Source organism: Thermoleptolyngbya sp. PKUAC-SCTB121 (assembly GCF_016919485.1).
GTDB classification, from domain to species: Bacteria; Cyanobacteriota; Cyanobacteriia; order Elainellales; family Elainellaceae; genus Thermoleptolyngbya; species Thermoleptolyngbya sichuanensis.
The window spans coordinates 3991961-4048727 of the sequence record NZ_CP070366.1; the positions used below are offsets into that span (position 1 = coordinate 3991961).

General features: G+C 54.8%; 50 protein-coding genes and 3 pseudogenes (2 of these 53 cut by a window edge). 31 read left to right on the top strand and 22 right to left on the bottom strand.

Annotation, left to right across the window (positions count from 1 at the left end; all coding sequences use genetic code 11):
• On the bottom strand, positions 1-37 hold the beginning of the coding sequence (locus JTM80_RS16340; RefSeq protein WP_172354267.1) for an ABC transporter ATP-binding protein/permease. 1964 nt of this gene lie to the left of the window's left edge; 37 of the gene's 2001 nt are visible here — the first part of the coding sequence; it begins with the start codon at positions 35-37; the stop codon falls past the left edge of the window.
• 387 nt (positions 38-424) lie between these two features.
• On the opposite strand from JTM80_RS16340, the gene JTM80_RS16345 reads away from it, so the two are divergent.
• Positions 425-1417, top strand: coding sequence for a carbonic anhydrase (locus JTM80_RS16345; protein ID WP_172354266.1), 993 nt, complete (start codon positions 425-427; stop codon positions 1415-1417).
• A gap of 111 nt (positions 1418-1528) precedes the next feature.
• Here the strand turns inward: JTM80_RS16345 and JTM80_RS16350 are convergent, their stop codons facing one another.
• Complete coding sequence (locus JTM80_RS16350; RefSeq protein WP_399367937.1) at positions 1529-1972, bottom strand: VOC family protein; 444 nt, start codon at positions 1970-1972, stop codon at positions 1529-1531.
• Here JTM80_RS16350 and JTM80_RS23145 point away from each other — a divergent pair.
• Positions 1956-2081, top strand: a complete 126-nt coding sequence (locus JTM80_RS23145; RefSeq protein WP_255548788.1) for a hypothetical protein — start codon at positions 1956-1958, stop codon at positions 2079-2081. The two genes, JTM80_RS16350 and JTM80_RS23145, sit on opposite strands and share 17 nt — an antisense overlap.
• A 25-nt stretch (positions 2082-2106) precedes the next feature.
• Here the strand turns inward: JTM80_RS23145 and JTM80_RS16355 are convergent, their stop codons facing one another.
• The 3 genes from JTM80_RS16355 to JTM80_RS16365 all read right to left on the bottom strand — a co-directional run bounded on the left by JTM80_RS16355 (position 2107) and on the right by JTM80_RS16365 (position 4730).
• Positions 2107-2910 (bottom strand): hypothetical protein, encoded by an 804-nt coding sequence (locus JTM80_RS16355; RefSeq protein WP_172354264.1) that lies wholly within the window; start codon positions 2908-2910, stop codon positions 2107-2109.
• A gap of 17 nt (positions 2911-2927) precedes the next feature.
• Positions 2928-4085 (bottom strand): hypothetical protein, encoded by a 1158-nt coding sequence (locus tag JTM80_RS16360; protein ID WP_172354263.1) that lies wholly within the window; start codon positions 4083-4085, stop codon positions 2928-2930.
• A 234-nt stretch (positions 4086-4319) separates the two neighbouring features.
• Entirely contained in the window at positions 4320-4730 is a 411-nt protein-coding gene (locus JTM80_RS16365; protein ID WP_205369839.1) for a ubiquinol-cytochrome c reductase iron-sulfur subunit, read from the bottom strand.
• Positions 4731-4885: 155 nt separating this feature from the next.
• On the opposite strand from JTM80_RS16365, the gene JTM80_RS23150 reads away from it, so the two are divergent.
• On the top strand, positions 4886-5017 hold the full coding sequence (locus JTM80_RS23150; RefSeq protein ID WP_255548789.1) for a hypothetical protein: 132 nt from the start codon (positions 4886-4888) through the stop codon (positions 5015-5017).
• 95 nt (positions 5018-5112) lie between these two features.
• Here the strand turns inward: JTM80_RS23150 and JTM80_RS16370 are convergent, their stop codons facing one another.
• The gene (locus JTM80_RS16370; RefSeq protein ID WP_172354261.1) at positions 5113-6936 is read right to left on the bottom strand and encodes a WG repeat-containing protein; all 1824 of its coding nucleotides are present in this window, start codon (positions 6934-6936) and stop codon (positions 5113-5115) included.
• 527 nt (positions 6937-7463) lie between these two features.
• Here JTM80_RS16370 and clpB point away from each other — a divergent pair.
• Positions 7464-10082, top strand: a complete 2619-nt coding sequence (gene clpB / locus JTM80_RS16375; RefSeq protein ID WP_172354260.1) for an ATP-dependent chaperone ClpB — start codon at positions 7464-7466, stop codon at positions 10080-10082.
• Positions 10083-10231: 149 nt separating this feature from the next.
• Positions 10232-10765: a hypothetical protein gene (locus JTM80_RS16380; protein ID WP_172354259.1), complete on the top strand. Its 534-nt coding sequence runs from the start codon at positions 10232-10234 to the stop codon at positions 10763-10765.
• 89 nt (positions 10766-10854) lie between these two features.
• Here JTM80_RS16380 and JTM80_RS16385 read toward each other — a convergent pair whose 3' ends face one another.
• Positions 10855-11124 carry a hypothetical protein gene (locus tag JTM80_RS16385; RefSeq protein ID WP_172353190.1) on the bottom strand — a complete coding sequence of 90 codons (270 nt, stop codon included), beginning with the start codon at positions 11122-11124 and terminating at the stop codon, positions 10855-10857.
• A gap of 278 nt (positions 11125-11402) precedes the next feature.
• Here JTM80_RS16385 and JTM80_RS23155 point away from each other — a divergent pair, with 278 nt between their 5' ends.
• Entirely contained in the window at positions 11403-11534 is a 132-nt protein-coding gene (locus JTM80_RS23155) for a hypothetical protein (RefSeq protein ID WP_255548791.1), read from the top strand.
• A 472-nt stretch (positions 11535-12006) separates the two neighbouring features.
• Here the strand turns inward: JTM80_RS23155 and hisG are convergent, their stop codons facing one another.
• A complete protein-coding gene (hisG, locus tag JTM80_RS16390) occupies positions 12007-12711 on the bottom strand; it encodes an ATP phosphoribosyltransferase (protein ID WP_172354258.1) in 705 nt (234 codons plus the stop codon).
• A gap of 1091 nt (positions 12712-13802) precedes the next feature.
• Here hisG and JTM80_RS16395 point away from each other — a divergent pair.
• The 3 genes from JTM80_RS16395 to mazG all read left to right on the top strand — a co-directional run bounded on the left by JTM80_RS16395 (position 13803) and on the right by mazG (position 16685).
• Complete coding sequence (locus JTM80_RS16395) at positions 13803-14918, top strand: glycosyltransferase family 1 protein (protein ID WP_205369840.1); 1116 nt, start codon at positions 13803-13805, stop codon at positions 14916-14918.
• Between the two features lie 232 nt (positions 14919-15150).
• Positions 15151-15795 carry a transposase gene (locus tag JTM80_RS16400; RefSeq protein WP_172354256.1) on the top strand — a complete coding sequence of 215 codons (645 nt, stop codon included), beginning with the start codon at positions 15151-15153 and terminating at the stop codon, positions 15793-15795.
• Between the two features lie 53 nt (positions 15796-15848).
• On the top strand, positions 15849-16685 hold the full coding sequence (gene mazG / locus JTM80_RS16405) for a nucleoside triphosphate pyrophosphohydrolase (protein ID WP_205371426.1): 837 nt from the start codon (positions 15849-15851) through the stop codon (positions 16683-16685).
• A 39-nt stretch (positions 16686-16724) separates the two neighbouring features.
• Here mazG and JTM80_RS16410 read toward each other — a convergent pair whose 3' ends face one another.
• Positions 16725-17768 (bottom strand): PD-(D/E)XK nuclease family protein, encoded by a 1044-nt coding sequence (locus tag JTM80_RS16410; RefSeq protein WP_205369841.1) that lies wholly within the window; start codon positions 17766-17768, stop codon positions 16725-16727.
• Between the two features lie 317 nt (positions 17769-18085).
• On the opposite strand from JTM80_RS16410, the gene JTM80_RS16415 reads away from it, so the two are divergent.
• From JTM80_RS16415 to JTM80_RS16425, 3 genes are all read left to right on the top strand, one after another.
• Positions 18086-18316, top strand: coding sequence for a hypothetical protein (locus JTM80_RS16415; RefSeq protein WP_205369842.1), 231 nt, complete (start codon positions 18086-18088; stop codon positions 18314-18316).
• Positions 18300-18701, top strand: coding sequence for a type II toxin-antitoxin system VapC family toxin (locus JTM80_RS16420; RefSeq protein ID WP_205369843.1), 402 nt, complete (start codon positions 18300-18302; stop codon positions 18699-18701). The genes JTM80_RS16415 and JTM80_RS16420 overlap by 17 nt, the downstream gene beginning before the upstream one ends.
• A 372-nt stretch (positions 18702-19073) precedes the next feature.
• Complete coding sequence (locus JTM80_RS16425; RefSeq protein ID WP_205369844.1) at positions 19074-20057, top strand: isopenicillin N synthase family oxygenase; 984 nt, start codon at positions 19074-19076, stop codon at positions 20055-20057.
• Positions 20058-20073: 16 nt separating this feature from the next.
• Here the strand turns inward: JTM80_RS16425 and JTM80_RS16430 are convergent, their stop codons facing one another.
• A complete protein-coding gene (locus JTM80_RS16430; RefSeq protein ID WP_225906660.1) occupies positions 20074-21087 on the bottom strand; it encodes a phosphodiester glycosidase family protein in 1014 nt (337 codons plus the stop codon).
• Between the two features lie 139 nt (positions 21088-21226).
• Here JTM80_RS16430 and JTM80_RS16435 point away from each other — a divergent pair, with 139 nt between their 5' ends.
• Positions 21227-21427, top strand: coding sequence for a hypothetical protein (locus JTM80_RS16435; RefSeq protein ID WP_172354254.1), 201 nt, complete (start codon positions 21227-21229; stop codon positions 21425-21427).
• A gap of 1 nt (position 21428) precedes the next feature.
• Here JTM80_RS16435 and JTM80_RS23160 read toward each other — a convergent pair whose 3' ends face one another.
• The gene (locus JTM80_RS23160) at positions 21429-21557 is read right to left on the bottom strand and encodes a hypothetical protein (protein WP_255548792.1); all 129 of its coding nucleotides are present in this window, start codon (positions 21555-21557) and stop codon (positions 21429-21431) included.
• Positions 21558-21680: 123 nt separating this feature from the next.
• On the opposite strand from JTM80_RS23160, the gene ybaK reads away from it, so the two are divergent.
• Positions 21681-22160 carry a Cys-tRNA(Pro) deacylase gene (ybaK, locus tag JTM80_RS16440; protein ID WP_172354253.1) on the top strand — a complete coding sequence of 160 codons (480 nt, stop codon included), beginning with the start codon at positions 21681-21683 and terminating at the stop codon, positions 22158-22160.
• Between the two features lie 81 nt (positions 22161-22241).
• Here the strand turns inward: ybaK and JTM80_RS16445 are convergent, their stop codons facing one another.
• From JTM80_RS16445 to JTM80_RS16460, 4 genes are all read right to left on the bottom strand, one after another.
• A complete protein-coding gene (locus JTM80_RS16445) occupies positions 22242-23741 on the bottom strand; it encodes a pitrilysin family protein (RefSeq protein WP_205369847.1) in 1500 nt (499 codons plus the stop codon).
• A 72-nt stretch (positions 23742-23813) separates the two neighbouring features.
• Entirely contained in the window at positions 23814-25367 is a 1554-nt protein-coding gene (locus JTM80_RS16450; protein WP_205369849.1) for a pitrilysin family protein, read from the bottom strand.
• 296 nt (positions 25368-25663) lie between these two features.
• Positions 25664-25939 carry a hypothetical protein gene (locus tag JTM80_RS16455; protein ID WP_172354250.1) on the bottom strand — a complete coding sequence of 92 codons (276 nt, stop codon included), beginning with the start codon at positions 25937-25939 and terminating at the stop codon, positions 25664-25666.
• 302 nt (positions 25940-26241) lie between these two features.
• The gene (locus tag JTM80_RS16460; RefSeq protein WP_172354249.1) at positions 26242-26712 is read right to left on the bottom strand and encodes a hypothetical protein; all 471 of its coding nucleotides are present in this window, start codon (positions 26710-26712) and stop codon (positions 26242-26244) included.
• A 481-nt stretch (positions 26713-27193) separates the two neighbouring features.
• Between JTM80_RS16460 and hetZ the strand changes: the two genes are divergently transcribed.
• Entirely contained in the window at positions 27194-28336 is a 1143-nt protein-coding gene (hetZ, locus tag JTM80_RS16465) for a heterocyst differentiation protein HetZ (protein ID WP_172354248.1), read from the top strand.
• Positions 28337-28580: 244 nt separating this feature from the next.
• Positions 28581-29339, top strand: a complete 759-nt coding sequence (locus JTM80_RS16470; protein ID WP_205369851.1) for a hypothetical protein — start codon at positions 28581-28583, stop codon at positions 29337-29339.
• 241 nt (positions 29340-29580) lie between these two features.
• On the opposite strand, the gene JTM80_RS16475 is transcribed toward JTM80_RS16470, so the two are convergent.
• Entirely contained in the window at positions 29581-30048 is a 468-nt protein-coding gene (locus tag JTM80_RS16475) for a pentapeptide repeat-containing protein (protein ID WP_205371428.1), read from the bottom strand.
• Positions 30049-30502: 454 nt separating this feature from the next.
• Here JTM80_RS16475 and JTM80_RS16480 point away from each other — a divergent pair, with 454 nt between their 5' ends.
• Positions 30503-31033, top strand: a complete 531-nt coding sequence (locus JTM80_RS16480) for a YraN family protein (RefSeq protein WP_172354245.1) — start codon at positions 30503-30505, stop codon at positions 31031-31033.
• 30 nt (positions 31034-31063) lie between these two features.
• Positions 31064-31768, top strand: coding sequence for an aspartate/glutamate racemase family protein (locus JTM80_RS16485; RefSeq protein WP_172354244.1), 705 nt, complete (start codon positions 31064-31066; stop codon positions 31766-31768).
• Positions 31769-31828: 60 nt separating this feature from the next.
• Here the strand turns inward: JTM80_RS16485 and JTM80_RS16490 are convergent, their stop codons facing one another.
• On the bottom strand, positions 31829-32032 hold the full coding sequence (locus JTM80_RS16490) for a hypothetical protein (protein ID WP_172354243.1): 204 nt from the start codon (positions 32030-32032) through the stop codon (positions 31829-31831).
• Between the two features lie 596 nt (positions 32033-32628).
• The gene (locus JTM80_RS16495) at positions 32629-34035 is read right to left on the bottom strand and encodes a cell wall metabolism sensor histidine kinase WalK (protein WP_205369853.1); all 1407 of its coding nucleotides are present in this window, start codon (positions 34033-34035) and stop codon (positions 32629-32631) included.
• A gap of 234 nt (positions 34036-34269) precedes the next feature.
• Between JTM80_RS16495 and JTM80_RS16500 the strand changes: the two genes are divergently transcribed.
• Positions 34270-34764 (top strand): DUF4079 domain-containing protein, encoded by a 495-nt coding sequence (locus JTM80_RS16500; RefSeq protein ID WP_172354241.1) that lies wholly within the window; start codon positions 34270-34272, stop codon positions 34762-34764.
• 202 nt (positions 34765-34966) lie between these two features.
• Here the strand turns inward: JTM80_RS16500 and JTM80_RS16505 are convergent, their stop codons facing one another.
• Complete coding sequence (locus JTM80_RS16505; RefSeq protein WP_205369855.1) at positions 34967-36166, bottom strand: Coenzyme F420 hydrogenase/dehydrogenase, beta subunit C-terminal domain; 1200 nt, start codon at positions 36164-36166, stop codon at positions 34967-34969.
• Positions 36167-36510: 344 nt separating this feature from the next.
• On the opposite strand from JTM80_RS16505, the gene JTM80_RS16510 reads away from it, so the two are divergent.
• The 5 genes from JTM80_RS16510 to JTM80_RS16530 all read left to right on the top strand — a co-directional run bounded on the left by JTM80_RS16510 (position 36511) and on the right by JTM80_RS16530 (position 42137).
• Positions 36511-37137 (top strand): Uma2 family endonuclease, encoded by a 627-nt coding sequence (locus tag JTM80_RS16510; protein WP_205371430.1) that lies wholly within the window; start codon positions 36511-36513, stop codon positions 37135-37137.
• A 130-nt stretch (positions 37138-37267) separates the two neighbouring features.
• The gene (locus tag JTM80_RS16515; RefSeq protein WP_172354239.1) at positions 37268-38296 is read left to right on the top strand and encodes a tetratricopeptide repeat protein; all 1029 of its coding nucleotides are present in this window, start codon (positions 37268-37270) and stop codon (positions 38294-38296) included.
• Positions 38297-38526: 230 nt separating this feature from the next.
• Entirely contained in the window at positions 38527-39621 is a 1095-nt protein-coding gene (locus JTM80_RS16520; RefSeq protein ID WP_205369857.1) for a cytochrome c oxidase subunit II, read from the top strand.
• A gap of 110 nt (positions 39622-39731) precedes the next feature.
• Positions 39732-41384 carry a cytochrome c oxidase subunit I gene (ctaD, locus tag JTM80_RS16525; RefSeq protein WP_172354237.1) on the top strand — a complete coding sequence of 551 codons (1653 nt, stop codon included), beginning with the start codon at positions 39732-39734 and terminating at the stop codon, positions 41382-41384.
• A gap of 123 nt (positions 41385-41507) precedes the next feature.
• Positions 41508-42137 carry a heme-copper oxidase subunit III gene (locus JTM80_RS16530; RefSeq protein WP_172354236.1) on the top strand — a complete coding sequence of 210 codons (630 nt, stop codon included), beginning with the start codon at positions 41508-41510 and terminating at the stop codon, positions 42135-42137.
• A 385-nt stretch (positions 42138-42522) separates the two neighbouring features.
• Here JTM80_RS16530 and JTM80_RS16535 read toward each other — a convergent pair whose 3' ends face one another.
• Positions 42523-47442 (bottom strand): substrate-binding domain-containing protein, encoded by a 4920-nt coding sequence (locus tag JTM80_RS16535; protein WP_205369859.1) that lies wholly within the window; start codon positions 47440-47442, stop codon positions 42523-42525.
• Between the two features lie 1200 nt (positions 47443-48642).
• Between JTM80_RS16535 and JTM80_RS16540 the strand changes: the two are divergent.
• From JTM80_RS16540 to JTM80_RS16565, 6 genes and pseudogenes are all read left to right on the top strand, one after another.
• A pseudogene (locus JTM80_RS16540) lies at positions 48643-49955 on the top strand (NF041680 family putative transposase).
• Positions 49956-50259: 304 nt separating this feature from the next.
• Entirely contained in the window at positions 50260-50967 is a 708-nt protein-coding gene (gene rpe, locus JTM80_RS16545) for a ribulose-phosphate 3-epimerase (RefSeq protein ID WP_172358967.1), read from the top strand.
• 147 nt (positions 50968-51114) lie between these two features.
• A pseudogene (locus JTM80_RS16550) lies at positions 51115-51744 on the top strand (SDR family NAD(P)-dependent oxidoreductase); the annotation flags it as partial.
• A 92-nt stretch (positions 51745-51836) separates the two neighbouring features.
• Positions 51837-53150, top strand: a complete 1314-nt coding sequence (locus JTM80_RS16555) for an NF041680 family putative transposase (protein WP_205369863.1) — start codon at positions 51837-51839, stop codon at positions 53148-53150.
• 397 nt (positions 53151-53547) lie between these two features.
• A pseudogene (locus JTM80_RS16560) lies at positions 53548-54521 on the top strand (transposase).
• A 41-nt stretch (positions 54522-54562) separates the two neighbouring features.
• Positions 54563-55517, top strand: a protein-coding gene (locus tag JTM80_RS16565; RefSeq protein ID WP_205369865.1) for an IS630 family transposase whose coding sequence is annotated in 2 segments (ribosomal slippage) — positions 54563-54906 and positions 54905-55517 — 957 coding nt in all. Because the reading frame shifts where the segments join, the coding sequence is not laid out codon by codon here.
• Here JTM80_RS16565 and JTM80_RS16570 read toward each other — a convergent pair.
• Together JTM80_RS16570 and JTM80_RS16575 are read right to left on the bottom strand one after the other, a co-directional pair.
• Complete coding sequence (locus JTM80_RS16570) at positions 55499-55660, bottom strand: hypothetical protein (protein ID WP_172356417.1); 162 nt, start codon at positions 55658-55660, stop codon at positions 55499-55501. The two genes, JTM80_RS16565 and JTM80_RS16570, sit on opposite strands and share 19 nt — an antisense overlap.
• A gap of 7 nt (positions 55661-55667) precedes the next feature.
• A complete protein-coding gene (locus tag JTM80_RS16575) occupies positions 55668-56636 on the bottom strand; it encodes a DUF362 domain-containing protein (protein WP_172356416.1) in 969 nt (322 codons plus the stop codon).
• Positions 56637-56727: 91 nt separating this feature from the next.
• Between JTM80_RS16575 and JTM80_RS16580 the strand changes: the two genes are divergently transcribed.
• A protein-coding gene (locus JTM80_RS16580; RefSeq protein WP_205369868.1) for a class I SAM-dependent methyltransferase crosses the window boundary here: on the top strand, positions 56728-56767 show its 5' portion. It continues 773 nt past the right edge of the window; 40 of the gene's 813 nt are visible here — the first part of the coding sequence; its start codon is at positions 56728-56730; its stop codon lies off the right edge, out of view.

Below are 56767 nucleotides of genomic sequence, written 5' to 3' on the forward strand. Positions count from 1 at the left end.
GACGATTCAGGGAGGAATTCGGGGTGTCAGCGGTCATGGGTTGTGTTGCGAGTTAAATCAGAGGGCGTTTACAGGCTGCATCGCACTGCGTTTCAGCAGGCTGCATCTCATTGTAGTGTGAGAGACGCTGGCAGGAAGAATTGCCGCCGATTTCAGGAAAACAAGGGCAGGAGCCAGGGCTTTGGCGCGGGTTTAGTCTAGGCTGCCGACTTCTCTCCCTTGCTTATTGCTCCGATTAGCATCCATAAACACTAAGACGGGCCGTGCTGTTCGATAATAAAGATTGCTTGCTAAGACGCACCGACTTTGCCCGTTCTCTGTAGATTGATTCAGAGATTAGATTTAGTCAGAGAGAGTAAGTTGGTCAAAGCAAGCGCCTTTTAACCCCCTCTTCCCGTATTTTCATCGCCCAAGGCATCTCGCCATGAAAGAATTAATTAAGGGTCTGCGTGAGTTCAAAAAGAGCTTCTATTGCACTCATATCGACCTCTACGAAGAATTGGCACAAGGGCAGCATCCGATGGCGCTGATTGTCTGCTGTGCCGATTCGCGGGTTGGACCGGAACTGTTGACCAACGCTGAACCGGGCGAGATTTTTGTAATCCGCAACGCAGGCAATATCATTCCGCCCTATGGCGCAACCAACGGCGGCGAGGGCGCGTCGATCGAGTATGCGGTAGAAGCGCTGGGCATTCGCGATATCGTGATTTGCGGGCACTCTCACTGCGGCGCGATGAAAGGGCTGCTCAAGCTGAACACGCTAGAGGAAAAGATGCCCTTGGTCTACAACTGGCTAAAGCACGCCGAGGCTACTCGTCTGCTGATCAAGGAAAACTACACCCACCTAGAGGGCGAGGAACTGCTAAACGCCACGATTGCAGAAAACGTCCTGACGCAGATCGAAAACCTAAAAACCTATCCGTCGATTCACTCCAAGCTATACGACGGCACGCTCAAGATTTACGCCTGGATCTACGATATGGATCGCGGCGAGGTGTGGGCCTACGATGCCGAAAAGCACGCCTACATTCCACCCCATGCCCAGCTTCCGGAAGACGAGCTAGATCCCGATTTGCTGACGGATGCGCCGATCACTTGTGAGATTCCGGCAGGTTCGGCGGCTAGCGCTGCCAGCAGCAAAAGCAGCAGTACCAACACCAGCAATACCTGGTATGTCAACAGCGCTAGCAGCAGTTCGGGCAACAGCGACGGTAGTAGTGCTGGCGCGTTGAACGGCAATGGCGCATCGAACGGCACTGGCGCGGGTAATGGCGCATCTAAGGGCGTAACGTCTGCCCCACCTGCTGCGTCAGAAACTTCTAGCTCAGGCGCGTCTCGCGGGGCGCACTGGTTTCCTCGCACGCGCCTGTCGCCAGAACAGCAGGATCGCATTTATCGAGGCTCTGGCTCACGCTAGCAGGGTGATGATTGGGAGTAATGATTGGGAGAGAGGGAGGGCGATCGCCCTCCCTCTCTCCTTCCTTTAAGGGATAACGGATAAGCGATGACGGATGACGGATTTCCCAAGCTACGACGTGGCAAAGATCGCTGCATCGTCTGCAAACGCCTTGAACTCTAGCGCATTGCTGCTGGGGTCGAGGAAAAACATCGTTGCCTGTTCGCCCACTTCGCCTTTGAAGCGAGTATACGGCTCAATGATGAACGCCACGCCGTGCGATCGCAGCCTTTCTGCCAGCGCCTCCCACTCATCCATCTCCAAAATCACGCCCCAGTGCTGGGTGGGCACTGCTTTGCTATCGACTAGATTGGTGGCATTGGTGCCCATTACCCCTGGGGCATCGTCCACTAAATGCGCCGTCACCTGATGCCCAAACAAGTTGAAGTCAATCCATCGCGAATCGGTTCTGCCTACCGCACAACCCAAAACAGCCTCATAAAAGACACGGGTTGCAGATAGATCTTGGACAGGAAACGCAACGTGAAACGGACGAGGCATGGTGGGATTTTGGATTTTGGATTTTGGCGAGGATACAGGCTTGGAAATTGGGGCGTTTGGCTTTGGCAGCGGGATTGGGCTGATTCCACAATCCAACATCCACAATCCAAAATCCCCAATCTAAAATCCAAAACCCTGCTCCCTAATTCCTATTGGCAGGTCGCTCGTCCCCATTGACCGTCGTAGCTGACCGACACCTGATCGCCGCGCTTGGCAGGAAAGGGCGACAGGTGAACCAGCGTAGTGTCTGCCATCTGGGCCACATTGCCTTTCCAGATGGTTTCTCCGGCGGCGTTTTTGCCGACGTAGGACAGGCTGGAGGTGAGGACGTTGGTGGACGTGCGGGGGCGAAACTCGACGCGGCTAAACCCGGCTTCACGAGTGTAGAAGGCGGTGAAATCAACGCGATCTTGCACCGTGCCGTTGCAGGTCATGGATAGGTTGTCCTGGTTGGGTTCCTCCGGAGCTACGGTGACGGGCGGCGCGGGAGTTGGCGCGGGGGGCGGCGGGGCGGGCGTGAACTCGGCAATTCTGCCGGACTCTTCGACGAGGAGTTGCCCCGAACTGGTCAGGGATTGCACAAAGCAGGTGCCATCGGGAAAGACGCGGGCGTAGAAAATGGCTTCACCTTTATATCCATAGGTAGTGCTGCCGTCGGGATTGCTGGTGACTGTTACGCCCGGTGCGCGGCTGAGGTTGTTTAGATTAGGCTTTTGCAAAAACGACATCAAGGGCTGGTTGTTTTCCCACAGCACTTCGGCAAAGTAGTTGGTCGTGTTGCAGGTAACGGGCTGCCTGGATATGGGGACATCAGGTGAGGCGGGCGCAACAGGCGTGGCGGGAGGGGGCGTTCCGTCGCTGGTTCGGGGATCTCGGCAAGATGCCAGGGCGATCGCCCCCAGGATCGTCCCCAAAACCGTCAACCTTGCCCAGCCCATCCGTCTATGACTCATCGCTCCTGATTCCCTCATCACAAACTCTTTTGGTAAATGCGATAGGTCTTGTAAATCTTCGCGCCCGTCGCTTCGATAATCTTACGTGATGGCATGTTGTCTTCATATACCCAGGAGAGTTCTGCTTCGCGGTAAGGTTTGCGCTTGGTCACACCGCCCTCTCGCCCCAGATAAATCAATGCCATTGGCACCAGTTTGCGGATATATTCCGGCAGGGAGCAGATCGCCACGACGCGCCCCGTATCGATGCTGCGGCGATACCAGAGAAATTTCAGAATGCCCAGCCAGTCTAGCTTGCCATTCACCTTTTGCAGCACGGGGCTGTAGTTGGGCAGTGCCATAAAGAAGCCCACCATTTCGCCCTCGTATTCTGCAATGATGAACACGTCAGGGTCAGCAATATCCTGAAGCGATTTGGCCTCTTCCAGAAATTCCTCTAGCGTGCGCGGTGTAGAACTCCAGTTGTCGGCAAAAGCTTTGTTGAACAGGTGATAAATTGCGGTGCAGTCTTCGATAAATTCATCGCCCTTGAGTCGCAGGTTGCGGAAGGTGATGCCTGATTTTGAGGCAATGCGGTGTGCCCGCTCAAACTCTGGGGGCAGGGGCTTTGTGAGATCCAGTAGATAGGCGTAGGCATCTTTGGCTTTTTGCCAGCCGTGTTGCTCAAACAGGCGGGGATAGTGGCGCGGGTTGTAGGGCATCATCATATAGGGCATGGAGTCGAACCCGTCTACCAAAAATAGGCAGTTGTTGTGGGTTGATAGGTCGATGGGGCCTCGCGCCTGGCTCATGCCCTGCTGCCGCAGCCAGTCGCAGGCCGAGTCGAGCAGGGCCTTGCCGACTTCGGCTTCGTCGATGCATTCAAAAAAGCCCACCAATCCAATATTTTCGCCCTCTCGCGCAATCAGGCGATCGTTCACCGCAGCCACCACACGCCCCACGGGCTGCGTGCCGTTTGGCCCAAAGCGCGTGGCGATGAACTGCTGCAAGCGCCCGTATTCAAAAAAGGTATTCTCAGGTTTGAAATACTTGGCGATGCTGCTGCGGAGGGGCGGAACCCAGTGGCGATCGCCCGCATATACCACCGACGGCACATCCAGGAATAGCTCCTGGTCGCCCGGCGATAGCACTGGGCGCACCTGCACCTCGCCAACCTGCTTGACGGTCTGAGTCATCGCATTGCAGCCAAAACGTTATTTAGAGAATTTAGACCGTTGGTTGAACTGTGTCTAGGGGGATGAGGGTGATGGATTGGATTATTTCAAAACGCGGTCACTTTGTCACTTTCAGGACTTACGCACTTGCGATAAGCTCTTTGGGTTTTGGACGATTTCTCGCGGGCTGCGCCCGCGAGAAATCGTCCAACTGCGTTTCTGGCACTTCAATACTCCAACCCTCTGCCACTCGTCTTACCCCTGTACCAAAATCGTCTCACCCTCTACCTTGACAGGATAGGTCGCCAGCGCCCGGTTTGCAGGGCCCTGCACGACTCCGCCCGTCGGCGAAAAGAGGGAATTGTGGCAGGGGCAGGCAAAGAGGGCGGTTTGCTCTCGCCATTCGACGGTGCATCCCGCATGGGGACAGATCCGGCTGACGGCCATGAGGTCGCCGCTGTCGGGATTTTTGAGCAGGGTGATGGGGGCAGTGCCCACTTGGGTATTGAGGCGATCGCCACTCTGGGCAAGCTGGCTCAGGGTTCCCACCTGTTGAAAAGTGCCTCCTGCCGCAGGCGGGCCGGGCGGCTCGGCAGATCGACAAGCAGGCAGGGCAGCGCTGGCAGCACTGGCGGCAGTCAGTCCGAGAAAGGTGCGACGTTCCATAGACTATTTCGGGATATTTCGGGATATTTCGGGAGAGGGTTTCCGGGGAATCAGGATTGGTCTGCTCTAGCTAAGCTCGTTCTTGCCCACTAGAATGTTAGGCACAGATTGACCCATACTGCATGGCGGCGCTGTACGTAATACCTCCGACACTTATGCCTCCGACTCGCAAATTGGCAAAAGGTTTCCCTAGGCGATTTACCAAAGGGCTGAAAATTTTGGTGCTGCTGAGCCTGCTGGCGCTGGTGTATGTAGGGCTTCAGGGGTGCGACGGCGTGACGGGGTGACAGCAGAAAAAATGAAGAAGGAAAAACGAAAAAGGAAAAAGCTTCGTTCTTCATTTTTCTTCCCTCTTCGTTCTTCTTTCTTCTTTCCTCTTCCCTCACGCCCTGCCCAAATACCCCCACCGCCCGCCTTGCTTGACCGCAGCGCGATCGCCATGAAAGGAGCCAGCGTCGGCAAACTGCGGCTCAACCACGAAGGTTCCCTGGAGATCGATAAAGCCCCAGAGTCCGCCCAGCTTCACGGCGGCCAGACCTTCAGAAAAGGGAAAGGCATCTTCAAACTTCAGCGGAATGACGACTTTGCCCTCTGGAGCAATATAGCCATAGCGGTCTTCGTGGCGCACGAGGGCGAGTCCATCGGTGAAGCTAAAGGTGTCGTCGAACTGGGCGGGGATGACGAGTTCGCCTGCGGGGTTGATGTAGCCGTAGCGCCCGTCGATGCGGACTCGCGCCAGCCCATTTTGAAACGTGTGGGCCACGTCAAACTCGGCAGGAATCACCAGTGCGCCCGTTTTGTCGATAAAGCCGTATTTGCCCTGGAGCGTGACGCGGGCCAGCCCTTCGGAGAACTCGTCGGCGCTGTCGAACTGGGGCGGGATGATGACTTTTCCGGCGGGGCTGATATAGCCGTAGCGATGGTCGATTTCCACCCCCGCCAATCCTTCGCGGAAGGCGGGCGCGGCACTCTCAAACTGCGGCTTGATCAGCCATTGCCCCCGCGTGTCGATGTAGCCGTAGCGGTGGTTTTGCTCGACCCGCGCCAGCCCGTTGACGAAGTTTTCAGCGCTGTCGAACTGGGGGGCGATCGCCAGTTTTCCCAGATCATTGATGTAGCCCCAGCGCTGCCCAACGGAGATTCGCGCTAGCCCCTCAGAGAACTCGTAGGCCCCTTCGCGGTAGATGCCGATGGGATCGACTTCGATTTTGAGCGGGATGGCAATTTCGCCAGACGTGCTGATGTAGCCGAGGCGATTCTTTAGCACGACGGCCGCCAGCCCCTCAGAAAAGTTTCGTGCTAGGTCAAACTGGGGGGCGATCGCCAGTTCATAGCGCGGCGGTTCTGGCTCGCCCAAAAAGCTAGCGAGTTCTTCTGGGGAGAGGGTTTTTGCAGTCGGCAGTGCAGGCAGCGCCGCCAGCACCTCGGCCACGGACTGGAAGCGCTGCTCGACGGATTGACGCACCATGCCATCCAGCGCATCGGCAAGCTGAGCGCTGACCCGCGCCTCGTCCCGCCATGCGATTTCGCCTGTCGCCGGATCGCGGGGAAGCTGTTTGGGAGAATAGCCCGTGAGCGCCTGAATTGCCAGCATTCCCAGCGCATAAAGGTCGCTGGCAGGAATGGGCTGTCCGGCAGACTGTTCGGGCGGCACGTAGCCCGCCGTACCAACGGTCTGCGTAAAGTAGGGCTTGCCCTCGGCATTCACCATCAAATGGCGGATCACCTTGACATTGCCAAAGTCGATCAGCACTAGCTTTTTGTCGCTCCAGCGGCGCAGCAGGTTTTGTGGCTTCAGGTCTTGATGCACGACGTTCTGGGCATGGGCCACTGCGAGGATCTCTAGCACCTCATGCAAAAAGCCCAGCACTTCTTTCTCATCGCGGCGATCGCCCAAAAAGAGCGACTGCCGCAAATCGTGCCCGTCGATCAGCTCTTGCACCAGATAAAACTCGCCACCCTGCTCCAAATGGTCGTAAAGTTTGGGAATCTGGTCGTGCTTGCCGATCAGATACAGCTTCTCGACCTCGGCTTCAAAGAGCGATCGCGCTGGAGCCAACACCGACGGCAGCTTCGACTGGGGCTGAATCTTTTTGACCACGCACTTGGGGCTATTGCGACGGTAAGTGTCTTCGGCCAGATACGTCTTGCCAAAGCCCCCGCGCCCTAATTCTCGAATCGTTTCATACCGCCCGCCGATTAACATTGCTTTGCCCTACCGCGCACCCCGGCGCTCGCTACTGTACTAGCCGTATTCATTAGCCGTATTCATTAGCCGTATCCAATGGCAAATCCCGAAACCATCGATGCCTGTTTCAGACAGCCCTGTTTCAGACAGCCCTGTTTCAGAATGCCCATTTCTCAGGGGCAATTTCTCAAGCGTGAACCCGTCAAACCGCCTTTGTCTGCCCGTTTCCCATTGTTTTAAGAAAAATTAATGGAAACCGTATTGCGCGGGGTGGGAAGCCCGATCCTGGCGATCGCCCCTCCCTCCGTAGAATGAGTTTATATACCGGGTTGGCCAGACTGTAAGCCGGACTGTAAGCCGGACTGTAAGCCGGACGATTAGCCAGACTGTATGATCCCACGCTTCAGGGATTCCGGTAGCGGATTTTGGATTTTCGATTTTCGGTTTCGGCTCAAACCCGATGGCTCCTAAACGTCCAAAATCCCAAAATCCAAAATCCCAAAATCTAAAATTCTTACCCCTAACCCCCAACTTCTAACGACGCTATGCAACCGACTAGTCCTGACAAATTCACCGAAAAAGCCTGGGAAGCCATTGTCAACACCCAGGAAATTGCCCGCCAGTCCAAACAGCAGCAGATTGAAACCGAACACCTGATGAAGGCGTTGCTAGAGCAAGACGGGCTGGCCGTCAGCATTTTCAACCGGGCGGGCGTAAATGTGCAGCGGGTGCGCGAGTTTACCGATAGCTACATTGCGCGGCAGCCGAAGGTATCCGGCGGCGGTTCGTCGGTGTATCTGGGGCGATCGCTCGACACGCTGCTAGATCGCGCCGAAGCCGCCCGCAAGGAGCTAGGTGACGACTTTATTTCCGTCGAACACCTGCTGCTGGCCTATCCCAAGGATGACCGATTTGGGCGATCGCTGTTCCAGGATATCCGGCTCGACGAAGCCAAGCTCAAGCAAACCGTAGAACAAGTGCGAGGCAGCCAAAAAGTGACCGACCAAAACCCCGAAGGCAAATACGAGGCGCTGGAAAAATACGGACGCGACCTGACCGAATCGGCCAAGCAGGGCAAGCTTGACCCAGTGATCGGGCGGGACGACGAAATTCGCCGCACGATCCAAATCCTGTCGCGCCGCACAAAGAATAACCCCGTGCTGATTGGCGAACCGGGCGTGGGCAAAACGGCGATCGCCGAAGGGCTGGCCCAGCGCATCGTCAAGGGCGACGTACCCGAATCGCTGAAAGACCGCAAGCTGATTGCCCTGGACATGGGCGCACTGATTGCGGGCGCGAAATATCGCGGCGAGTTTGAAGAACGCCTGAAGGCGGTGCTGAAGGAAGTCACCGACTCCAACGGGCAAATTATTCTGTTTATCGACGAGATCCACACCGTCGTCGGCGCGGGCGCAACCCAGGGCGCGATGGATGCGGGCAACCTGCTGAAGCCCATGCTGGCGCGGGGCGAACTGCGCTGCATTGGCGCGACCACGCTGGACGAATACCGCAAGTACATCGAAAAAGATGCAGCCTTGGAGCGCCGATTCCAGCAGGTGTATGTGGATCAGCCGTCGGTGGAAGATACCGTCTCGATCCTGCGGGGTCTGCGCGAACGCTACGAAAACCACCACGGCGTGAAGATCTCCGACAGTGCGCTGGTGGCGGCTGCCATGCTGTCGAACCGCTACATTTCAGACCGCTTCTTGCCCGATAAAGCGATCGACTTGGTGGACGAAGCCGCCGCCAAGCTGAAGATGGAAATTACCTCCAAGCCAGAGGAACTGGACGAGGTAGACCGCAAGATCTTGCAGCTTGAGATGGAAAAGCTGTCGCTGCAAAAGGAAACGGACACCGCCTCGCGCGATCGCCTAGAGCGGCTCGAAAAAGAACTGGCTGACCTCAAGGAAACCCAAACTGCGCTAAATGCTCAGTGGGATGCGGAGAAAGGCATCATTCAGGATATCCAGCGCATTAAGCAAGAGATCGAAAAGGTCAACATCGAAATTCAGCAAGCTGAGCGCGACTATGACCTCAACCGCGCTGCGGAGTTGAAGTATGGCAAGCTGGCTAGTTTACAAAAAGAACTGGCTGATGCTGAAACGCGCCTGACGCAGACCCAAACCAGCGGCAAATCTCTGCTGCGGGAAGAAGTCACCGAGTCCGATATTGCAGAAATTATCTCCAAGTGGACGGGCATTCCCGTCAGCAAGCTGGTGGAGTCGGAAATGCAGAAGCTGCTGCACCTAGAAGACGAACTGCACCGCCGCGTGATTGGGCAGGACGAAGCCGTGACCGCTGTGGCGGACGCGATCCAGCGATCGCGCGCCGGACTCTCCGACCCCAACCGCCCGATCGCCAGCTTCATCTTCCTGGGGCCGACGGGCGTGGGCAAGACGGAACTCGCTAAAGCCCTGGCCAGCTACCTGTTCGACAGCGAAGAAGCAATGGTGCGGATCGACATGTCGGAATATATGGAGAAACACGCCGTTTCCAGGCTCATCGGTGCGCCTCCGGGCTATGTCGGCTACGACGAAGGCGGACAACTCACCGAAGCAATTCGTCGCCGCCCCTATGCCGTGGTGCTGTTCGACGAAATCGAAAAAGCCCATCCCGACGTGTTCAACGTCATGCTGCAAATCCTCGATGATGGGCGCGTTACCGATTCTCAGGGACGCACGGTGGATTTCAAAAACACCATCATCATCATGACCAGCAACATCGGCTCGCAATACATCCTCGACGTGGCCGGCGACAACAGCCGCTACGACGAAATGCGGGGTCGGGTGATCGAGGCGATGCGATCGCACTTCCGTCCCGAATTCCTCAACCGCGTGGATGAATTCATCATCTTCCACAGCCTGCAAAAGTCGGAACTGCGGAACATCGTGCGCCTGCAAGTGGCCCGGCTGGAACAACGTCTGGAAGTCCGCAAGATGGTGCTGCGCCTCTCCGACGCAGCCCTCGACTTCCTTGCCGATGTGGGCTACGACCCGGTCTACGGCGCTCGTCCGCTAAAGCGAGCCATCCAGCGCGAACTGGAAACGGCGATCGCCAAAGCCATCCTGCGCGGCGAATTCACCGACGGCAACACGATCTACGTCGATGTGGAGCACGAGCGGCTGGCCTTCAAGCGGCTGCCCGCCGAGCTAACCACCGTCTAGTGGCGCGATAAGGCAACTCTTGCATCCCCCCTCGGCCTTTTTAGGCTGAAGGGGGGATCGGAATTGCCCACTTCAGGCCCAGTCCTAAATACATCGGGTTTGCACCCAAAACCTCTATAACTGGAAATAGTAAATTCCTGACACCGCCAATGCTCATCTCTGCCGATACTCGTGTTCCGTTTCCCCGCCCGCTGGTCTACTCCACCTACCGCGACAAGCTCATGGAGTTAGTGCCCTATATGCCCAATATCCGAGGCGTGCAGGTGCGATCGCGCGAGGGAAATGGCGACTGGATAAAATTCGTCAACGAGTGGCAGGGAGGCGGCGATATCCCAACCGCAGCCCGCGCCTTTTTGAACGAGTCGATGCTGTCCTGGACAGAACACGCCGTCTGGCATGGCGATCGCTTCACCACTGAATGGCAAATCGAAACCCACGCCTTTACCGAAGCAGTACGCTGCTTGGGCACGAATCACTTTTTTGAAAACGAGGGGATGACCGTCATCGAAAGCCGGGGAGAACTCATCATTGATCCCCGCAAGCTCAAGGACGTTCCGCCGTTCCTGGCAGGCATGGTCAGCGGCATCGTGGAGGACTTTTTGGGCAAAAAGATCGGCCCCAACCTAGTGCAAATGGGCAGCGGCGTGACGACCTATTTAGAACGCCAAGCCGTTCGCCCGTAGAGCGTTCAGAATCCGTCACTCATCTTTCAAGCTGCCTGTCTGCTTCAGGACAGCTTGGAAGATCAGCAATTTCTTTGAAAGACCACCTATCAGGCTAGCGACGTTTTGCGGCGGGTGGTTCGTGCTTTTTTAGTCGTCTTTGCAGCAGTCGTCGGAGTAGCTTTAGCAGGCTGCTCTGTCGCGGGACGGATCGGCCCATCAAAGGAAATCAGAAACGAAGTTTGGGGCAAAACGCGACTCACCAGCTTCAGATAAGATTCCGCATCGTTGCGATAGCGAAACCGCGCTACGGGAGCATTCTGCATAGTGGGCAGCAGCTTGTAGACAACCCAAGGGCTAAGCTGATCTTGATAGGTCATAAGAATGGCTCCTTGCTGAGATTTAGTTGAAATTTAAGCAATGGTATGGTTGCCGCCGGACTTGAAAAGCAGCTTGTTGAGCAAAACCCTGGAGCATATTCCAGGTAGCGCACCCCAGGTAGCGCACTCCAGACAAAGCGCTCTCTAAAGCAGCGTCTAGTTCTGAAAGATTTGCCAGAAAGAACTGCCTGAAAGACCTGGTTGAATCTGCTTCAATGAAGCCGAATCTACCTCAGCGCCCACGCAGGCACGCGACACCCTGATCTTCGACCTGCGGCATGAAACAAGCCGACAAAAAGCAGATCTTCAATGCTAGAAACATTGAAGAATCAGCAGTTCAAACAACTTATGTCAAACAACCTCTAGCAGCGCTTGAACCGCTGCCCACAGTCTTGAAACCTGAGTGGTAACCGAAACCCGTAGCGTAAACTCAGATCAAATCCAAATCAAATCCAAATCAAACCCGGAACATCAAAGCCAGATCGACTTCAGTCGAAATTGCGTCCGATCGAAATCATCTCCACAGCTTCACCAGCATAACCGACTGTTGGCGTTCTAACTTCTTTTTCAACAATCTAGACGCGCTCCCAGAGCAGATTTTCGAGTCATTACACAGTCTTTACAGACAAAAGGACAGCACAATGCAGAAACTCAGCCTAGGAAACAACACCCAAATTCGCTGATCAGAAGTATGCAAAACACGCCTCAAGACGCTACTGCTGACCAAAGCTATTCCCGTAACTACTATATATAGTTGTCTGATCGAAAAAATTCAACTGTATATGGGGTCTATCGGGAAAACTAAATATTTTTTTACACTTTACGCTTTTGGGTCGGCAATCGGAATAAGCGCCATTCTTGCAATCTTGGTCGAGTCAAGGCTCAGGCAGAAGCCGGAGTTTCAACCACAGTTTTAATTGCAGCCTCAGCCACGGCTTTGCCAGCGACTACTTGAGAAGTGTGTGTCCGCAGTTGCTCCACAATATCCTGCACGCCGTCTTGATTGAGCCGATAGCTGAGCGGATGGGCAATCAGTCGGGCCGTACTTTCAAACAGGCGATCGATTTCAATCAGGTTGTTTTCCTGGAGGGTGCGCCCGGTAGCCACCAAGTCCACGATCGCCTCTGACATCCCTGTGATTGGCCCCAGCTCTACAGACCCATAGAGCGGCACGATGTCTACGGGTAAGTCTAGGCTCTGAAAATAGTCGTGGGCGCAGCGCACAAACTTGGACGCAACTCGGCAGTGGGGCGGCAGATCGAGTGCTGAGCGATAGGGGCTGGTCGCTTTGACCGCGACCGACATGCGGCATTGCCCAAATCCCAAGTCCACCAGATGGGCAACCTTGGGCTGTTTTTCACGCAACACGTCGTAACCAATCACGCCTAGGTGTGCTTGTCCATATTCCACATAAACGGGCACGTCGTAATTACGAACTAGCAGCCCGTGCGCCCGCCCACTGCTATCAAGGATTTCAAGCTGGCGATTGGCTGGGTTGAGAAACTCGCTGAAATCAAGCCCGATGGCTTGAAAAAGCTGAATACTGTCTTTTAGCAGCCCGCCTTTGGGCAGCGCAACGGTCAGCATAGAGGATGAAGTCGATAGCTTTACTAATATAAATTTTAGTTGATTTCTATACCCGTTTAGCCGCAGCTAGCGTTAATCAAACTCAGAAATGATGCGTCTGGATGAGGCAGGCGGGTGAGGCGATCGCCCCTTCCTCAAAGTATTCTCTAAGTATGTCTCTTGATGGGAGAGAATTGAGTTACGACTCTTACTCCCGGAGTTTGGCATTTGATTTCTAGAGGGAAGATTCCAGAAGTGTTGAACGCAATGTTAGCAGGGCAAGTTCATAGCTGAATCCAGTACAAAAGATCTATAATTCTGCCTGTAATGACCTACTTATTGCTTCCATTCTCAATAATCCGCCTCTTGAGAGTGCTTTTTGTAAAGTTTTACCATCAAGATTCAACACTTCTGGGAAGATTCAAGTCCGATCTTGCGTTTCAGAATCCAATCCTGAAGCAAGCTGACACAAATAAACGGAAATGACTTTTTGCAAGTCTATTTGCGTAGCCTCGACACTTCAACTGCAAAACTCTAACTGCAAAAGTTTAATAATCTTTGCAGACGCTTAGCTATTTTTGGGGTTGATCTTATGTACAGTTATCCTACAATGCCACTTCCTCAGATGATGCTCGGAGCATCCTTGCAAAGGCAGTGGCGATTCCCTCAGGCGATGCTTGGAGCCTCCTTGCAAAGGCAGGGTCGATCCAGGCTGTATCTCAATCTAATTTTATCTAGCGTAAATAGAATCAACCTATGGTTGCCCAGTTTATTTTCGCTGATTTGGTGCAGCAATCAGTCGGGGCAAACTAACTCTTCAGATAGCCGACCAGAGGATTTGGGTACGGATAATGCAGTCTCTGAACCACTAGCTTATACAACAGAAGACACTCAACTGGACGTTCCGGCAGTCGAGTTGAGTGGCTTTTGGATACAAGAACAATTGACAGAGAATGCGGATATAACCTCAGCCAGCGCTTACGCTTTTGATGTGACTGAATCTCGCTGTTTGAGACACTGTTGGACATCCAATCGAAACGCAGAGCATCGATGTCTTGTAGGATGTTGGCAGGAATGTGAGCCGGGTGGGTGTTCCAATTTGGACTCTGAGCATGGGGGCGATCTCTGATTCGGCTGACCTGATTGTGAGTTTGTCGGTGGTGGGCGATCGCCCTACTGGATTAGCCACCTATGCGCTCAATGTTGCACCCCATCTGGCAGTTCAAAACACTCTGCTTTTAGCCTCCCTAGAAGCACAGCATCAAATTTCTAAAACCCAGACGCGAGACATTTCCTACTACGAAATTCCGTCCGGAATGAGCGCAGAACATGGCAAGGCAGGGCACTTTAGGCGACTGCGCTGGACGCAAACCCAACTCCCCAAAATTTATCAAGTCCTAAAGGCAAATCTCGTGTTTTCTCCGCTTCCCGAAGCCCCAATTTGGAACCCGTGTCGCTCGGTGGTGATGGTGCATGACTTGATTCCGCTGCGGTTTCCAAACTGGCGATCGCCCCTCACAATTTATGCCAAATACTATGTGCCGCTGGTGCTAAATCAGGCGCTACATATTGTCTGCAACTCGCAGGCGACAGCGGACGATATTGTTGCTTTTTACCACATTTCAGCAGATAAGATTACGCCTATTCCGCTGGCCTACAATGCCGATCATTTTCGCTTGCTCGATTTACCCACCAGCAATTATTTTGTCTATCTGGGGCGGCAAGATCCCTACAAAAATCTGCACCGCGTTTTAGATGCGTTTGCAGCGCTGCCCCGCTGTCAGGACTATGAACTGTGGCTGGTGGGTTCGACCGACCCCCGCTTTGCGCCCGACCTGTCCACCCACGCCGAAGCGCTGGGCATTGCGGCTCAGGTGAAATTTTTGGACTACGTGCCCTACACCGACCTGCCCGAGGTGCTAAATCGGGCGATCGCGCTTCTGTTTCCCAGCCTGTGGGAAGGGTTTGGCTTTCCGGTGCTGGAGGCGATGGCCTGCGGTACGCCCGTCATCACGTCGAATCGCTCGTCGATGCCAGAGGTGGCGGGGGATGCGGCGCTGCTGGTGAACCCGGAAGATACCGGGGCGATCGCCCATGCTATGCAGCGCTTGGTGACAGAACCCGACGTGCGATCGCACCTCCGCACCGCTGGACTGGCCCGCGCCCGCCAGTTCAGCTGGGAAAAAACCGGAGCCACGACTCGCGCACTACTGAGTCAATTTTTGTAGCCAATTTCTGTAGGCAGTTTTGTAGCCAATTTTTATATCAAGCTCTTGAGCAAGTTCTAAGTAGCTAGACAGGAAAAGTTATAAGATAGGTCAGTTGATTTTGAGTGCATCTATGCCTGCGGTTCATCACAGTAGACCTCCTGCATGAATGGGAGGGAATGTGCCAGTTAGGGATAAAAGCTTGCAAAGATGGGTAGGCGCATGGCAGAACTAAATCCAAGGAGGAAATGCCATGCCTTATCAAGCCTTGCAAAGTCTGTCTGCTGGAGAGTTTAAGCGATTCTGCGGTGTCAACCGCATCATCAGGAAAGTGGAAGACATCTTGATCAAGTGCGGCAAGTTTCGCTTGCCCAGCCAACGGCAGTGGTACCAGCCTGGATGGGAATGGAAAGTGTTTATCGTAGACGCAGGTGAAGTTGAAATTGAACGTCAAAAAAAACAGAAACGTGACTACAGTGGCAAGCAGAAGAGCCATACCCTGAAGGCGCAACTGTTGGTGGATTTTGAGAACGGGCAGGTGATTGCGACTGCAATCGACAAAGGCAAGACGCATGACTTCAAGCTGCTCAAACGAAGTCGCCTGCCCTGGGTATCGTCGCAGTTATGTTTAGCTGACCGCGGGTATCAAGGGTTTGCCAAGCGTCATGCTGGAGCTTGTACGCCCACCCAAAAGCCGCGCAACCAACCGTTAGCCGAGGACGAGAAGCAACACAATCGGGCATTAGCGAGACTGCGGGTGAAAGTAGAGCATGTGATTCGTCGCTTCAAGATCTTTCGCATCTTCTCAGGGCGCTATCGCAGCCGGAGACGACGCTTTGGCTTGCGCTTGAACTTGATTGCAGGGTTGCTCAACTACGAACTGGCACACGCTTCCTGATTCATGCAGGAGGTCTAATGCCTCAAGCACTGCATCCCCCCAACCTTCCAGATATGACCCAAACGCCCTCCGCCAGCCCCGACCCCACTCTTGCCGCGTTGCAGCGACTGATCGACGTGGTGGCAGCGCTGCGATCGCCCGATGGCGGCTGTCCGTGGGATCTGGCCCAAACGCCGGAGACGCTGATTCCCTACGTGATCGAGGAAGCCTATGAAGTGGTAGATGCCATTCGCCAGGGAAAACCGGAGGCGATCGCCGATGAACTGGGCGATTTGCTGCTGCAAGTGGTGCTGCAAGCACAGATCGCGTCGGAGGCGCAGCAATTTTCGCTCAAGGACGTGGCAGAGGGGATCACCCAAAAGCTGATTCGCCGCCATCCCCATGTGTTTGGCGAGGTGACGGTGGCAGACGCGGGCGAGGTCGTGCAGAACTGGGAGCAAATCAAAGCCCAGGAAGAAAAGGCATCGGGGATTGAACGGCTGACCCCCCGGCTAGAACGCTACGGGCGATCGCTCCCGCCCCTCACCGCAGCCCTTAAGATTTCCCAAAAAGTGGCCAAAGCTGGGTTCGAGTGGGACAGCATCGACGGCGTGTGGGACAAGTTTCACGAGGAGCTAGAAGAATTTCGGCAGGCGATCGCCCAGGAACCCAAAGCCAACCAGCAAGCCGAATTGGGCGACCTGTTCTTTACGCTGGTCAACCTCGCTCGCTGGCACGACCTCGACCCCGCCGAAGCCCTCCACAGCACCAACCAGCGATTCATCCAGCGCTTTGCCTTAGTAGAAGAGGCGATTTTGCAAGAGAGCGATCGCCCTTTAGCCGACTATTCCCTAGAAGAACTCGAAGCCCTCTGGCAAAAAGCAAAAGCTCACCTAAAGTCTCATCATTGAACTCTCTATCTGTAAAGGAGTCCTTGATGAATTTACATCCTATTCCAAGGCTTCAGGTTCTTGCACTCCTTGCCATGGCAGATGTGGATATTGCTTTTTGATTCCTTCAACATCTTCTAGCGACTCTAGAAAAAATTCCTCAATTGCCTTTACGTGGTCTTCTTGGGATAAAAAGTCCCGCAAGCTTCTCTCTTTGACAATACCTGACCAAGCGTTTGGCTCATTTAGACGATATCCTTGCCAATTGCTGAACTGATTACAAATCTCCCTCATTGCGGGGATAATTATTTCTCTCTTTGGAGATCTGGAGCTAACTTCTAGCCTTACCTGCACAGATGGATACTCGGCAGAGTTTACTGTTTTCACAAAAAAGCCCAAGCCGCACCACCATCTTCCATCAGGCATCCAAATTGTGATGATATATCTGCCATACTTTTGAAGTTCATTTAGTGCTTTACGCTTTCGCAGCGCAATGTTTAAATGATTATCCAAAACACGGGCAAACTTTTCATTTACTTCGCCCCATAGAGTGGCTTCCATGAGCTTCAGCGCCGACGGAAAGTTTGCTAGCGATAATACATCTAAAGAAGAGAATTGATTGCTCTGAGTCATTCGATATTCCTGCATAAACGAAATTACTTCTTGAATTAGCTCAGTGCTTTCTTGAGTTGTGAGAAATTGGTAAAACTCATACCACCGCAGTTGCTTAAATTTCACGCCAGAAGTTGAAATTTGCTTGAAAATTCCTTGCTCATCTTTTGGGTCAAAATCTCTTGTAATGTACAGAAGTGCTTTATTTCGATAGGCAGACAGCGAATCCAGAATTTCAGCATAGCGTTCAAGCTGATCTACACCTTCTTGGGAAGCTATCTTGCTTTCTATGAATAGAATGTCTGTCTTAGTTGCGCTTACCAGTTCGATGACAATATCAGGTCGGCTTTCAGTAGAGTGCTGCTCTAGTGAAGCAAAGGTTAGCTGCGTTGAAACGCTTGCATTTTCATAATCGTATTCATCGAATACATGGAAATACTTAAGCCATGAAAACAGAAGCTCCTGATTGCTTTCTAGCAAGTGAGCAACCATCTCCGTAAAAAGTCTTCTAGGGGTATGTTTCCAGTATTTAGCTTTAGCAACCGACTAAAAAGTGCCATAACTTCCATGAATATGGCTCAGTTCAAAAGACTTAAGATAATGACCTCAACGCTATGATTTCAGGGCAACCCACTCTCTGACAAGCGCATGAACACTATTGCAATTATACTGATCTCTAGCGCCAGTGATGAGGAATCCTATTGGGCGATCGCCCACCCACCCAAGCGCGATCGCCTCCTTGCTATTCGCCTACAATAAAGTCGCAGGCCTCAAAGCAGTGTTCTATCACAATTAACCGCTCAGGCATTATGGAAACGATTCGACAGGGTGTGACTGTAACCAGCGATCGCAAGATCGAAGTGACGCTGCCAGAGTCCGTACAGCCAGGACGGGTAGAAATAGTCATTGTGCTACAGCCGATTGCTGATGAATCTGTCTCTGTCCAGCCACCCAATTTCAAAGAGCTACTTGGCTTTTTGCCCAAACGAGTTGATCCGCTAGAATTTGAACGACAGATTCGAAATGAGTGGAACCGCTAATTCCTATTTGCTAGACACGAATATTTTCATCTATTACTTCAACGGTGAAGCTTTGCTAGAACCCCTGTTTGAAGATATTTTTTCAGGCAGGGCGATCGCCGCTTATTCTCCAATAACTTGGGTTGAGTTGCTCTGCTATCCCGCACTGACAGAATCCGAAGCCGAGCAAATTCGGTCATCCTTGAAAAGCCTAAAGCGTGTAGACTTGACGGAATCAGTTCTGGATACCGCTGCCCAAATTCGTCGAAGTGCGCGGATTACCTTACCAGACGCAATCATTGCCGCTTCTGCTCTCGAAACAGCGAGTCAACTCGTGATCAGAAATGTCACAGACTTTGCGCGAGTTGAGAACTTAACGGTACTGAATCCTTTTGCAGAAATTTAATTGTGGAAATCTAAGCTAGAGCGATCGCCCTTTAGAGGATGTTTGAAAAGCCCTACTGTTTGTAGCAAAGCGTGCAAGATCCCCCTTAAATCCCCCTTAAAAAGGAGGATTTAAGGCGGTTTCCCCCCCTTTTTAAGGGGGGCTAGGGGGGATCTCTGAGTGCTTAACATTACAGGCGATACCTTTTCAAACACCCTGTTAGGCGGTACGGAGTACCCTTGCCCTTTAGCCGACTATTCCCTAGAAGAACTCGAAGCCCTCTGGCAAACAGCCAAAGCTCGCCTGAAGCAGGGTTAAACTGACGCAAACGAAACAGTCGGGCGATCGCCCCGCCGCTATGCTGACGGTCAACTGTTTCGCTCAAAACCTCTGATGGTCACTTCTGTTCTCTCCCCCATCCACACGATTCCAGTGATTGACATCGGCGGGCTGCGATCGCCCGATTGGGCAGAACGCAAAGCCGTCGCTGCCCACCTCCGCAAAGCCAGTCACGAAGTCGGCTTTTTCTACATTGCCAACCACGGCATCGATGCTGCGCTAGTTGACCAGATCTTTGCCGAATCTCATCGCTTCTTTGCGCTGCCCGATGCAGACAAGCTAGAGATTTCGATCCAGCACTCTCCCATCTCTAGCGGCTACGAGCCTTTGAAGCACCAGACGCTCGATCTCAACGCCGCGCCGGATCTCAAGGAGAGCATTTATATCGGGCTGCATCGCGGCCCCGACGACCCGTTGGTGCAGGCAAACACGCCCAACCACGGCCCCAACCTGTATTCCCGCAACCTCCCCGGCTGGCGCGAGGTCGTAGAGCAATATTTCGCTGCCATGCTGAATTTGTCTTATCAACTGATGCGAGGGCTGGCGCTCTCGCTCGACCTGGAGGAGCATCACTTTGATCCCCTGGCCGACGACCCCATGCCCATTTTGCGACTGCTGCACTACCCGCCCCATCCCGTACAGGCAGACGATCGCACTTGGGGCTGCGGCGCTCATACCGACTGGGGCTGCCTCACAATCCTGCTGCAAGACGCGGCGGGCAGGCTAGAGGTGAAAACCGCCAGCGGCGACTGGATTGCTGCCGAGCCGATTCCCGATACCTTTGTAATCAACATCGGCGACATGATGGCCCGCTGGACCAACGACTACTATCAGTCCACGCCCCATCGCGTGGTGAACCGTTCAGGGGGCGATCGCTACTCCGTTCCCTTCTTTTTCGACATCAACTACCATGCGCTGGTCGAATGCCTGCCCACCTGCCAGAGCGAAACGAACCCGCCGAAATATCCGCCCATCACCGCAGGGGATCACATTGTTGAAATGTATCAAAAGACCTACCAGCGAGTGATGGGGGCGTGATGAGGAATAGCGCCCTCTAGTCCCTGGGTCTGCGGCGCACCTCCAGCACCGACTTCACCGGCCGCTGAATCGGGCTGCCCTGGGCATCGACGCGACCCAAGACGGTGTTCCCGCTGACGTACAGCGAAGCGGAACTGCCGCCATCCAGGTTCATTGCGTCTACCACACCGAGCGATCGCAGAAAGTTCGACAACTCCGCCAGCGACAGCCCAGAACTGGTCGGCGCGTCGGGGCGCTGAGCGGCCATCGCTAGCACAATGTCTCCATTGGGCAAAATCCCGACGGCAGAGCGGGCATTGGGCTGGGTGCTGCCAATGGCATCGCGGCCCGTGGCGGGGTCGGCAAAGCCCTCGGCTTCGAGCGTCAGGTCTGGCAGCAGGCGCGGGCCGCCGCCGATCGCGTCTTGCAGCGTACAGCCGAGCGGGACGGCTTCGGCATGAAGGGCGATCGCATAGTGGTCGCGTTCCTGCCCCGGTTGCCCACAGCGATAGCGGCGAAACTCCGAGCGGTTGAGGATTTTGGGCAGGTAGGGCGCGAGGTTGGGGTTTTGCATGAGGCGATCGTTTTGGTGCGGGTCGGCGACGAGTTGCCCGTTTTGCACTACATAGGAAGTGGTGAGTCCGTTCACCGGGTCAAAAAAGCCCGCGTTGATAGCGGCCACGGTTCCCGACTGCGCGGCAAACTGGGGCAGCGGCTGCAACGCTTGGGCGATCGCAGGCACAACCTCAAACGTGCGAATCGGCACCATCACCCAATGCACGTCCGCCGTGGGCAGCGCTTCTACGCGATATTGCACGTCATGCTGGTCATGCTGCACGTCTGGGGACGCTTCTGGAGGCAAGTCTGGGGGCAAGTCTGGAGACACATCTGAGGACAAGTCTTGGGCGGGTGGCGCTGATGAAGCCGATAAACCCGTCGGGCTGCCTGCGCCTGCCACAGAGCGATCGCACCCCGCCAGTCCGACTGCCAGTCCAGCAGCCAGTCCGCCTGCCAGCAGCCAGCCCAGCCATAGCCCCTGCCAAACTCTCATGCCTGCTAAATCTCTAAGGTTTAACCCCAATTTGCCTCGGTGTTGTGAAGCGATATGGCTGACCCCAAGTTCCCGAGTCCCGACTTATTACAGCAGATTACAGCAGATTTTTGAACAGCAGCACCACCCGTCCCGCGAGATGGTCAAACAAGGGGCGATTTTGCCAATCGGCATAGGTGAGACACTGGCTATCGGCGATCGCCCCGATAAAGAACTGCTCCAGGTTTTGAGCCAGCGCCGGATAGCGCCCCGAAATGTTGAGTTCGTCATTGTGAAACGCACTGCGCGGGTCGAGGTTGGCGCTGCCCGTGCTGACCTAGGCCTCATCCACCAGAATTAACTTAGCGTGCATCATGCTGGGCTGATACTCGCAGCAGCAGCGTCGCCACTTCGCCTTCGTAGGCTACTTCAAACTCTGCCCAGGGTGCAGCGTCGTGGTCAAATTCAGTGCCGTCCCAGTAGTCTGACATACCTGCCCCGCTAATCAGCAGACTACCCTGGTGGACTTTTGGACTAATCATCCAAACGCGAATCTAAAATCCAGAATCGACATGACTCGTATCATAAGAGGGTTGGCTGAGAAGTCACTGGATATGAAAACGAACGCCGCCCGCGCCCTGGATAAACTGGGCATTGCCTATGAACTGCTGGAATACGAAGTCAACCCCGATGACCTAGCGGCGGAGTCCGTGGCGGCAAAAATTGGGCTGGAGCCGGAGCGCGTGTTCAAAACGCTGGTTGCCAGGGGCGATCGCACAGGCGTAATTCTCGCAGTCATTCCTGGCAACATGCACCTGAACCTGAAGGCGCTGGCCGCCCTCTCCGGCAACCGCAAGGTTGAAACAGTTCCCCTCAAAGAGGTGCAGCCGCTCACGGGCTACATTCGCGGCGGCGTGACGGCCCTCGCCTGCAAAAAAGACTACCCAGTTTACGTAGACGAACTGATCGAGCTATTCGACACGATCACCATCTCTGCCGGAATGCGCGGGCTGCAAATCCTGATCACGCCTACCGACTACATCCAGGCAGTTCAAGGAACTGTCGGGGCGATCGCCCAGGACAAGGAGAGCTAAGGGAGAAAGAGAGAAGAACGAAGAACGAAGAGGTTTCGTTTTTCATTTTTCGTTCTTCGTTCTTCATTTTTCCCGTCTCTCCTACTCCGGGATCGTGATATCAATCGGCTGCGGGCTGCTCCCTAGGGTCGAAAGCGGCGGCTGAATCGCAGCGGCATTGCCCACCACCAGCGTCACCAGCTTATCGGGCTGGAGATAGGTCTGGGCGGCGCGGAGTATGTCTTCGGCGGTGGTGGCTTCGACCTGTCTCTGGTACTGGAAGATAAAGTCCTTGGGATAGCCATAGTATTCGTAGCGCATCAGGCGAGAGAGCGTTTGCCCCGGCGTTTCAAAGTTAAACACAAAGGCGTTGAGGGCTGAGTCCTTAGCCTGCTGTAGCTCGTCATCGGACACGGGCGTTGTGCGGACTCGCTCGATTTCCGTCTTGAGCGCCTGGATAAAGGGAACGGTGGCATCGGAGCGGGTCTGGCCGCCGCCCACAAACACGCCCGGATAGTCAAACTGAGGCGACCAGTAGGCATAGACCACGTAGGCGAGTCCTTGGCGCGATCGCACTTCGTTCACCAGCCGCCCGCCAAAGCCATTTAGCACGTCGTTCAGCACAGTCATAGGGGCATAGTCGGGATCGCTCAATTTGCCGCCCAGATGTCCGATTAGTACGCTGCTCTGAGTCAACTGGGGCCGATCGACTAGGAAAATGCCGCCCGGTTGCGCCTGGGCCACCGCGGGCAGGGGATTGAGGTCGGAATTGTCCAACGCTGGGTTGCGCTCCCAATCGCCAAACTGGGCTTCGATGAGCGATCGCATTTCGGCACTGTCAAAGTCGCCCACGATGCCCAGCAGCATATTGTTGGGATGGAAGTAGGTGCGATGGTAGGCGATCGCATCTTCGCGCTGAATGCGGTCGAGGGTGGCGTATTCTGTCGTGCGGGCGTAGGGACTCTGCGGGCCGTAGATGAGCTTAAAAAATTCGCGGCGGGCAATGTCATCGGGGTCATCATTGCGGCGGGCAATGAAGCCGCGTCGCTGGTTTTTCACCAGCGCAAACTTGTCAGGTGCAAAGGCGGGCTGGCGAATCACCTCGGCAAACAGCCCAAACACCTCTGGCAGGTCTTCGCTGAGAGAATAGAAGCTGGCATTGCCCGACGCATTGCTGATGCCGGTTTCCACGTAGGCGGCGCGGCTTTCCAGCAGGGCGTTCAGGTCGTCGGGCGAGTGTTGGAGCGTGCCACCACTCCGCATCACCTCGCCCGTAATGCCGCTCAGCCCCACCTTGTCGGCTGGCTCCCAGCGGCTCCCGACGCGAAAGATGGCCGTGCCGCTCACCAGGGGCAATTCGTGGTCTTCGACCAGATACACCATCAGCCCGTTGTCTAGCTGAAACTGGGTGTATTCCGGCAGTTGCACAGGTGGCAGCGGCGGAAAGGTGAGCTGGTCGTAGGGCACCGCAGGCGCTGCCCGCACTGGGTCAGGGGTGAGCCATAGCCCCAGCAGCAGCAGCGGGGCGATCGCCCCCCATGCCAATCGCCGTAGCCATTTCGAGCGCAAGCCGAGCCGCCAGTTCGATTGCAAAGCCGTCATCCACACTTTCCTCATGCCTTCTAAATCTCTAAATCTTTCCTGCCCTGGCGCTGCACATTCAACCCCTACCCCCTACTCCTCCGGCAGCAGCTTACCAATCGTCAGCTTTTGCGGCACAAATAGCGACTGGGCGACCCGCTGCACGTCTTCTGCCGTCACCGATTCAAACGCCTTCAGGTCTTCAAATAAATTGCGCCAGTCTCCAGTATTTGCTTCATATTCCGGCAACAGGCTAGCCATGCCCCGATTCGATGCCAGCAGTTGCAGCATTCCTGCCCGCGCCTGGGTCTTCACCCGCTCTAGTTCTGCGGGCGCGACTGGCTCCGTCTTCAGCCGCTCTAGCTCAGCGTTGAGGATGGTGGCGATTTCGTCAATGGTGTGTCCCGGTGCGGTTTGGGCGAAAAATAGCATCATGTTGGAATAGCGATCGCCCGGAAAGCCATTTGCCACATCCGTACTCAGCGAGATGCCCGTTTCCACCAGCGATTTGTAGAGTCGGGAGGTGCGGCCGCCCGTCAGCACAGAGGCTAAAATCTGATAAGTGGCATTGTCGGCATCGTCGCTGGCAGGGCGCTGATAGCCGACCAAATACCAGGGTTCCGTCTTCTGTCGCAGCACCACTTCTCGCGGCCCGGTCTGGTTTGGCGGAGGAGCCGTAATGTTTGGGGCGCGGCTGCGAGTGCGGAAGCGACCAAAGTAAATCTCTGCCAACCGCTTCACCTCGGCGGGATCAACGTCGCCCACCACCGCTATTGTGATGCGGTCTGGCGTGTAATAGGTGTCGAAAAAGTCCTGAATATCTCGGCGGGTCAGGTTGCGAATATCTTCTTCGTAGCCGATGATTGGGCGGCCGTAGGGATGATCTGGAAAGCCCGCTTCTAGAAATGCTTCCACCATCTTGCCGATGGGCGAGTTGTCCGTCCGCATTCGCCGCTCTTCCAGGATTACGTCCTTTTCTTCGTAAAACTCACGAAAGACGGGATCAAGGAATCGGTCGGACTCTAGCGACATCCATAGTTCCAGCTTGTTGGCCGGAAAGCTGTAGAAGTAGCGCGTTGCGTCCGCGGAGGTGGTCGCGTTTAGCCCTACGCCGCCTGCCCGTTCCACCACCTGCCCATATTCGTTTTGGCGGACGTATTGCGCGGCCTGCGATCGCACTCGGTCAAACTCTTCCTGTAGCTCTGCGGCGCGACCCGTCTGCCCTGCGGCCTTGGCCGCCTGGATGCGGTCAAATAGCCGATCCAGTCGAGCTAGCAGCGGCCGTTCAGCGGCGTAGTCGCTGGTGCCCAGGCGGGTTGTGCCCTTAAATGCCAGATGCTCCAGGAAATGGGCGGCTCCGGTTTTGCCTGCGGCTTCGTAGGCCGCTCCCACATTTACATAGGTCATGAACGAAATTACCGGAGCCTGATGCCGCTCTAGCACGATGAATTTCATGCCATTGTCGAGGGTAAATTCGGTTACGCGATCGACCACCCGATCGATGTAGGGCTGGATCGACAGCGGTTCAGAACGGGGGGCGGTGCGGGCGATCGCCACGGTCGGAAACAGGCTCCACACGCCCAGCAGCAGAGCCAATGCAACCACAGGAATCAGGGCCAATCGTGCCCGATGAGTCTTCAAAGTCATGCAAGCTGAGCGCAATCTATTCAGCGCAGTAAATTCCACAAGTTTTACAAAAAAATCCACGAGCCTCTTGCATGGTATCCACTGTAGGGGCAAGGCTGCCGTGGTAAATCATCGAAAATATTCGATAAAAAAAGAAATAGCCATAGATTTATATCAATCTTGACGGTCATTTTGTTGATGATTAGAACCAACGGCATCGCCGCTTGCCTTTTGTTTAAAAAAGCTCTCTAGAAGTAAAAAAGCTCTCTAGAAGCGTTCTTTAGAAAAGCTCTTTAGAAAAGCTCTTTAAAAGAGTCCTACAGGCCTTCGCTCCAATCGGGACAAAGTTCACCTTCCCAGCCAAAAGGATGAAACCCGCAGATCAGCATTTGACGGCGATCGCCATAGCCATAGGCAACCCCGTGATAATGTTCGCAGCCCAGGCAAGACTTGGGGCGAGAAGGAGACGTTTCGGTAAACCCAAGCTGCGATCGCAAAATATGCAGGCGACTCTGGTGACGATGCCAGCTTGCATGGTCGGCTTTTCGGAAGCTGTCGTTGGCGCGCCTGAAGGCATTGCTGGGAGCATTCATAGGCCTGCGCGGAGAGTAAAAAACAAGCTGCTCAAGCAGAACATGCGGACAGCGGACATCCAGCCTGCTTCATCTACATTTTATAGTTCCCCACAGTCTCCCAAAGGCCAACAGCAATGAACCGCAAACCAATAAGCCGTAAGCTAATAAGCTGCGAACCAATAAGCTGTGAACCGATACGCTGCGAACCGATACGCTGCGAACCGATACGCTGCGAACCGATACGCTGCAAATAAACTACAAAGCACGGCTTGCTATCTGCATATGACGGATTTTGGGCAAGCCGTGTTAGCAGTCGAAGCCTATGCAATATCAGGCGGCACTTGCGCTTTGCCCTGAGACTGCTGCAAAAACGCCTGAATCAGCGCTTGCAGGTTGGCACGAGTGACCTCAGTGCCCGTATTCAGATTCCCCGGCACTTCAAAAAAGATAATGCTGTCCACGCTAGTCATCGCTACCAGTTGAAACAGGATGTGCGTGACGGGCATTGGAAACGCCATAATCTGGGGATCTTTTGCCAGCGGATTCGCCGTTGCGTCCTTTAGGCTGGCGAAGGCGTAGACGACGTTTTTTTGAGCATTGGTCTGGCTGCGATGGTTTAAAGTCGTCATCACCCATTGCTGCTCAAGGGTTTGTAATATGTAATATTGGAGGTGGCGAAGCTGTTGAGCAATCTCCCTGAGAGCAGGGGCGATCGTTGCCACTGCTGCGGGCGTTGCACCGTCTTGGGGAGCATTTTGAACGAGGTCTTGAAGCTGCTGATCCAGAGTCATACCGTTTGCTAATGGCGTTGTGTGTTGCGTGACGTTGAGTACTGACGACGCTCTGTGTGCTTTGGGCTATCATCCTCATCAGTCTAGTTCAGAAGCTCGTTTACGAGTCTAGCTTGCCCGCCTGATGTTTCCGTACAGATGCTTTTTGTACAGGTTTTGTACGGACGGCGGGCGATCGCCGCTGAATCACTCCTAAAGGTGGCAACTTTAGTTGGTGGCTTTAGGTAGCGGCTTTAGCCGGCGGCTTTAGTAAAGCAGAGCGGTAAAGCAAAGCTTGCTGAAGCAACGGCTGTTTCCCTCGGAGCGCTACAATAGCGCCCTCCAGCAACCCGTAGGCTTGCTGACTTGACTTGAATCAGGCTGTTGATCGAGAACGCCAGTCTGCCACAGACTGGGGCTGCACTACCCCACCCTTGCCACTCCGTAGGGGTGTGTTAACGTTGTAACGATCTACATCCATCAGGGAGAGAGCACCCAAGGCGTGGAGGCTATTTTTAACCTGGTTTTTAACGAGCTGAAGCAATGCACCCGTGCGTCTGAGCAAAACTGCCGCGACGTGGCATCCCGCATTACCGGAGAGGTCGCCCGCATTTGTTCAGAAAGCAAGCGCATTCAGTCGTCTGGAGAGGTCGATGCCTGGTCGGTTGCCCTTGCCCGTCACCGACTTAAGCAGTGTTTGAAATATTACCAGCTTGGGTCGCGCCGGGGTCGGGTTGACTTGCATAGCACCCTCAGCGCCGTGGTCTATCGCTACATCACGCCGCCCCAGGTGCAGTCCAGCTATCAGGCGCGACTAGGGCTGATCGAAGATTTTCTGCAAATCTTTTACATCGAAGCCATCAACGCCTTCCGACGTGAGAATCAGCTTGCCCCTAGCTACAGCCCGCGTACCGCGCTGGATCTGGCGGAATATATGGCCTTTACCGAGCGTTATGGCAAGCGGCGGATTCCGCTGCCGGGTCGCCGCAGTCAGCAGTTGATCATTCTGCGGGCGCAGACCTTTTCGCAGCAGCAGCCGCCTGAAACGATGGTGGACATGGAGCAGGCCGCCGAGGGCGCAACGGGCGAAACCGACCAATCCCGCAGCGGCGCACCCATGCAGCAAGTAAGAGAGCAGATGGTCGCCCAAGAGCCAGAGGTGGAAGAAGACTCTCTGCGGCATACTGTGGTGGCAGAACTGCTCAGCTATTTGGAAGAGCGCCAGCAAAAGGACTGTGCCGACTATTTCACGCTACGGCTCCAGGATTTGCCGACGCAGGAAATCGAAAAAATTCTGGGACTTACGCCCCGCCAGCGCGACTATTTGCAGCAGCGGTTCAAGTATCACCTGATTCGCTTTGCCATGTCGCATCACTGGGAACTGGTGCATCAATGGCTAGAGGCAGACCTGGAGCGAAATCTGGGGCTAACGCCGCAGCAGTGGGACGAACTGCTCAGCCGCCTCAGCACAACCCAGCAAGAGATGCTAAAACTCAAACAGCAGGGTAGACCCGACGGGGCGATCGCCCAATCTCTTGGCTGCACGGCAACCCAAGTGCAAAAACAATGGTCTAAATTGCTAGAACTGGCCTGGGAAATTCGTAACAATGTTGTGTCCGGAGCAGGGGTAGCAGGGGATGAATAGTGACTCAGAAGCTGAGGATATTGTTTCCTGGCTCCTACAACAGCTAGATCAATCGACTGCTGCACCATCAGGGGAAACCAGCTCAGACGCTGGACGTGATGCGTTGGATGCAGCACATCCGCAATCGAATCACGATAATCTGCTCGACTCGGAAGAGATCAACACGCTGTTGAACCACTTGACCGGGTCGGACGTTTTTTCTTTTCAAGACACACCATTATCCCATTCAGGAGAGATACTTGCTGTGCAAGACCGTTTTTATGCTTTGTTGAGACATCGGTTGCGGGAGGAAATCGAGCGCCGACCGCCCCTCTATCCCTGGGAAACCGAAGTGCGAGAGTATGAAGATGCCCTCGCGCCAGAGCTGGCGACTGCAACTGTTTGGGCATCCCAAATGCAGGCACTCAACCTGCCCGTGCCGATGCCCGAAGGCGTGCTGAATCGCTTGCTGGAACAGTGCCAATCCCTCCTGCAATCCTCATTGCAAGAAGGCAGAAAGCTGGTGCAAGCCGTAGAAGCTCTGTTTCCTGGTGAATCAGATGCGCTGAACCACTTGGCTGGCTATGTCATGGCGGCTCCAGCCCGCTCCGGAGCCTCGGCCCCGGTGCTGGAAGGCGTACTCGACCACTATGATGCAGCGACCCAGCCTCAGCAAATGTTGCTGTCGCTGGTGGCGGCGCGGGAAATTTTGAACACGCTGGTGCTGACGGTTTCCCCATCTCAGCCAACGCTGGAGCGCGAGTGGCACACCACGGCTGGCTTGCTGACTCTGCAGGCAATGCTGCTAGAATCGGGCAGCCTGCGCCTGGTGGCGAACCTGCCTTGCGCTGGACGGCTGAAGTTGCAAAGCAGCGAGGTTGAAAAGACTGCCCATCGTGCCAATGCTGGCCCCGTCAGCCTGGAACTGCTGGAGGTAGAAGCGCTGCAATCTTACTCGGTGCAGGTGGAGCTAGAGCAAGCGGGTACGAGTTCGCTCTCGTTTGCGATCGCCCTTGGCGAGTAAGCCCAAATCTGGCCTTGCAAAAGGCTGGTATCGCACAGAAATAGACAGCTAGCTAACTAATCGACCCAATCCCGTGTGAATGAAGCACGGGATTTTTTTGTGCAAGATTGTATTTTGTACTACTTAGTGTTTAATGAGTAGACTTCTCGCACAAATGCTTTTCTGAGAGCGTGAATCGTTGGGCAGCGCCGCCGCCCAACGATTCACGCAAGAGGTTTAGCGTTTAATCTTACGGGAAGCGCTAAAAACAATTCAGCGTGTCGCGGGTGTTGCGACCTGTAACCGGATTCGTGCCCTGAGCCACCGCACAGAGCTTGTCCTGCATATCCTCCCGCAGCAGCACATCGGTAAAGTCTGCCCCGTCGATGATTGCGCCCTCAAATCGGGCGTTAAAGGCAAACGCACCTTCCAGAATGGCGTTTTTGAGGTTAGCTTCCACCAGGCGAGCCGAATCGAGGGTGGCGTTGGTCAGGTTAGCTGCTTCCAGGTTGGCATCTTCCAGATTTGCCGCAAAGAAGCTAACGCCCTGTAGCTGCGTGTGGCTGAGGTTGGCGTTGCGGAGGTTGGCTTTGGTAAAGCTGGAGTCGGTGAGGTCGCGCCCCGAAAAGTCGGCATCGACCAGGTTTTCGCGGTTATAGTCGAGCGCTAGGGCAGGAACCGGAGACAGTAGGGCGATCGCCCCCACCAGCACCAAGCTCCACACCAGCATCCGCCGGGCTGGCAAAAGCAAGGCTTGCAGACATTGCCAAAGCTCAGCACCATTGACACGTCGCACCAGCCGCGCCCAGACTTCATACATTATTCCTTTGTCTAGCATCTGACCCAGCATCCTACCTGGCATCCCAAGTTGCACAGTAAGCTATGTTGATTGCAGAAGTTGATTGCAGAAATTAATTGCAGGAAAGCCCTACAGAAGGTTATGTCAATTCTCTGGAGTGGCACTATGGATGAAATTGCAGGAAGACCCGCAGACCCCTGACTAGCAATCCAAAATTGCGAATCCAAAATCGCAAATCCAAAATCAAGAATCAACACGACTTCTTCCTTACTGATCCTACCCGAATCCCTGCCAAAGTCTGCGATCGCCCAGCCCATCTCTGCCCTTGATTCACCCCCCTTGATTCATCCCTATTGATTCACCCTGATTCACTTTTTGATGCCTCATGCCCAAGCGCTCTCCTCAGTCTGTTCCAAACCCCCGCATCTCGGCATCAGGTGAGTTTGGGCGCTTGGCCGAAACGCTGGTAGCGCGGTGGCTTGTTCAGCAGGGGGCAACCATTTTGCAGCAGCGGTGGCGCTGTCGCTGGGGTGAGTTGGATTTGGTTGCCCAGCTACCAGAATCTTCTGGGGCGGCTGCTACGCTAGCTTTTGTCGAAGTGAAGGCACGGCGAAACGCGGGATGGGACGCGGGCGGTCTGCTGGCCGTCACGCCGCAAAAGCAGGCAAAGCTGTGGCAGGCGGCGGAGTTGTTTCTGGCAGAATATCCAGAATGGGCCGGGAGCAACTGCCGATTTGACGTGGCGTTGGTGGCGGGGCGATCGCGCTCTGTTGAGTCTTCTGATTCTCCTGCCCAGAACAGCGGCCCCGATTGCAGCCTCCCAGACGGCACTATCCGGCTGGGTCATCCCGTGGCGATCGCCCACTACACTCTCACTCTGCAACACTACCTGCCCAACGCCTTCGGCCATCTTTAGCCATCGCTCCCCCCAACCCCAAGCTCTCCAATGCGTCTCCACGTCATCAACCCCAACACCAGTCGCGACATGACCTACTCCATCGAGCAGATTGCGACGGCGAACGTTTCTGGAGAAACAGAAGTCCTCACCACCTGCCCCGCCCACGGTCCCGCCTCGATCGAGAGCTACTACGACGAATACCTGGCAATTCCCCATGTGCTGGCAGAGGTGCAGCGGACTGAAGCGATGACGGACGGCTATGTGCTGGCCTGCTGGGGCGATCCGGGGCTGGATGCGGTGCGCGAAGTGACGACCCGGCCTGTGGTTGGCATTGCCGAAGCGTCGATGTATGCGGCCAATGCGATCGCCCCCCGCTGGTCAGTCGTCACCACGCTGCGCCGCAGCCACCACATGGTCGAAGCGATCGTGAAAAAGACGGGACTGATGGAGCGCTGCGCCTCGATCCGCTGCGTGGATATGCCCGTGCTGGCGTGCGAAGCAAACCCCGACGCGGTGATGGAAGAATTGGTTCACATGGGCGAACTGGCGCTCAGCGAAGATGGCGCAGAGGCAATTATCCTGGGCTGCGCGGGCATGGGCGGTATGGCAGACTATCTAAGCGAGGAACTGGGCGCACCGTGCGTCGATCCAGTGGCGGCAGGGGTACGCTTTGCCGAATTGCTGGTGAACCTAAACCTGCAAACCAGCAAGTGGCTCACCTATCAATTTCCAGAGAAAAAAGCGTTCAAATAAATCAAACAACTAGTGTTCAAATAAAAATGTTCAAATAACTACGACTCTGAAGAACATCGCTCAGGCCGGCTCAATATTAGCAATGCGGAACCCCATCTGGCACTCATACTGCTCCGGCAGGTTTTCCGACGGCTTTTCCAGGGCGCGGCCGCAGCGCAGCCGTCCCTGCTGCCAGCGGGGCTGACCGCTGCGATCGGCCATCAGGCAGCTTTGACACACCTGCTGTGGCTGAAGCAGTTGATCTTCCATGAGGATGACGAGCATAAGCACCTCCCGCAATGAGGGTAGGATTGGTCTTGCGACAATACCCTCGCCAGTATCTTCCCAGTACCTTCATTGTATGGCAGGTTTTTTGAACCGCTAGTTAAGTTTATCGGAGGTTTATGGTGGGCTTATGGGGCGTTTAGGAACGCGCCCGCAAAAAACAGCGGGCAATCTCGCGCGATCGCCGACGGGCCCCATCTTTGAACGTTTGGGAGTTTTGTAACCCTTCCACCTTACGACCAATTTCAATCAGATTTCAATCAGACTTCGATCAGACTGAAATGGGTTGGCGTGAGCTTTTCGATTTCTCGGATTATCGCAATGTGCAACTTTGCCGATCCCCCTTACCCTGTTCTGATACGCCGAAAGCTTAAGCCCTCTTCCAGAGAGGGGAGGGACTTTAAGCCACTCTTGCTCCCCTTCTCCCGACTTAGGAGAAGAGTCCGGGGGATCAGGGTGATTCATATCTGCGTTCAGCAACGCTTTGAAGTTTAGATGGGCAATTTTGGATGACTGATCTGCTGGCTCAGTCAAGGACTGGCATAGCGTTTAGCTAATCTCACAGATAGCACTGCGGAGAGAAATTGACATCGGCTTTAGGGCGGATCAACCGGGATGACGAGCGTAAAGGTTGCGCCCTGATCGGGTTGGCTGACCAGTTCGACAGTGCCGCCGTGGGCCTGGGCGATCGCCCGCACGATGGCCAGCCCCAGCCCCGCACCTTCCGAGCGTCGCCTGCTGGTATTAGAACGGGCAAACCGCTCGAAAATGCGAGCCTGTTCCGCTTGGGGAATGCCTTTGCCCGTGTCGCGTACCCAAAAGCGAACTTTATCTCGATCGAGCGCTGTGCCTAAGGTGATGGTGTCGCTGAGCTGGGTGTGCTGGGTAGCGTTTTGGGCCAGATTCATCACTGCCTGAGTCAACCGTTGGCGATCGCCCACAATCCAGCCCCTAGCACGATTTTCTAGTCGCCACTGGCGATCGCCCAGGGCTTTTGCCTTGGCAAATAGCGCCTCCGCTAGAGCGGCCACGTCTACCATTTCCATCCGCAAAAAATTGGGCTGCTCTGCCTTCGCCAGCAGCAGCAAGTCATCCACAAAGCGACTCATGCGGTCTAGCTCATCGGTCACTAGATCAATGGTTTCGCGCTGCTCGGTGGGGTCGTCGCTCAGCAGTTCCAGATGTCCGCGAATAATGGTGATTGGTGTTCGCAGTTCGTGTCCTGCGTCGCTGACGAAATCGCGCTGGGCGGCAAAGGCAAGCTGCAGTCGATCTAGCATTTCATTGAACCGCAGCGTCAGTTCACTGATTTCGTCTACACCATGCACAGGAATACGCTGAGTTAAATCGGACTCGCTCATGGTCTTGGCGGCCTGGGTCAACAGGTTGAGCGGCTCCAACGCTCGCTGTGCCACGAACCAAGCCACCACCGCCGTCAGCCCCAGCACCGTCAGCATCACCTGAATCACGATGGCGATCGCCTCGTCTATCCCCCTCAGTTCAGCCGAGAGCAGATGCGCGACGACAAACACGCCCCGGCTACCTTCCCGAAAAATCGGTTCGGCCTGATAAATGATGATTTCCCCATCCGGCAGGGTCACCCAGCGCCGCCGGGGTGTGGCAATTTCTGCAAACTCTTGAGCCAGCGGGCTAGATAAATCCAGAACCTTGGGCACAGCACGGGGACTGGAGCGATCAAACTCGCCATCCAAAAACGTCAGCAAAAACTCGTTATCGGCGGGAATATTGCGGCTGAGGAAAACCCGAAACAGAGCATCAATATCGTTCCCAAACGGCTCGCTGGTTCTAGGATTTAGCCCCGTTTTGAGCTGGCGCAGCTCCAGCACCTCTTGCTCTAGCGATTGCTCGATGCGCTCATACAGGCGAGCCAGCAGCGTTTGGCGGATTCCCACAATCGACACCAGCATCGAAGCCGCCACTAACAAAATATACCAACCCAGAATTCGCGTCCGAAGACTGGAAAATAGCCGATTGAGTCGCATGGGTAAATGAGCAGACCGAGCAGATTGCAATCCTGAGTGGGCTTCTTGACCGCAGCAATGGAAGAAAGTTCCGGTGGAAGTGCTTCTTGCTCAGGATAGGGGGCATCAGGATTTATACCGTATCAGGATTCTCGCGCTTTTCCCCTTCGTCCAGCCCAGTTCCCGCTATAGAATAGGCTTAAGCGCAGGCTTAACAATTTTTTAAGAAACCATTCCAAGGGCAAGGAGAACACCATGTCAGAGTTTGCAACTCGCTTGAGCGAATGGCTAGACCCCATCGCTGATGTCTTTCGCAATCTCAATGTGCCAGAGCCGATTGTGCATTGGGGGCACCCCGCGATGATGGGCATTGTGGTGCTGGTGATGGGCAGTTTTGCAGCGGTGACGGGCTGGCAGGGCCGCTTGCTGACGGCGACCGACGACGCGCTGGCCGCAAAAAAGCGCACGGACCACAAGAAAATTGCCGGACTGATGTTTCTGTTCATCGCAATGGGCTATACGGGCGGCATCCTGTCGCTGGTGATGCAAAACCAGCCCATTTTGCAAAGCCCCCACTTTTGGACGGGTTCGGTGGCGCTAGGGATGCTGGCGGTCAATGGGCTGATTGCTGCGTTTGGCTTTTCTCAAGGCAAAGGCTTCCGCACGGTTCACGCTTACTTGGGTAGCGTAGCGCTGGCGCTGCTGCTGATCCACGGCATCTTTGGGCTAAAGCTGGGTCTGTCGATTTAGTCGATTTAATTGATGCTAGTCGATTTGGGTTGGTGGATTAGGGGCAACCCGCAACAAACCTCCGCCAGTATCCGGTTCCTACGCACTTGCGATAGGTTTTCTGGGTTTTGGACGATGTAAGTCCTATCCGTTTGGACGGCTGATTGGACGGTTGAGCCACAGGCAGTGCAATGATGCAGCCCTGCAACGCTCAGCCGTTCCGCTATTCTGGCAGCTTGTATTGCCCCACGATGCGCTTGGCGTAGTCGGGGACGTGTTGCTCTAGCTTGTCGGGATAGTTGCGCTTCACGTAGAGATAGTTGCGGGTGAAGTGCGAGTCGATGGAAAAGCGGGCATATTCCAGCCCTTTGGGGCCAATTTTTTCGATCACCACGCCCATTAGCTTGGCCGCCCACATCGGCAGCGTCACGCCTTTGTCGTAGGCGGGGATGCTGTTTTGCACGGCTTGATGGCGATCGCCCTGGGACATCACAGGCTGCGTCTCAAGCTGGTCTTTCACCAGATCCAGCATCTCCGCGCCCGTCTCGTTTCGCACCACGATCCACTGCCAGCCGAAGGGTGCGCCCATGTAGCCCACCACCAAATCCGCCAGCGAGTTTACATAGTCAAAACAGGTCATGCAGGAGGGCGCAAACACGTCCTTCAGTTCGTTCGTCTTCAGCCCAAAAAACGGCACCGTCTCCGTCGAGCCGTCTTCGTGCTTGAAATGCACGCGGAAGTCCTGCATGAACTCGTAATAGACCACCGTATCGGGCGATCGGCTGGTGGTGTCGAGAAATTTCTGCAAGCCAGCGCGGGTCACGTTGTCCACACAGGGCGTTCCCAGCACATAGAGTTTCTCTAGCCCCAGCTTGTCTTGCACCGCCCGTAGCGCCTGGATTTGGCAACCCACGCCAATCACCAGCAGCCGCTTCATGCCCGACTGCTCTACCAACTCCAGCACCGACAGGTTGGGCGACAGGGTGGGCTTATTGACCCGCGCCGCCAGGATTTCTTCGGGCGTGGTAGCGATCACGGGCTTTGGCTGAAACCGATCCTCCTCCGTGTTTTGCACGCAGACCACCCCTTCCACCAGCCCCCGGTTCAGCATTTCAATGGCAATGCTGCTGACGATGCCCGTCCACTGGGCCCCTTCGATGGGCTGGGTCTTGCGGGCTGCCATCATGTCTTGATGCACCCCAAAGTACACATCGTTTTCTTGGGACAGATCGCGGCTGCGCCCGTGAAATTCCTGCTCTAGGTCGGCAATCTGCTGGTTGATAAAGGCGCAGGCTTCCTTCACGTAATGCACATAGTACGTATCGCAGAGGCCGCACTCGCTACACAGTTCCTTGGCGGGGCGACGGCTGCCGGGTTTGAGGGCGCGGGCTTTTTTGTGGGCGTTGGGCGAAACGGCGGTCATGAGGGATCAAGGGTCAGGTTTCAGGGGTCAGGCGACCTGTTTTCACAATACCGTAGGGTGGGGGACGAGCGATCGCCCTTTCTCGTCACCACCCTTCGCGAACACTCCAACATCCTGACACCCCAATACCCCGCCCCCTGTCCACTCGACCGAATCCACTAAACTGAAGGCAGTTGGACGCTCGTCGTGGGGGCACGCTGCCGATGCCAGAACCCGAACTCCTCGCGCCAGATACGCCAGAGCTTGATCCGTCAGACCCGGTGCAATTGTCGCCTGAGCAATCTGCGCTGGAGGAGCCTGCCGAAGCTCGCTTTTCGGAGGAGGGCGATCGCGAGTTGCCCGTGATGCCTCCCTGTAATCTTGACAGCGACGAGCCGCCTTTGGAATCTGATCTTCATCTCCAGCAAATGATTCTGTTTTTGGAGTGCCTGAACTGGCTGTGGCGCGATCGCACGGACTATTACGCCAGCGGCAATCTTACGATTTACTACAGTACGAGCAAAATCAAGACCCGCGACTTTCGCGGCCCCGATTTCTTCGTGGTGCTGAATACGGAAAAGCGCCCGCGCAAAAGCTGGACTGTTTGGGAAGAGGACGGCAAAACGCCCAACGTGATTATCGAAATTTTGTCGAACAGCACAGCCCAGCAAGATCGCGGCGCGAAAAAGCAGCTTTATCAGGACGTGCTGCGAGTGTTTGATTATTTCTGGTTTGACCCAGTAACGCTGGAATTTGCCGGATTTACGCTTGTGGGTGGACAGTATCAGCCCCTACAACCGGGCGATCGCAACTGGCTGTGGAGCGAACAACTCCAGCTTTTCCTCGGCATCCAGGACCGCAGGCTGCGCTTTTTTACCCCCGACGGTGTGCTCGTTCCCACCCCTGCCGAAGTCGCTCTCCAAGAACAGCAGCGGGCCGAGCAGCTTGCGGCAAAGCTGCGCGAGCTTGGCATTGATCCGGACGCGCTTTAGACAGCGAAATCTTGCATCCACGCCATGATGAAGTTCTGATGGTTTCCGTTCGCGGCTGCTTCGCGGTTTCCGGAGTCGCTGATGGGCACACTGAGGCTATGGATAGAGTGCCAGACGGCGGAGCGGGACTATGCAGATTGTGGAGCAAACCCCAGGGCGGCTAAAACTGCGCGATCGCGGCTGGTCGCTGTGGCTCACGTTTTTTCCGATAGCGCTGCTCGGGCTGGGCATCATGCCTTTGGGCAGGCACACGATTTTTTCGTGCCAGCGCGTTTCAACGCTCAGCGCCCAATGCACGCTAGAGGAGAGCAATTTCCTAGTGTCTACCCGTCGCCCGATTCCTTCCAGCAGCATTCGTGGGGCAGTCGTAAAGCGGCGATCGAGTGGACGCGGCAGTGTTCGCTACAGCGTGATTCTGCGAACCAAGAGCCAATCCATCACGCTCAGTTCTAGGTCGTCAAGCTGGAGTCGTCAGGAGGCGATCGCCAACCGAGTCAACGCTTTTTTCATGGACAACACCCAGCCCTCGCTCTACGTCGAAAATGACGACCGAGTAGCGATGTTATTCATCGGCGGCATCACTGCGGCAATGGGGATTGGCGGGCTGCTGGGCATGTGCGAGATTAACCACGCCACGCTAGACAAAGCCAGCGGCAAACTGCACCATATCCGCCAGGGCGCAATTGGGCAAAAAGAATCGGTGCTGCTGCTGCATCAAGTGGCCTATGCAGACGTGGAGCAGGGCACAGGCAAATCGCGATCGACCGGACGGATTGTGCTGCACCTGAAATCGGGCGATCGCTTTCCAATGACGCGCAACCTCTATCCCGGCCTGAGGCATAAGGAGAAAGTCGCCAGCTTAATTAGCGAGTTTGTGGCCGCTCCCGCTCCTGAGCCTGTGATCAAACCGGAACGGGCAAAATCGTCCCCTGTGCCCAGCACTCCCGAAGCGGCGATCGCCCACTATCAGCAGGCACTTCAGAGCCATCCCGACGATGCCGAAACCCACTATCGACTGGGCATGGTGTTTTACAAGCAGCACAACGCCCAAGCCGCCGCCAACCACTTGCAACGCGCCCGCGACCTGTTTGCTGCGAAGCACGAATCTCATCGCGTGCTGCAAGTGCAGGATATGCTGTGGCGGCTGGAGCAGGGATAGCTCGGCTAGGGCAGATGGCGCTGGGCAGTCCGAAAAGGTGGCATCCGCAAAGGTTATGAAATTTCAACACAGGCGTTGCGGGATCTGAAGCAAATCGAAAGTTTCCAGCGATCCCCAGAGTTCGGATGGTATTACAGGGAGAGAGTTCGGGGATTAGCGGGGGCGATCGCTACAAAACGTTACATCTCCAGCCTCACCCAACCCATCTGCGACTCATACTTTGAGGATTCATGAAACAGATTCCAGCATCCCTTCTCACGCTCACCGCTGGCATTCTGATCACCCTGGTCAGCCTGTGGGTGGGTCAGCACCACGGTCTATTGCCAGAGCAAGCGTCGGAAGCGGCGGTTTTGGTAGATCAGCTTTTTAATGTGATGGTGATGATCGCCACCGCGTTGTTTTTGGTGGTGATTGGGGCAATTCTGCTGTTTTGCTTTCGCTATCGCCGTGCGCCGGGGGACGAGGGCGACGGCATTCCCATCGAGGGCAACCTGCCGCTAGAAGCCTTCTGGACGGCGATTCCGGCGATCCTGATCATCGGGCTAGGGGTCTACAGCGTCCAGGTGTTTCAAGAAATGGGCGGCTTTGACCCCGGCAGTATCCACGTCGGGCATAGCATGATCGGCGGCGCAGTGTCGCACGCGATGCCGTCTCACGAAATGCACGCCGTGCCGCAGGGTTCTGTCGCGATGATGGCGCAGGCTCCGGATGATGGGGCGATCGCCACCGATGCCACGGCCGATCTGCTAGCGGATCTGCCCGAAGGCACAGAACCGCCCGCCACGCCAGTTCCCCGCTATGGTTTTGGCGCAAACGCTGCTGAAGAAGGGCATACGCCCGACCTAGTGGTGAACGTTACCGGAATGCAGTATGCCTGGCTGTTTAACTATCCCAATAGCGGCATCATGACGGGCGAACTGCATATTCCCGTTGGCAAAGACATTCAGCTCAACATCTCTGCTCAGGACGTGATCCACTCCTTCTGGGTGCCCCAGTTTCGCCTGAAGCAAGACGCGCTGCCGGGCCAATCCTCTGGCTTGCGATTCGTTGCGACCAAGGTGGGCACGTATCCCGTCGTTTGTGCGGAACTCTGCGGCAGCTACCACGGCGGCATGAGAACCCAGGTGGTTGTTCACACGCCAGAAGAGTTTGACGAATGGCTCCAGCAAAACGCCGTGGCGCAGCAGCAAAACCCATCGCAAACCGTGGCGGTAAATCCGGCGGAACTTTCGGATAGAGACTATCTCTCGCCCTACGCGCAGGAAATGGGCGTGAGCGATCAAGTGCTTTCACAGGTACTTGCACAAGTGCGATCGCGCTCTTAGCGGGCGATCGCGCCGCTTCGCGGTTCAAGAGCATTCATTCGGCTGTTCTAATTCTGAACTCCTTCTTCGCGCCAAGTCTTCATAAAAAAACTGGTATATTCCCTCTGCGTATGACTCAAGCACAAGTTCCACTCGACGACGCAGCGCTCGTTGCAGACCACGACCACGCCCAGGTTCACAAAGCCTGGAAATGGTATCACTACTTTGGTTACAACATCGATCACAAGGTGATTGGCATTCAATACCTAGTGACGGCGTTTGTGTTCTATCTCATCGGCGGTCTGATGGCTGTGGGTATGCGGATGGAGCTAGCCACGCCCGATCCCGATTTCGTCGATCCCAGCCTCTATAACGCGCTGCTGACCAACCACGGCACGATTATGATCTTTCTGTGGATTGTGCCTGCGGCGATCGGGGGCTTCGGAAACTATCTTGTCCCGCTGATGATCGGCGCACGGGACATGGCATTTCCCAACCTGAATGCGATCGCCTTCTGGCTCAACCCGCCCGCTGGCTTGCTCCTGCTGGGCAGCTTCTTTTTTGGTGGGGCACAGGCGGGGTGGACTTCCTATCCGCCGCTCAGCGAAATCACCGCTCCAGTGGCCCAGTCGATGTGGATTATGGCAATCGTGCTGGTGGGTACGTCCTCCATCATGGGCGCAGTGAACTTCATCGTTACCATCATCATGATGCGGGTTCCCAGCCTGACGTGGGACAAGCTGCCCCTGTTTTGCTGGGCGATTTTGGCGACTTCGGCGCTGGCGCTGGTGTCTACACCCGTGCTGGCGGCGGGGCTAATCCTGCTACTGTTTGATATCAACTTCGGTACGTCGTTTTTCAAGCCAGATGCAGGCGGTAACATCATCATTTACCAGCACCTCTTCTGGTTCTACTCGCATCCAGCGGTTTACTTGATGATTTTGCCAATTTTCGGCATCATGTCGGAGATTATCCCGGTCTACGCCCGCAAGCCGATTTTTGGCTACAAGGCGATCGCCTATTCCAGCCTTGCCATCTGCTTGGTTGGCCTGTTTGTCTGGGTACACCACATGTTCACTAGCGGCACGCCGCCCTGGATGCGCCTGTTTTTCACCATTTCTACGCTGATTGTGGCCGTCCCCACAGGGGTCAAGATCTTTAGCTGGGTGGCAACGCTGTGGGGCGGCAAGATCCGCTTCACAACGGCAATGCTGTTTGCGGTCGGGCTGTTGGGCATGTTTGTGCTGGGCGGACTTAGCGGCATCACCCTGGGTGCAGCACCGTTCGATATCCACGTCCACGATACGTATTACATCGTGGCGCATTTCCACTATGTGCTGTTTGGTGGATCGGTGTTTGGACTCTACGCCGCAATCTATCACTGGTTCCCCAAAATGACGGGCCGCATGATGAACGAGCGCTTGGGGCAGGTGCATTTCCTGATGACCTTCATCGGGGCAAACCTGACCTTTTTGCCGATGCACTCGCTGGGAACGCACGGAATGCCGCGCCGCGTCGCTATGTATGACCCGCAGTTCACCGCGCTGAACCAGCTCTGCACGTTTGGCGCGTTTATGCTGGCAGCATCGCTGATACCCTTTATCATCAACGCGGTGTGGAGCTGGACGCGCGGCCCCAAAGCCAGCGACAACCCCTGGAATGCGCTGACCCTGGAGTGGACCACCGCCTCGCCGCCCATCATCGAAAACTGGGAAGTGCTGCCCGTAGTGACGCACGGCCCCTATGAATACGGCATGACTGAGGAAGCCCTAGCGGTAGAGTGATGGGGAAGAGGGAAGAATGAAAAACGAAAAACTAAAAATGAAAAGCGCAAAACAAGACCTCTTCGTTCTTCCCTCTTCCCTCTTCCCTCCCAACTGACCTGAACTCTCGACAAACACCCAACCATGACTGACGCAACTGCACCCACCGGAGCGGCGATCGCCCCCGAAATTACTGCCGAGGCTCAGGCCCATGACCACGCGCATCCCGATTTGCGAGTTTGGGGGCTGCTGACGTTCCTAATTTCCGAATCGCTGATGTTTGGCGGATTTTTTGCCGCTTACTTGATGGTACGCGGGGCCGCAAGCCACTGGCCGCCGGAGGGAACCGAGGTGGAACTGCTGCTGCCAACGATCAACACCATCATTCTGGTGTCGAGCAGCTTTGTGATTCACCTGGGCGATGTCGCTATCAAGAAAAACGACGTGAACGGTCTGCGGAAGTGGTACATTGTCACAGCGCTGATGGGCGCAGTCTTCCTTGCAGGACAGGCCTATGAGTATGCAACGCTGGGCTATGGCCTCAAGACGAATATCTTTGCCAATTGCTTTTACCTGATGACGGGCTTTCACGGGCTGCACGTCTTCATTGGGCTGGTGCTAATTTTAGGCGTGTTGTGGCGATCGCGCCGCGCGGGTCACTATTCCGACCACAAGCACACAGGCGTTGAAATGGCGGAAATTTACTGGCACTTTGTGGATATTATCTGGATCATCCTGTTTGCGCTGCTTTATATCCTGACGCAGTTTTCCTAGATTCCAACTAGCTTCTAGAATTCATTCACCGCTGGTTCACTTCACAATTCCACTTCACCACTTAAACTCATCACCCAACGCACGATTCTTCCCTGTGAAAAATCGTGCGTTTTTGCATTCACGCTTCAATCTCCTAATCTTCAATTTGCAATCCTCAATAGATCGCTTGCATGAATGCTTTTCTAAGAGCGTGAATCGTTGGGTGGCATCGCCGCCAAACGATTCACGCAAGAGGTTCAATTTGCAATCTCAATTTGTTGCAATCTCAATTTGCAACCCGCAACCCATTGATGCGCCCAAACTCTTGCGTGTTGTGATTGCATGTTATGAGCGACTATTGTCTGTCAGACTGTGAGGGCGATCGCCCATGCTTTATAACGGCGCTTTAACGGCGTTTGCCCCGCTTGCTGGGCGGCTTTTTCCGGGATGACGTGAACTTGGATGTAGGGCTGCTAGAGGACTTCGCAGACGGGCTAGCGGCTGGCGGCTCTGCCTGGGGAGTAGTTTCAACAGCAGGGGTTTCAGCGGATTTGCTAGAAGCTGTCTGGTCTGGCTGGGACTGGTCTGGCTGGCGCGATCGCTCTCGTGCTTCCTCAATCCACAAATTGGGGAAAATGCGCTGCCAGGATGCGGGCTGAATGATGTCTAGAATCTGTGCCTCAGAGGCTTCCGCCAATGCTGCAAAGGTGGTAATTCCAGCCGCAAACAGCTTCTGCTCGTAAACCGGGCCGATGCCATTAATTTCATACAGCGGGTCGCGGGGTACCTCTGCCGGGATGGAGGCGGGCGATCGCCCACTAATCATCTGCGCTTCGGCAATCCACGCCTCCGGATCAAACCGCTGCCAGCTTTCCGGCTGAATCAGGGTTTGCAACTGCTCTGGTGTTGCAGTGGCCAAATCCCCAAAGGTGAAAATGCCACCATCGAATAGCTTCTGTTCATACACCGGGCCGATGCCATTGATGTCGCGCAGCGGGTCATGATCGGTGTCTGCGGGAATGTCTACGCCCTGAGCAAACCGCGCCGCTTCCTCGATCCACAGGGCGGGAAAAATCTGCTGCCACGCGGCCGGACGAATGATCTCTTGCACCTGCGCTGGCGTGAGCGCTGCCAAATCCGCAAAGGTGTAGATGCCTGCATTGAACAGCTTTTGTTCATAAATTGGGCCGATGCCGTTGATATCGCGCAACGGGTCGCGCCGAATATCGGCAATCTGTCCGGTTGCCTGAACAACTTCGCGATCTGGCGATTCAGTGGCGATGCTGGATGTGTCTGCGTCTGAGAGGGCGATCGCCCCTGTCACCCTAGCCCCTGTCGTCCTAGCCCCTGTCGCACCAGTCTCCGCCGTCAGCGCCAGCGGCAAAGCCTCTAGCTGCAAGCGCACCTCAGCAAGCTGTGCCGTGAGGGTATCCCGTTCTGCCTGAAGCGCTTCTCGCTGAGCCTGGGTTTCTGCCTGCGCCTGTCGAAGCGTTTCGGACTCGGCCTCAAGCGTCTGGACGCGCGATCGCCATTCTGCTTCGGTATCCTCTAGTTGTGTGCGAAGAGCGACCAGTTCTGTTTCAATTGTCGTGCGATCGCTGTTCGCCGTCGCGAGATGCTCTTGTAAGGTGGCAATCCGTTCTTGCAGCGCAAGACGTTCCTGATCGTGTTCTTGAACAATCTCCTCCTGATGTGTCTGTGCAGAAGCTAGCTCAGCCTCAAACTCATTTCGTTCCTGCGTTACTTGAGCCAGTTGTTCTCGCAGCACTCCCAGTTCTGACTCTAGAGCAACCTTTGCACCTTGTGCCTCATCCCGAACCTCTTTTAGCTGAGTCCGCAGCGTGTTCACTTCTGATTCCAGCGCTTCTCGTCCGCTTTCAAACTCATCGAACTGAACCTGTAGCGCGGTTAAATCTGCTTCAAAGGTATTGCGTTCCTGCTCAAGTTCATCCAGCCGTGCGCGGAGTGTAGCGATCTCTGCCTCAAATGTATCCTTTTCCAGGGTGATGTCGTTTATCTGAGAGTGCAGCGTGGATAGCTCGGCTTCACGGCGATCGCGCTCTTGGGTCATTTCGTCTAGCTGTGCCTGGAGCTGTACAATTTCTGCCTCAAATGCATCCCGTTCAGCGGTTAGATTCTGCATCTGGGGACGTAGTGCAGTCAGTTCAGCTTCAAACGCAGAGCGCTGTTCAGCAATCTTATCGAGATGGGCTTGCAACTCATCAAGCTGAGTTATGAATTCATCGCGTTCTTCCGTGACGTTGCCGAACTGCGTTCGCAGAGCCGCCAGTTCGGATTCTAGCGTTTCCTGTGCAGCCGTTTTGTCTGCTACCTGGGTGTTGAGATCAGCCAAGTTTGCTGCCAATGCGTCGCGCTCCTGCACGGTTTCGTCAAACCGAGTTTGCAGCGTCGCAAGTTGTAAGATAACTGCTTCTCGCTCAGCGGCGATCGCCTCTAATTGAGTTCGCAATTCCGTTAATTCTTGCGCCCCTGTTTCGCCTGCGGCAGTGGCATCCGAAAGCTGAGAGCGGACAGTGGCCAGCTCTAAATCCAGCGCATCACGTTCCTCTATGAGATGGTTTAACCGGGCTTGCAGGTCTTCCAGGTCTGCGGCTGTGGCTTGCTGGGCGGCCGTTTGTTCCTCAACGAACGCATCCAACTGGGCCCTCAGGGTCACAAGCTCTGCTGCATGGGCATCTTGTGCTGCCTCCAGTTCTCTCTGAAGGTCTTCTACACGAGTGCGAAAGGTCGCAAGCTCATCCCCAAGCGCATCCCGCTCGGCTGTCAGCGCGTTGGCTTCCGACAAGAGTTCTGCCCGCGCGGCTTCCTCTTCTGCCCGAACACGGGTTGATTCCGCCACGCTGGCCCGCAGCAGCGTCACTTCTGCGTCCAACTCGCTTCGGGTTGCCTTCTCAGCGTCAAGCTCTAAGCGCAATGCCAACAAGGCGTTTTCCGTTTCAGAAACGGCTGCTTCAGCGTTTTCAGTTTGCGATCGCGCGGTTTCCAGTTCCGTTCGCAGTTCTGTCTCCAAGCCTTCCAGTTCTGTGAGCCGCGATCGCAGCGATATTAGTTCTCCCTCTACGTCATTTCTTTCAGCTTGAATACGTTCAAACTGCGATCGCAGATTATCTAGCTGCACGTCTAGATCCGTCTTCTCTGCTTGCGCTGACTGCAACAAAGCTTGAAGACTCTGTGTTTCTTCTTCAGCAGCCGTTTCTGAATTTCGCTGTGCTTCTAGCTCTCGCTGAAGCAAGACAATCTGATTCGTCAGTTCATTCCGCTCGGCGTTCACCTGGCGCAGCTCTGCGCTTGCGGCTTCCAGATCGGCGGCGATCGCCTCTCGTTCGCGCTGGCTTGTTTCAAGCTGATCGTGCAATGCCGCCAGATCTGCCTGACGATGCTCAATCTGGGGACGAAGCTGGGCGAAATCGACTCGCTCTCCAGGGTTCAGCGATTCGCCCACAAACGCCGCATAAAAGCCGCTCAAAGCCTGCCAGTAGCTATCTTTTTCTTGAATAACGCCTGCCAGCGTTTGGCGCAGTTCATCCAGGTCAGCCGTGCGGTCGGACTGTTCTGCGTGTGCAGTTTCCAACGCTGCTTCTAGCTCAGATCGTCGGGTGTCGGCATCCTGCAAGCGCGATCGCAGCGTCTCGATTTCTAGTTCCAATGTTTGCTTTTCTGACCGGAGCGTTTCTATGAGCGATGGTGTCTGTTTGGGTTCGCCCGTCAATGCTTGTGAAAGGGCCAGTCCAGTCACCAGAGCGGTTTGAACGTCCTCTGCCGTGAATTCTCCTGTGGGTTCATCTACAGGCGTATTAGACTCATTTTCACGTTCCTCCATGCGTTCCGGCTCAGCTACCAGCAAAGGGCGATCGCCCTCTGCGGGCAGCGTATTTTCTGCTGGAAGCTCCACGTTCGTCTCGGTAATGGCTTCAGATTCCGGCTCTGGTTTATCCTCTATCTCATGAGTCACTTCGGCATCAATCGCTTCAGCATCAATTGCTTCGGCATCAACCGTGTCAATGTCTGTCGCTTTCGTATCAGTATTTGATTCCAGGAATAGTTCGCTCTCAGGTTCGAGATTTGATTCTGAACCTAGAAGCTCTACGGTGCCAAATTTAGAATCGATGCTTTCCGATTGATCATCAGTCTGTGGAACGCCCGTATCATCGCTCTGCTCCTCTGTTGATTCAGGCTCTAGTTCAACATCTGACCCCTCAATTACCACTGCGTCCGATACGGAAGTCCAGGCGGTGTCGTTTGGGATACGAACTTGGGCGCTATTGGTTCTGGTTTTGGCAGCCGTCGCCGCTGGGCGAGTTGGGGTAGAGTCTGGCGATCGCCCCAAAGACACGGCCTGCTCCGCCGCAGACAACGCTTGATTTCGCTGACGAGCCTGCCGCGCCAGCACCGCCTGCACCAGCGTCAGCAGCCCGCCCAGCACCAGCAGCGGCAGCAGCACCCACTTCAGCAAAGAGCCAATGCCGCGCCCGCCGGGAACCACCTCGCCAGGCGCGATCGCCACGGTTTTGCGTTTGCCCGCCTCCAGCGCGATCGCCCGTTTTGCCTCGCTCAGCAGCGCTTGCCCATCAGGCGATGTGGTCAGGTTTTGCGCCACGGCTGCTGCGGGAGAACCGGGTCGATAGGCGATCGCCCCCACCTGCTCCAGCGGATACCGCGCATCCATCGGCAAGACCTCTTGGGGAACCGCCAGCTTCACCACGCGGGCTTTGGTCTGCTGGGTCAACTGGCTGGCGATCGCATAGCCAATCCCATCTTTCCCAAGCTTGGCGATGACCTCGGCCGTGTCGTCGGTTTTCAGCAGCACCCGGTTCACGGTCTCTGGCAACGCATCCGGCGGCACGAGTCCATACTGCTGCAAGGCCGCCCGCGTTTCGCTAGTGGGTGGGCGATCGATCAGGCGAATCGGGCGATCGGGCCCGCCCACCTGCGTCCAGTTGGTGATATCACCGCGCAGGATTTGCTCGAACTGCTGCACCGTCAGATGTCCCTTAAAAGGATTATCCTCGCTCACGATGACTGCAATTTGCGCCTGATCCAGCCATAGCGTTTTGAAGCCTTGGGCGAGTTCGTCTGGCGTGAGCGATCGCCCCACTGCCACCAAATCCACCTCACCTCGCTTCAGCGCTGCCAGCCCTGCATCCGTTCCATTGGACTGCACTTCCACCGTGAGGTCGGGCGATTCTGCTTCGAGTTGCTGCTTGAGCGCCCGATTCAGCGACAGCAGATCGCGGGCCCCGTCAATGCGAATGAGCGTTGCAGGTTTTGAAGCCACAGTTTGCAAATCTGCTGCATTAGCAGGCATAATTCCCAGCAGCACGAGCAAAAGACCCGACGCAGCCAGACCAGCCGAAGCAAAACGGTCTATCCAAAAACCAAAATTTTTTGACATGAGGAGGATACTGGCGAAAGGTGAATAAAACCGTGCAGTGCGGGCTATCTGAATGCTCACGGAACGCCAACCCAACTCAACCCGCTACAACGCTGCCGCGAACAAAAACCTAAGCGTTACGTCGGCGCAGCGCCATCCCTTTAGAAATAGTCCAGATGCCTGATTTGCGTCAGTTGTACAGAACACAAGCGATGCCCATGTGCCTTAAGCAATTCCAAAGTTTGCAGCGCGTTTTTGTGTGCAACTGGTGGAATGATCCCTCCACCCGGCATAATGAGGAAGCAATGTCAGTTCTAAAGTTTAGACTGACGATTTTAGATTGGCGATTTTAGAATGTTGGGTTAATTGTTGGTTTAGCTGATTTAACTTGATATGCCGCAAGACTTTCAGCTATTTTTAGCAGCTTCATGGGTCGCGCTGTCTAGGCTATTGTGTACACCCTGACCGCCTGACACATCTTTAGGCAGCCTCCCAAGGGGATACTAGCAGCGCATGGATTGGATTCTAGAGAACCAGATAAGGTCATAATGCTTGGCCTCAGCTTGTTTAGAAGCAAAACAGGGTTCAGGGTCAACGCTAAAGAGGGCAATCGGTGATAGTGGCCGCCCTTGGTTGACCGCCCCCTTGAGCCAGCGGAGACCGATTTTGAGATGACATCGTTCAGGACTCTGGAGATATGCAAATTTCAGCGTCTCATGTCAGCTCACCCTTTCCTACCCACCTTCACGAGATTTCAGAGCTAATTTGTAAAGGAGCCTGAAAGCCTTGTTAATCAAGGATTTCCGAGAAACCGCTTTTCCTGGGCAAACATGACCTCAAAGCCACACATGCCAAGAGTTTCAGGCTTCTTAAGATTTGCTTCATAAATTAGCTCTCAAGCCTTTTGCCCACTTGTGTCAGGCAGTCAGGTATTGACCAGCGAACGCACCTGAGCGAATAACTCTGCTCCCCAGTCTGAGCGGAATCCGTTGGTCACCTTGCGAAAGATTACACTCCAGCGCAACGCCTGTTCACTCGCATTATCTTTAGTTTGGACTAATGGTGAAGAGGAAGGCAGTCAATGAGAAGCACCGACTGCCGTAAGGTCAATGAAGTACAACCAACATTGACCCCATGATTTTCAACGAACTTCAGCAATTTCGCCAAACGTTGTATGCCAGCTTGGGAAACGCCAGAGATGCCCTGTTTGATCTGATGGATGCCGTGTTAGTGAGTGCGTGCATCGTGTCGTTTGTGAGGCTATCGCAGAGTCCTGTCTTTCGTCGCCAGTGGTCGAGCCCCTATGAAGCGTTGCGCGATAGCCGCCTACCCCGATCAAAGGTGCTGAAGCTGTTGGTGCAGCAGATACCGACTCAGCAGCAACCGTTGTTGGCAGGTGATGCGAGTCGGTGGAACCGTCCTGCTGCCAGGCGTTTGAAAGACCGCACCTTATCAGGCAGAACAGGACATGCCCCGATAGCCGGACAAAACTACAGTACCTTAGCCTGGATTGCTGAAGACAGGGGCAGTTGGGCATTACCATTGCGGCATGAGCGCATCACCAGCTTTGAAACACCCGCCAGTAAAGCGGCATTCCAACTCAAACAAGTGACTCGGCAGTTAGCGGTGCGTCCGTTGGCGATCTACGACCGAGGGTACGGCAATGCCAGTTTTGTCAACCAAACGGCAGGGATTGAGGCAGACTTGCTGCTGCGGGTTACATCCAATCGATGTGTCTATGGCGCGCCCCCAGCGTATCGAGGGCGAGGCGCACCTGCCAAGCATGGACATAAGATGAAACTCAATGACCCTGACACTTGGAGTGTCCCGGTCGAAACCGTTGAAGTCGATGATCCCAACTGGGGACGAGTGCGGGTCAGTCGTTGGAGTGCATACCATTTCCGCAAATCCCCAAACGGGCAATGGAAGTGTTGCGCGTGGAGGTGCTGGAGACACAGAGCAGCACGCGACGCTTGGCTCCTTTGTGGTTAGTTTGGCTGGGTGAGCAGATGCCTCCGTTAGAAACCCTGTGGTTGCACTACCTCTGTCGCTTTGCCATTGAACACTGGTATCGCTTTGCCAAGCAGAGGCTATATTGGACACATCCCCAGTTCAGTTCTGTATCGGCAACCGAACAGTGGAGCAGCCTGATGCCGTTGCTCAGTTGGCAGTTGTGGTTAGCGCGAAAGGACTGTACTGACCACCCCTTGCCCTGGCAGGCACCGCAAGAAACGTTGACTCCGGGTCGGGTCGCACAAGCGTTTGCAGGCATTTTGGCAGCGATTGGCACCCCTGCTCCTGCGCCTAAACCTCGTGGTAAATCGCCAGGACGAGGCAAGGGGCACAAGCCAACTCCTCGTCCCTGCTATCCGATGGTCAAAAAACGAGCCTCGAAACGCAAGACATCCGAACAATCCCTGAACAGTCCGGTTGCAACAGCAGCTTAACTGCGAGCAGGATTGTATCCAATTCCTTAAGTTCAACTGTTATGAACGGTTGAGCAGATTCTTTATGGCATCCTGTTGAGCATTATTGTGATGCCAGTTAGTCCAAACTAAAGTTCTCAGAAAGTTTCTCAGAAAATTTCTCGATGAGCAGTTGCGCGACTCTCCATTTTGTATAAAGCTTCTTGTAGACAGCTTTTTTATAAAGCCTTAAGAATTGTCCCTGAACCTCTTTGCAAAGGGTCTGGACTGATGGATGAGCTTTGTTAAAATTGATACCAAATCAAACCCAGGAGAACCCGCCGCCATGACCCTGCCTACTTCACAAAAGCCCATCGTCATTGCCCCGTCGATTTTATCTGCCGACTTCAGTCGCCTGGGTGATGAAATCAAAGCGGTTGACCAGGCCGGAGCCGACTGGATTCACGTAGACGTGATGGACGGTCGCTTTGTCCCCAACATCACCATCGGCCCGCTGATCGTAGACGCGATTCGTCCCTACACCCAAAAGCCGCTGGACGTGCATCTGATGATTGTGGAGCCAGAAAAATACGTGGCAGATTTCGCCAAAGCCGGAGCCGACATTATCTCCGTCCACGCCGAACACAATGCCTCTCCCCACCTGCACCGCACCCTCTGCCAGATTAAGGAACTGGGCAAGCAGGCCGGAGTGGTGCTGAATCCGTCTACGCCGCTGACGCTGATTGAGTATGTGCTGGAGGTGTGCGACCTGGTGCTGATTATGAGCGTCAACCCCGGTTTTGGCGGCCAGAGCTTCATTCCGGCAGTGGTGCCCAAGATCCGCAAGCTGCGCGAAATGTGCGCCGAGCGCGGCCTCGACCCCTGGATCGAAGTCGATGGTGGGCTGAAGGTGAACAACACCTGGCAAGTGCTGGAAGCAGGCGCAAACGCAATCGTGGCCGGGTCTGCGGTCTTCGGCGCGAAGGACTATGCCGAAGCCATCGAAGGCATTCGCCACAGCAAGCGTCCAGAGCCTGCCCTGGCAACGGCTTAGGAGCAGCGGCTTAGGAGCATGGCTGGGGATCACGGCTTAGGATCACGGCTTAGGATCACGGCTTAGGCTTACGAGCGAGGGTTCCGGCAAGGGAAAGCCGGGGCGGGTGATAGGATGAATCCGGATTCCTAAAACCTGACCCCTCCAATGGCTTCTATCCAAAACCAAATTGTTCTGATTACGGGTGCAAGCAGCGGCATTGGTGCGGCTTGTGCCCATTTTTTTGCGGAGGCAGGGGCGCGGCTCATTCTGGTAGCGCGGCGATTGGAGCGGCTAGAGGAGCTAGCAGCCGCGCTCAAGACCCAGTTTGGAACGGAGACGCTGCTGCTGCAACTGGATGTGGGCGATCGCCCCAGGGTCGAGTCTACGCTGAGCGCACTGCCCAAAGACTGGGCGGCGGTCGATATTTTGGTGAACAATGCAGGGCTAAGCCGGGGGCTAGACAAGCTCCACGAAGGCCAGGTGCAAGACTGGGAAGAAATGATCGACACCAACGTGAAGGGGTTGCTCTACGTTACGCGGGCGATTCTCCCTGGGATGGTGCAGCGCGATCGCGGCCATGTGATCAACATCGGCTCCATCGCCGGACACCAGCCCTATCCCGGCGGCAATGTGTATTGTGCCACGAAGGCCGCCGTCAAAAGCCTGACGGAGTGCCTCAAGCTGGATTTATTGGGAACCGCTGTGCGAATTACCTCGATTGATCCGGGCATGGTGGAAACCGAGTTTAGCGAGGTGCGGTTTCATGGAGATGGCGATCGCGCTCGCAAGGTATACCACTTTAGTTTGGACTAATGGTGAAGAGGAAGGCAGTCAATGAGAAGCACCGACTGCCGTAAGGTCAATGAAGTACAACCAACATTGACCCCATGATTTTCAACGAACTTCAGCAATTTCGCCAAACGTTGTATGCCAGCTTGGGAAACGCCAGAGATGCCCTGTTTGATCTGATGGATGCCGTGTTAGTGAGTGCGTGCATCGTGTCGTTTGTGAGGCTATCGCAGAGTCCTGTCTTTCGTCGCCAGTGGTCGAGCCCCTATGAAGCGTTGCGCGATAGCCGCCTACCCCGCTCAAAGGTGCTGAAGCTGTTGGTGCAGCAGATACCGACTCAGCAGCAACCGTTGTTGGCAGGTGATGCGAGTCGGTGGAACCGTCCTGCTGCCAGGCGTTTGAAAGACCGCACCTTATCAGGCAGAACAGGACATGCCCCGATAGCCGGACAAAACTACAGTACCTTAGCCTGGATTGCTGAAGACAGGGGCAGTTGGGCATTACCATTGCGGCATGAGCGCATCACCAGCTTTGAAACACCCGCCAGTAAAGCGGCATTCCAACTCAAACAAGTGACTCGGCAGTTAGCGGTGCGTCCGTTGGCGATCTACGACCGAGGGTACGGCAATGCCAGTTTTGTCAACCAAACGGCAGGGATTGAGGCAGACTTGCTGCTGCGGGTTACATCCAATCGATGTGTCTATGGCGCGCCCCCAGCGTATCGAGGGCGAGGCGCACCTGCCAAGCATGGACATAAGATGAAACTCAATGACCCTGACACTTGGAGTGTCCCGGTCGAAACCGTTGAAGTCGATGATCCCAACTGGGGACGAGTGCGGGTCAGTCGTTGGAGTGCATACCATTTCCGCAAATCCCCCAAACGGGCAATGGAAGTGTTGCGCGTGGAGGTGCTGGAGACACAGAGCAGCACGCGACGCTTGGCTCCTTTGTGGTTAGTTTGGCTGGGTGAGCAGATGCCTCCGTTAGAAACCCTGTGGTTGCACTACCTCTGTCGCTTTGCCATTGAACACTGGTATCGCTTTGCCAAGCAGAGGCTATATTGGACACATCCCCAGTTCAGTTCTGTATCGGCAACCGAACAGTGGAGCAGCCTGATGCCGTTGCTCAGTTGGCAGTTGTGGTTAGCGCGAAAGGACTGTACTGACCACCCCTTGCCCTGGCAGGCACCGCAAGAAACGTTGACTCCGGGTCGGGTCGCACAAGCGTTTGCAGGCATTTTGGCAGCGATTGGCACCCCTGCTCCTGCGCCTAAACCTCGTGGTAAATCGCCAGGACGAGGCAAGGGGCACAAGCCAACTCCTCGTCCCTGCTATCCGATGGTCAAAAAACGAGCCTCGAAACGCAAGACATCCGAACAATCCCTGAACAGTCCGGTTGCAACAGCAGCTTAACTGCGAGCAGGATTGTATCCAATTCCTTAAGTTCAACTGTTATGAACGGTTGAGCAGATTCTTTATGGCATCCTGTTGAGCATTATTGTGATGCCAGTTAGTCCAAACTAAAGCTTCCGGTTGGGTAAGCGATTCGCCCCCCAATTGCAGAGGCTGGGTTCTTCGAGATCTGGGTCAAGCCGAACACTCCCAGCCGCTTCCGGGTCAGCCGCAGAAGTTGGGTAGCGATATAGCAATTTCTAGCCTAGTGAGGCGTATTTTGATATAATCTATTCAGTGAATTTACTTTACCCTTAACTCAAATGCGACCCAGAAGTGTTGAAAGATAGCTCAACATACAAAAAATGGGGGCAGAATATTGTATTCTAGCCCCCAGCAAACAAAAACAATGTTTAAGATGCTAGTGTCATTTCCTGCGCTTGTCAAACCGATACTCAAGCAGTTGTGCCCACATAACTATCCTGTTTTGAACTCTCGCTTATTCTTTGAAATCTGGTTGACCTTCGTTTTAGACCAGGGTTTAACGAGCATGAGAAGCCTGTTTTATCGTCTCAACAAAGCAGGAATCAAGGTTGATATTTCCACCTTTTCTAAAGCCTGCAAGACTCGACAGGATGAACACTTTTGTCGCATCTACGCTGAGCTCATAAGACAGCTAAAACAAAAAATCCAGCGACAGCACAGATGCTGTTTCCCATTGATTCAACGGTCATCACATTGACAAGCAAGTTGTTCTGGATGCAAGGCTATCATCAAGTCAAATTGCTTAATGGAGTCAACTTAACGCAAGGTAATCCCAGTGAATGCCTGATTCATTTTGGTCAAGGACATGACGCAAAATTTGCTGACAGAGTGACAGGAATGATTCCTGAAGATGCCATCGGCGTCATGGATAGAGGCTTTGCCAGTTGGGATTTCCTTGACCAATTAAGCCAGGATCAGACTCGCTTTGTTGTCCGCCTTAAGAACACGATGAAGACCGAGTTTGAGCATGAGCGATATCGAGTGGTTTGGTTTTGTGACTTAGAGAGCCAAACGGAGTTTCGGCTGGCGACCAATGTAGAACTGATGACGAATGAAGAGATTAGTGAAGTCTATCGCCATCGGTGGCAGATAGAAGTGCTGTGGAAGTTTCTAAAGATGCACTTGAAGCTAGATAAACTAATCTCTAAGAGTGTCAATGGAGTCACCATTCAAATCTACATGGTGTTGATTGCCTATCTGATTCTGCAATTGATAGAAATTCCAGAGTTTTATGGTCATCAATTACTAGATAAGTTGCGCTATTTGCAACTTGAATTGAGTCGTCGTTGTTCGATTGTCCATTGGAGCTACGATCTGCTGCCAGAGACACTCGTAGGAGCTTCGTAGGGTTGAATGTAAAGTTTTATGTCTCAATTCAACACTTCTGAATGCGACCCTACTCACTAGATCTTAGACAAAAAATTATTGATGTCTACATTGAAGGGAATACGTCGCAACGTCAAATCGCTCAACAATTTCGAGTTGCTTACAGTTTCGTGCGAAAGCTGATCAAACAATATCGGGAAACAGGTGAGATTGCCCCCAAACGCCGCACTGAGCAAACGCCAACCAAATTAAGTAATGAGCAACTAGAGATCCTAAAAACGATTGCTGAATCAAATCATGACGCGACATTGGCAGAGTTGTGTGACTTGCTGGAACAAAGGGTCGGTGTTTGGATTGGCGTTTCGACGATGTTTCGTATGTTAGAGAAACTGAACTTAACCCTTAAAAAAAACGCTGTATCCCGACAAAAAGGAAACTGAACGGGTGCAAATCGAACGAGTCAAATTTTGGCAACTGGTTCGAGGATTCCTGGCTCAAGACTTAATCTTTATTGACGAATCAGGAGTGAACCTGGCTTTGGCTCGACTCCGGGCACGTGCCCCGAAAGGAAAACGAGCCCATGGTAAGCGTCCCAGCAAACGAGGGAAACGGGTCTCGATTCTTGGTGCAATTAGCCTTAAAAAGGTAATTACCTATTCCAATCTCATCGGTTCAGTCGATGGACTTACCTTTGAAGCCTTCATTTCCCAGAGACTCGTTCCTAAGTTGTGGAAAGGGGCATGTGTCATCATGGATAACTGCTCGATTCATCTTGGTGAAGAAGTTAGGAGGTTGATTGAGGATGCAGGTGCTAAACTGATGTTTCTACCGCCGTACTCGCCGGACTTTTCACCCATCGAGAATTGCTTTTCAAAGATTAAGAGTATTCTGCGCTCCCTTGGGGCACGGAGCTATCTTGATCTAGACAAAGCCATTGAGGAGTCCTTCTCCCAAGTGTCATTGAATGACCTACAGAATTGGTTCTCCCATTGCTGTTACTATGCCTCGCCAGAATGAAAAACGCTATAGACTTCGGTCAGTGTGCAACGTCCCAAAAGGTATCCGAGGGGCGATCGCCCAAAGGGGTCGGTGCTGCCAGATGAGGGCGATCGCCGAAAGGTACGGGTACAAGGAGATGAAGGGCGATTGCCCGGACTCATCCCACACTCAGGTTTCCTGCCGTCGTGCGTAGGCCGTCATCGGCTCCTTGATGAAGCGGATGTAGAGATGGCGGAAGGTGGACTTGATCACGCGGGGCATTCCGAAGTCAATCGGCATGAGGCGATCGGAGAGTTTCCAGTTTTCGATTCGCAGGTCGGCGGGTTGGCAAAGCGGAAAATTGATTTGCTGTAGCGACGGACATAGCCCCATCCGCTGGGAGGCGGCAACCGTGGGCACTTGGTCTGGATTGACCTGGAGGATATCGACGAGAGCGCGATCGCACGCAAAGACATCTGCCGACGCAGCCAGCACGCCCAGCATCCTCGGTTCGCCGCCGCTGGGGCCGTTGCCTTCGTGGCCAATGATGCCGTCGGCAATGGTGAGGTTGGGGGCGATCGCCCGCGCAGTTTCGACCAGCATTTCCCCAAAGCGGCGGCTGTCTTTGCCTGCCTCCATGTGCCACCAGGCTTTCATTTTGCCAGGGACGCAGCCAAATAAATTCTTCACACCCAGCGTCAGCGTCAGTTGCATGTGTGACTTCACCTTGGGCAAATTGATCACCACATCTGCTTCCATTGCCTCTTTGCACAGCAGCAGGTGGTTGAAATTCTCGCTCACGGTTTCGTAGCGGCGGCCGTTCCATTCCACAATCGGCAAATTTAGCTCGTCGATTAGCGGCTGATAGCCATTGGCGATCGCCACCCCCCGCGCACTGCCAAAGGCGGGACTGTCGCCCAAAAACGGCTTGCCGCCTGCTTCTTGCACCAGTTGCGCGACAACGTAGACCAGTTCCCAGCGCGTTACGCATTCCTTTTTCGGTCGTGCCCCCGTCAGCAGGTTTGGCTTGAGCAAGACGCGATCGCCCGGTTTCACGAACGCCCCCATGCCGCCCAGGGGTTCCAGCAGGGTTTGCAGGGCTTGGCGCAGCGATTCATGTTCGTAGCTGGTGGCCTGCAGCAGGCTGACTGTAGACATAACGCAAGACCTAACGCAAGGTTGAAAAACTATCTTGATTTTGCACCATCTCGCCCAAACGAGTAGCCGCTCACCCGTCCCACCGGAAATAATGGAGAAGACCCACTCTATCCCTCGTCGCCCCATGCCCT

What these genes read in the sequence shown, in the direction of transcription:
- JTM80_RS16445 (WP_205369847.1), bottom strand. Translation starts at nt 23,741, where the DNA reads ATGACGGCTTTGCAATCGAACTGGCGGCTCGGCTTGCGCTCGAAATGG.
- JTM80_RS16500 (WP_172354241.1), top strand. Translation starts at nt 34,270, where the DNA reads ATGTCAGAGTTTGCAACTCGCTTGAGCGAATGGCTAGACCCCATCGCT.
- JTM80_RS16355 (WP_172354264.1), bottom strand. Translation starts at nt 2,910, where the DNA reads ATGAGTCATAGACGGATGGGCTGGGCAAGGTTGACGGTTTTGGGGACG.
- JTM80_RS16370 (WP_172354261.1), bottom strand. Translation starts at nt 6,936, where the DNA reads ATGTTAATCGGCGGGCGGTATGAAACGATTCGAGAATTAGGGCGCGGG.
- JTM80_RS16485 (WP_172354244.1), top strand. Translation starts at nt 31,064, where the DNA reads ATGCGTCTCCACGTCATCAACCCCAACACCAGTCGCGACATGACCTAC.
- JTM80_RS16490 (WP_172354243.1), bottom strand. Translation starts at nt 32,032, where the DNA reads ATGCTCGTCATCCTCATGGAAGATCAACTGCTTCAGCCACAGCAGGTG.
- JTM80_RS16575 (WP_172356416.1), bottom strand. Translation starts at nt 56,636, where the DNA reads ATGTCTACAGTCAGCCTGCTGCAGGCCACCAGCTACGAACATGAATCG.
- JTM80_RS16535 (WP_205369859.1), bottom strand. Translation starts at nt 47,442, where the DNA reads ATGCCTGCTAATGCAGCAGATTTGCAAACTGTGGCTTCAAAACCTGCA.
- JTM80_RS16450 (WP_205369849.1), bottom strand. Translation starts at nt 25,367, where the DNA reads ATGACTTTGAAGACTCATCGGGCACGATTGGCCCTGATTCCTGTGGTT.
- JTM80_RS16505 (WP_205369855.1), bottom strand. Translation starts at nt 36,166, where the DNA reads ATGACCGCCGTTTCGCCCAACGCCCACAAAAAAGCCCGCGCCCTCAAA.
- JTM80_RS16380 (WP_172354259.1), top strand. Translation starts at nt 10,232, where the DNA reads ATGCTCATCTCTGCCGATACTCGTGTTCCGTTTCCCCGCCCGCTGGTC.
- JTM80_RS16365 (WP_205369839.1), bottom strand. Translation starts at nt 4,730, where the DNA reads ATGGAACGTCGCACCTTTCTCGGACTGACTGCCGCCAGTGCTGCCAGC.
- JTM80_RS16530 (WP_172354236.1), top strand. Translation starts at nt 41,508, where the DNA reads ATGACTGACGCAACTGCACCCACCGGAGCGGCGATCGCCCCCGAAATT.
- JTM80_RS16510 (WP_205371430.1), top strand. Translation starts at nt 36,511, where the DNA reads ATGCCTCCCTGTAATCTTGACAGCGACGAGCCGCCTTTGGAATCTGAT.
- hisG (WP_172354258.1), bottom strand. Translation starts at nt 12,711, where the DNA reads ATGCTGACCGTTGCGCTGCCCAAAGGCGGGCTGCTAAAAGACAGTATT.
- JTM80_RS23155 (WP_255548791.1), top strand. Translation starts at nt 11,403, where the DNA reads ATGAAACAAGCCGACAAAAAGCAGATCTTCAATGCTAGAAACATTGAA.
- JTM80_RS16430 (WP_225906660.1), bottom strand. Translation starts at nt 21,087, where the DNA reads ATGAGAGTTTGGCAGGGGCTATGGCTGGGCTGGCTGCTGGCAGGCGGA.
- JTM80_RS16425 (WP_205369844.1), top strand. Translation starts at nt 19,074, where the DNA reads ATGGTCACTTCTGTTCTCTCCCCCATCCACACGATTCCAGTGATTGAC.
- JTM80_RS16395 (WP_205369840.1), top strand. Translation starts at nt 13,803, where the DNA reads ATGGGGGCGATCTCTGATTCGGCTGACCTGATTGTGAGTTTGTCGGTG.
- JTM80_RS16420 (WP_205369843.1), top strand. Translation starts at nt 18,300, where the DNA reads ATGAGTGGAACCGCTAATTCCTATTTGCTAGACACGAATATTTTCATC.
- rpe (WP_172358967.1), top strand. Translation starts at nt 50,260, where the DNA reads ATGACCCTGCCTACTTCACAAAAGCCCATCGTCATTGCCCCGTCGATT.
- JTM80_RS16495 (WP_205369853.1), bottom strand. Translation starts at nt 34,035, where the DNA reads ATGCGACTCAATCGGCTATTTTCCAGTCTTCGGACGCGAATTCTGGGT.
- JTM80_RS16415 (WP_205369842.1), top strand. Translation starts at nt 18,086, where the DNA reads ATGGAAACGATTCGACAGGGTGTGACTGTAACCAGCGATCGCAAGATC.
- mazG (WP_205371426.1), top strand. Translation starts at nt 15,849, where the DNA reads ATGACCCAAACGCCCTCCGCCAGCCCCGACCCCACTCTTGCCGCGTTG.
- ybaK (WP_172354253.1), top strand. Translation starts at nt 21,681, where the DNA reads ATGAAAACGAACGCCGCCCGCGCCCTGGATAAACTGGGCATTGCCTAT.
- JTM80_RS16480 (WP_172354245.1), top strand. Translation starts at nt 30,503, where the DNA reads ATGCCCAAGCGCTCTCCTCAGTCTGTTCCAAACCCCCGCATCTCGGCA.
- JTM80_RS23160 (WP_255548792.1), bottom strand. Translation starts at nt 21,557, where the DNA reads ATGTCAGACTACTGGGACGGCACTGAATTTGACCACGACGCTGCACCC.
- JTM80_RS16400 (WP_172354256.1), top strand. Translation starts at nt 15,151, where the DNA reads ATGCCTTATCAAGCCTTGCAAAGTCTGTCTGCTGGAGAGTTTAAGCGA.
- JTM80_RS16555 (WP_205369863.1), top strand. Translation starts at nt 51,837, where the DNA reads ATGATTTTCAACGAACTTCAGCAATTTCGCCAAACGTTGTATGCCAGC.
- JTM80_RS16410 (WP_205369841.1), bottom strand. Translation starts at nt 17,768, where the DNA reads ATGGTTGCTCACTTGCTAGAAAGCAATCAGGAGCTTCTGTTTTCATGG.
- JTM80_RS23150 (WP_255548789.1), top strand. Translation starts at nt 4,886, where the DNA reads ATGCCTCCGACTCGCAAATTGGCAAAAGGTTTCCCTAGGCGATTTACC.
- JTM80_RS16435 (WP_172354254.1), top strand. Translation starts at nt 21,227, where the DNA reads ATGGTCAAACAAGGGGCGATTTTGCCAATCGGCATAGGTGAGACACTG.
- JTM80_RS23145 (WP_255548788.1), top strand. Translation starts at nt 1,956, where the DNA reads ATGGTGGGATTTTGGATTTTGGATTTTGGCGAGGATACAGGCTTGGAA.
- JTM80_RS16515 (WP_172354239.1), top strand. Translation starts at nt 37,268, where the DNA reads ATGCAGATTGTGGAGCAAACCCCAGGGCGGCTAAAACTGCGCGATCGC.
- ctaD (WP_172354237.1), top strand. Translation starts at nt 39,732, where the DNA reads ATGACTCAAGCACAAGTTCCACTCGACGACGCAGCGCTCGTTGCAGAC.
- JTM80_RS16455 (WP_172354250.1), bottom strand. Translation starts at nt 25,939, where the DNA reads ATGAATGCTCCCAGCAATGCCTTCAGGCGCGCCAACGACAGCTTCCGA.
- JTM80_RS16345 (WP_172354266.1), top strand. Translation starts at nt 425, where the DNA reads ATGAAAGAATTAATTAAGGGTCTGCGTGAGTTCAAAAAGAGCTTCTAT.
- JTM80_RS16360 (WP_172354263.1), bottom strand. Translation starts at nt 4,085, where the DNA reads ATGACTCAGACCGTCAAGCAGGTTGGCGAGGTGCAGGTGCGCCCAGTG.
- JTM80_RS16570 (WP_172356417.1), bottom strand. Translation starts at nt 55,660, where the DNA reads ATGAGTCCGGGCAATCGCCCTTCATCTCCTTGTACCCGTACCTTTCGG.
- JTM80_RS16460 (WP_172354249.1), bottom strand. Translation starts at nt 26,712, where the DNA reads ATGACTCTGGATCAGCAGCTTCAAGACCTCGTTCAAAATGCTCCCCAA.
- clpB (WP_172354260.1), top strand. Translation starts at nt 7,464, where the DNA reads ATGCAACCGACTAGTCCTGACAAATTCACCGAAAAAGCCTGGGAAGCC.
- JTM80_RS16385 (WP_172353190.1), bottom strand. Translation starts at nt 11,124, where the DNA reads ATGACCTATCAAGATCAGCTTAGCCCTTGGGTTGTCTACAAGCTGCTG.
- JTM80_RS16475 (WP_205371428.1), bottom strand. Translation starts at nt 30,048, where the DNA reads ATGCTGGTGTGGAGCTTGGTGCTGGTGGGGGCGATCGCCCTACTGTCT.
- JTM80_RS16520 (WP_205369857.1), top strand. Translation starts at nt 38,527, where the DNA reads ATGAAACAGATTCCAGCATCCCTTCTCACGCTCACCGCTGGCATTCTG.